57 protein-coding genes (1 of these 57 cut by a window edge) are annotated in these 57,671 nt (G+C 44.7%); all 57 read left to right on the forward strand.

Annotated elements, in window-relative coordinates; translation table 11 throughout:
* The first annotated feature begins 4 nt into the window (after nt 1-4).
* The gene (locus CU633_RS09415; protein WP_101659752.1) at nt 5-1,921 is read left to right on the forward strand and encodes a hypothetical protein; all 1,917 of its coding nucleotides are present in this window, start codon (nt 5-7) and stop codon (nt 1,919-1,921) included.
* Nucleotides 1,918-2,202, forward strand: coding sequence for an EscU/YscU/HrcU family type III secretion system export apparatus switch protein (locus CU633_RS09420; RefSeq protein ID WP_101659754.1), 285 nt, complete (start codon nt 1,918-1,920; stop codon nt 2,200-2,202). The genes CU633_RS09415 and CU633_RS09420 overlap by 4 nt, the downstream gene beginning before the upstream one ends.
* A 262-nt stretch (nt 2,203-2,464) precedes the next feature.
* Nucleotides 2,465-3,622, forward strand: a complete 1,158-nt coding sequence (gene sucC, locus CU633_RS09425; protein ID WP_101659756.1) for an ADP-forming succinate--CoA ligase subunit beta — start codon at nt 2,465-2,467, stop codon at nt 3,620-3,622.
* A 22-nt stretch (nt 3,623-3,644) separates the two neighbouring features.
* The gene (gene sucD, locus CU633_RS09430) at nt 3,645-4,547 is read left to right on the forward strand and encodes a succinate--CoA ligase subunit alpha (protein WP_101659758.1); all 903 of its coding nucleotides are present in this window, start codon (nt 3,645-3,647) and stop codon (nt 4,545-4,547) included.
* A 148-nt stretch (nt 4,548-4,695) separates the two neighbouring features.
* A complete protein-coding gene (gene dprA / locus CU633_RS09435; RefSeq protein WP_101659760.1) occupies nt 4,696-5,568 on the forward strand; it encodes a DNA-processing protein DprA in 873 nt (290 codons plus the stop codon).
* Between the two features lie 267 nt (nt 5,569-5,835).
* Nucleotides 5,836-7,911: a type I DNA topoisomerase gene (gene topA, locus CU633_RS09440; protein WP_101659762.1), complete on the forward strand. Its 2,076-nt coding sequence runs from the start codon at nt 5,836-5,838 to the stop codon at nt 7,909-7,911.
* Between the two features lie 230 nt (nt 7,912-8,141).
* Nucleotides 8,142-9,446: an FADH(2)-oxidizing methylenetetrahydrofolate--tRNA-(uracil(54)-C(5))-methyltransferase TrmFO gene (gene trmFO, locus CU633_RS09445; RefSeq protein WP_101659763.1), complete on the forward strand. Its 1,305-nt coding sequence runs from the start codon at nt 8,142-8,144 to the stop codon at nt 9,444-9,446.
* Between the two features lie 61 nt (nt 9,447-9,507).
* Nucleotides 9,508-10,410 carry a tyrosine recombinase XerC gene (gene xerC, locus CU633_RS09450; protein WP_101659765.1) on the forward strand — a complete coding sequence of 301 codons (903 nt, stop codon included), beginning with the start codon at nt 9,508-9,510 and terminating at the stop codon, nt 10,408-10,410.
* Nucleotides 10,411-10,432: 22 nt separating this feature from the next.
* Nucleotides 10,433-10,975, forward strand: a complete 543-nt coding sequence (gene hslV / locus CU633_RS09455) for an ATP-dependent protease subunit HslV (protein ID WP_101576611.1) — start codon at nt 10,433-10,435, stop codon at nt 10,973-10,975.
* Nucleotides 10,976-10,993: 18 nt separating this feature from the next.
* Entirely contained in the window at nt 10,994-12,400 is a 1,407-nt protein-coding gene (gene hslU, locus CU633_RS09460) for an HslU--HslV peptidase ATPase subunit (protein ID WP_101659767.1), read from the forward strand.
* 138 nt (nt 12,401-12,538) lie between these two features.
* Nucleotides 12,539-13,318: a GTP-sensing pleiotropic transcriptional regulator CodY gene (codY, locus tag CU633_RS09465; RefSeq protein ID WP_101659769.1), complete on the forward strand. Its 780-nt coding sequence runs from the start codon at nt 12,539-12,541 to the stop codon at nt 13,316-13,318.
* Nucleotides 13,319-13,765: 447 nt separating this feature from the next.
* Nucleotides 13,766-14,161: a flagellar basal body rod protein FlgB gene (flgB, locus tag CU633_RS09470; protein WP_101659771.1), complete on the forward strand. Its 396-nt coding sequence runs from the start codon at nt 13,766-13,768 to the stop codon at nt 14,159-14,161.
* Nucleotides 14,162-14,163: 2 nt separating this feature from the next.
* Nucleotides 14,164-14,622, forward strand: a complete 459-nt coding sequence (gene flgC / locus CU633_RS09475) for a flagellar basal body rod protein FlgC (protein ID WP_101659772.1) — start codon at nt 14,164-14,166, stop codon at nt 14,620-14,622.
* Between the two features lie 12 nt (nt 14,623-14,634).
* Nucleotides 14,635-14,940, forward strand: a complete 306-nt coding sequence (gene fliE / locus CU633_RS09480) for a flagellar hook-basal body complex protein FliE (RefSeq protein WP_101659773.1) — start codon at nt 14,635-14,637, stop codon at nt 14,938-14,940.
* A 78-nt stretch (nt 14,941-15,018) separates the two neighbouring features.
* A complete protein-coding gene (fliF, locus tag CU633_RS09485; RefSeq protein WP_101659774.1) occupies nt 15,019-16,608 on the forward strand; it encodes a flagellar basal-body MS-ring/collar protein FliF in 1,590 nt (529 codons plus the stop codon).
* Nucleotides 16,609-16,619: 11 nt separating this feature from the next.
* A complete protein-coding gene (fliG, locus tag CU633_RS09490) occupies nt 16,620-17,636 on the forward strand; it encodes a flagellar motor switch protein FliG (protein WP_101659775.1) in 1,017 nt (338 codons plus the stop codon).
* Complete coding sequence (fliH, locus tag CU633_RS09495; protein WP_257958595.1) at nt 17,620-18,387, forward strand: flagellar assembly protein FliH; 768 nt, start codon at nt 17,620-17,622, stop codon at nt 18,385-18,387. The genes fliG and fliH overlap by 17 nt, the downstream gene beginning before the upstream one ends.
* Nucleotides 18,387-19,706, forward strand: coding sequence for a flagellar protein export ATPase FliI (gene fliI / locus CU633_RS09500; RefSeq protein ID WP_101659779.1), 1,320 nt, complete (start codon nt 18,387-18,389; stop codon nt 19,704-19,706). The genes fliH and fliI overlap by 1 nt, the downstream gene beginning before the upstream one ends.
* Before the next feature lie 4 nt (nt 19,707-19,710).
* The gene (gene fliJ / locus CU633_RS09505) at nt 19,711-20,154 is read left to right on the forward strand and encodes a flagellar export protein FliJ (protein ID WP_101659781.1); all 444 of its coding nucleotides are present in this window, start codon (nt 19,711-19,713) and stop codon (nt 20,152-20,154) included.
* Nucleotides 20,155-20,162: 8 nt separating this feature from the next.
* Nucleotides 20,163-20,768, forward strand: coding sequence for a MotE family protein (locus CU633_RS09510; RefSeq protein ID WP_101659782.1), 606 nt, complete (start codon nt 20,163-20,165; stop codon nt 20,766-20,768).
* An 18-nt stretch (nt 20,769-20,786) separates the two neighbouring features.
* Nucleotides 20,787-22,148 (forward strand): flagellar hook-length control protein FliK, encoded by a 1,362-nt coding sequence (locus tag CU633_RS09515; protein ID WP_101659783.1) that lies wholly within the window; start codon nt 20,787-20,789, stop codon nt 22,146-22,148.
* Between the two features lie 10 nt (nt 22,149-22,158).
* Nucleotides 22,159-22,800, forward strand: a complete 642-nt coding sequence (flgD, locus tag CU633_RS09520) for a flagellar hook assembly protein FlgD (RefSeq protein WP_101659784.1) — start codon at nt 22,159-22,161, stop codon at nt 22,798-22,800.
* A 13-nt stretch (nt 22,801-22,813) separates the two neighbouring features.
* Nucleotides 22,814-23,200 carry a TIGR02530 family flagellar biosynthesis protein gene (locus CU633_RS09525; RefSeq protein WP_101659785.1) on the forward strand — a complete coding sequence of 129 codons (387 nt, stop codon included), beginning with the start codon at nt 22,814-22,816 and terminating at the stop codon, nt 23,198-23,200.
* Between the two features lie 76 nt (nt 23,201-23,276).
* On the forward strand, nt 23,277-24,458 hold the full coding sequence (locus CU633_RS09530; protein WP_101659786.1) for a flagellar hook protein FlgE: 1,182 nt from the start codon (nt 23,277-23,279) through the stop codon (nt 24,456-24,458).
* Nucleotides 24,459-24,512: 54 nt separating this feature from the next.
* Nucleotides 24,513-24,734, forward strand: coding sequence for a flagellar FlbD family protein (locus CU633_RS09535; protein ID WP_101659787.1), 222 nt, complete (start codon nt 24,513-24,515; stop codon nt 24,732-24,734).
* A complete protein-coding gene (gene fliL / locus CU633_RS09540; RefSeq protein WP_101659788.1) occupies nt 24,724-25,155 on the forward strand; it encodes a flagellar basal body-associated protein FliL in 432 nt (143 codons plus the stop codon). Before CU633_RS09535 ends, fliL begins: the two co-directional genes overlap by 11 nt.
* A 53-nt stretch (nt 25,156-25,208) precedes the next feature.
* Nucleotides 25,209-26,210, forward strand: a complete 1,002-nt coding sequence (gene fliM / locus CU633_RS09545) for a flagellar motor switch protein FliM (RefSeq protein ID WP_101659789.1) — start codon at nt 25,209-25,211, stop codon at nt 26,208-26,210.
* On the forward strand, nt 26,197-27,453 hold the full coding sequence (fliY, locus tag CU633_RS09550) for a flagellar motor switch phosphatase FliY (RefSeq protein ID WP_101659790.1): 1,257 nt from the start codon (nt 26,197-26,199) through the stop codon (nt 27,451-27,453). The genes fliM and fliY overlap by 14 nt, the downstream gene beginning before the upstream one ends.
* 21 nt (nt 27,454-27,474) lie before the next feature.
* On the forward strand, nt 27,475-27,837 hold the full coding sequence (locus tag CU633_RS09555; RefSeq protein ID WP_101659791.1) for a response regulator: 363 nt from the start codon (nt 27,475-27,477) through the stop codon (nt 27,835-27,837).
* 30 nt (nt 27,838-27,867) lie between these two features.
* Nucleotides 27,868-28,542 (forward strand): flagellar biosynthetic protein FliO, encoded by a 675-nt coding sequence (locus CU633_RS09560; protein WP_257958598.1) that lies wholly within the window; start codon nt 27,868-27,870, stop codon nt 28,540-28,542.
* Nucleotides 28,539-29,204: a flagellar type III secretion system pore protein FliP gene (gene fliP, locus CU633_RS09565; protein WP_101659792.1), complete on the forward strand. Its 666-nt coding sequence runs from the start codon at nt 28,539-28,541 to the stop codon at nt 29,202-29,204. The genes CU633_RS09560 and fliP overlap by 4 nt, the downstream gene beginning before the upstream one ends.
* Nucleotides 29,205-29,219: 15 nt before the next feature.
* Nucleotides 29,220-29,489, forward strand: coding sequence for a flagellar biosynthesis protein FliQ (gene fliQ, locus CU633_RS09570; RefSeq protein ID WP_101659793.1), 270 nt, complete (start codon nt 29,220-29,222; stop codon nt 29,487-29,489).
* A 4-nt stretch (nt 29,490-29,493) separates the two neighbouring features.
* Nucleotides 29,494-30,270, forward strand: a complete 777-nt coding sequence (fliR, locus tag CU633_RS09575; RefSeq protein WP_101659795.1) for a flagellar biosynthetic protein FliR — start codon at nt 29,494-29,496, stop codon at nt 30,268-30,270.
* A complete protein-coding gene (flhB, locus tag CU633_RS09580) occupies nt 30,271-31,353 on the forward strand; it encodes a flagellar biosynthesis protein FlhB (protein WP_101659797.1) in 1,083 nt (360 codons plus the stop codon).
* A gap of 55 nt (nt 31,354-31,408) precedes the next feature.
* The gene (gene flhA, locus CU633_RS09585; protein WP_101659799.1) at nt 31,409-33,439 is read left to right on the forward strand and encodes a flagellar biosynthesis protein FlhA; all 2,031 of its coding nucleotides are present in this window, start codon (nt 31,409-31,411) and stop codon (nt 33,437-33,439) included.
* The gene (gene flhF / locus CU633_RS09590; RefSeq protein ID WP_101659801.1) at nt 33,439-34,626 is read left to right on the forward strand and encodes a flagellar biosynthesis protein FlhF; all 1,188 of its coding nucleotides are present in this window, start codon (nt 33,439-33,441) and stop codon (nt 34,624-34,626) included. Before flhA ends, flhF begins: the two co-directional genes overlap by 1 nt.
* Nucleotides 34,619-35,491 carry a MinD/ParA family protein gene (locus CU633_RS09595; protein ID WP_101659803.1) on the forward strand — a complete coding sequence of 291 codons (873 nt, stop codon included), beginning with the start codon at nt 34,619-34,621 and terminating at the stop codon, nt 35,489-35,491. The genes flhF and CU633_RS09595 overlap by 8 nt, the downstream gene beginning before the upstream one ends.
* A gap of 8 nt (nt 35,492-35,499) precedes the next feature.
* On the forward strand, nt 35,500-36,600 hold the full coding sequence (locus tag CU633_RS09600) for a protein-glutamate methylesterase/protein-glutamine glutaminase (RefSeq protein ID WP_101659805.1): 1,101 nt from the start codon (nt 35,500-35,502) through the stop codon (nt 36,598-36,600).
* Nucleotides 36,601-36,621: 21 nt separating this feature from the next.
* A complete protein-coding gene (locus CU633_RS09605) occupies nt 36,622-38,679 on the forward strand; it encodes a chemotaxis protein CheA (protein ID WP_101659807.1) in 2,058 nt (685 codons plus the stop codon).
* 67 nt (nt 38,680-38,746) lie between these two features.
* On the forward strand, nt 38,747-39,211 hold the full coding sequence (locus CU633_RS09610; protein WP_101659809.1) for a chemotaxis protein CheW: 465 nt from the start codon (nt 38,747-38,749) through the stop codon (nt 39,209-39,211).
* A 10-nt stretch (nt 39,212-39,221) separates the two neighbouring features.
* Entirely contained in the window at nt 39,222-39,860 is a 639-nt protein-coding gene (locus CU633_RS09615) for a chemotaxis protein CheC (protein ID WP_101659812.1), read from the forward strand.
* A complete protein-coding gene (locus CU633_RS09620; RefSeq protein WP_101659813.1) occupies nt 39,853-40,350 on the forward strand; it encodes a chemotaxis protein CheD in 498 nt (165 codons plus the stop codon). The genes CU633_RS09615 and CU633_RS09620 overlap by 8 nt, the downstream gene beginning before the upstream one ends.
* 301 nt (nt 40,351-40,651) lie before the next feature.
* Complete coding sequence (locus CU633_RS09625) at nt 40,652-41,413, forward strand: FliA/WhiG family RNA polymerase sigma factor (protein ID WP_101659815.1); 762 nt, start codon at nt 40,652-40,654, stop codon at nt 41,411-41,413.
* 133 nt (nt 41,414-41,546) lie between these two features.
* A complete protein-coding gene (locus tag CU633_RS09630) occupies nt 41,547-41,855 on the forward strand; it encodes a hypothetical protein (protein ID WP_101659817.1) in 309 nt (102 codons plus the stop codon).
* 9 nt (nt 41,856-41,864) lie between these two features.
* Entirely contained in the window at nt 41,865-42,479 is a 615-nt protein-coding gene (locus CU633_RS09635) for a hypothetical protein (RefSeq protein ID WP_101659819.1), read from the forward strand.
* Nucleotides 42,480-42,625: 146 nt separating this feature from the next.
* Nucleotides 42,626-43,330 carry a 30S ribosomal protein S2 gene (gene rpsB / locus CU633_RS09640; protein ID WP_101659821.1) on the forward strand — a complete coding sequence of 235 codons (705 nt, stop codon included), beginning with the start codon at nt 42,626-42,628 and terminating at the stop codon, nt 43,328-43,330.
* Nucleotides 43,331-43,435: 105 nt separating this feature from the next.
* Nucleotides 43,436-44,317 carry a translation elongation factor Ts gene (gene tsf, locus CU633_RS09645; protein ID WP_101659823.1) on the forward strand — a complete coding sequence of 294 codons (882 nt, stop codon included), beginning with the start codon at nt 43,436-43,438 and terminating at the stop codon, nt 44,315-44,317.
* Between the two features lie 195 nt (nt 44,318-44,512).
* Complete coding sequence (gene pyrH, locus CU633_RS09650) at nt 44,513-45,235, forward strand: UMP kinase (protein ID WP_101659825.1); 723 nt, start codon at nt 44,513-44,515, stop codon at nt 45,233-45,235.
* A 2-nt stretch (nt 45,236-45,237) separates the two neighbouring features.
* Entirely contained in the window at nt 45,238-45,795 is a 558-nt protein-coding gene (gene frr / locus CU633_RS09655; RefSeq protein ID WP_101659827.1) for a ribosome recycling factor, read from the forward strand.
* A gap of 346 nt (nt 45,796-46,141) precedes the next feature.
* Nucleotides 46,142-46,918 (forward strand): isoprenyl transferase, encoded by a 777-nt coding sequence (locus CU633_RS09660; protein WP_101659829.1) that lies wholly within the window; start codon nt 46,142-46,144, stop codon nt 46,916-46,918.
* 172 nt (nt 46,919-47,090) lie between these two features.
* Nucleotides 47,091-47,882 (forward strand): phosphatidate cytidylyltransferase, encoded by a 792-nt coding sequence (locus CU633_RS09665; RefSeq protein WP_101659831.1) that lies wholly within the window; start codon nt 47,091-47,093, stop codon nt 47,880-47,882.
* A gap of 47 nt (nt 47,883-47,929) precedes the next feature.
* Nucleotides 47,930-49,072: a 1-deoxy-D-xylulose-5-phosphate reductoisomerase gene (locus CU633_RS09670; protein WP_101659833.1), complete on the forward strand. Its 1,143-nt coding sequence runs from the start codon at nt 47,930-47,932 to the stop codon at nt 49,070-49,072.
* Nucleotides 49,073-49,176: 104 nt separating this feature from the next.
* Nucleotides 49,177-50,436, forward strand: a complete 1,260-nt coding sequence (gene rseP / locus CU633_RS09675; RefSeq protein WP_101659835.1) for an RIP metalloprotease RseP — start codon at nt 49,177-49,179, stop codon at nt 50,434-50,436.
* Nucleotides 50,437-50,576: 140 nt separating this feature from the next.
* Nucleotides 50,577-52,286, forward strand: a complete 1,710-nt coding sequence (locus CU633_RS09680; RefSeq protein WP_101659837.1) for a proline--tRNA ligase — start codon at nt 50,577-50,579, stop codon at nt 52,284-52,286.
* Nucleotides 52,287-52,478: 192 nt separating this feature from the next.
* The gene (locus CU633_RS09685) at nt 52,479-56,801 is read left to right on the forward strand and encodes a PolC-type DNA polymerase III (protein ID WP_101659839.1); all 4,323 of its coding nucleotides are present in this window, start codon (nt 52,479-52,481) and stop codon (nt 56,799-56,801) included.
* Between the two features lie 203 nt (nt 56,802-57,004).
* On the forward strand, nt 57,005-57,475 hold the full coding sequence (rimP, locus tag CU633_RS09690) for a ribosome maturation factor RimP (protein WP_101659841.1): 471 nt from the start codon (nt 57,005-57,007) through the stop codon (nt 57,473-57,475).
* Nucleotides 57,476-57,628: 153 nt separating this feature from the next.
* Nucleotides 57,629-57,671, forward strand: partial view of a transcription termination factor NusA gene (nusA, locus tag CU633_RS09695; RefSeq protein WP_101659843.1) — the start only. 1,067 nt of this gene lie beyond the right edge of the window; 43 of the gene's 1,110 nt are visible here — the first part of the coding sequence; the start codon lies at nt 57,629-57,631; its stop codon lies beyond the right edge, outside the window.

A 57,671-nucleotide genomic window follows, 5' to 3' on the forward strand; every position in this document is an offset into this window, starting at 1 on the left:
CGGCATGGGGCCGGCAAATATAATTCAGTCGTTGTTGAGGCAGGAAACACTATCCACACATAAATCGACAAGCTTTAAACCCGGACAAATCTTCCAGGGGAAGGTGATAAAACTTTTTCCAAACCAGACGGCCGAAGTCCTGATCGGCACACAAAAAGTGATTGCCCAGCTCGAAGCCCCGTTATCCGCCAATGAACGCTATTGGTTTCAGGTCCAGCCCGGTGAAGGGAAAGTACATTTAAGAGTTTTGTTGCCCGGACCGGATTCCGGGGGACGGACTCCCGCAACGCTGGAAGGAATCTTAAGCAGTCTGTCTCTTCCGGCGACAAAAGAAAACATCGAGATCGTCCGCTTCTTTTTGAGGGAGCAGCTGCCGATCACCAAAGAAGCCCTAAACAACGCCAGCCAATGGATCAAAGACTCGAAAAACTTTCATGACGGGCTTGAGGCGCTCAAACAAATGATCGTCAAGGAGCTCCCTTTTGTAAGAGGGGTTTTTACTGCCCTGACCTCCATTCAAAAACATGAACCGCTGCATACAAGCTTGAACAGGCTGGCAGCCGCATTGGAAAATACAGAGCCTACTCAAGCCAGCCAACAGCTGAAGGCCATCCTTGCGCAACTCGTGACGAACGTAAAAGAAAAAACAGCAGCAGCCGGGCTCGAGCTGGTCGGCAAAGAGTGGCTGCACGCAAAGAATGATAGCCCGCCAGCGTTCAAAATTTTGCAGGCGGTTGGTATCTTTCCAGCCGAAGCAACCGAGCAGGAAGTGATCGAAACGGGGCTTGCCGCTTTTGCAAACAAGGCTGCTCCGGCGGGCCAAAGCGCATTCCTGCAAAGAACGATTGCAGTCGTCAGCGATCTTTACCGGAATCTGCTGGCCAATGATCAGCAAGGGATCAAGGAAGCTGTTGCACAGCTGGAAAAACTGGCTGCCAGCGTCAAGAAGCCGCTTGATACGAGTTCCCAGCCTGTCAGGCTGCAGAATCTTGTATACGGGCATCTTTCACCGGGACAGCAAAACTTGAAAAATCATGCAAGTTTAATAAGGAATATTCTCGATGCCTTTATCCAGACCACTGAACAGCCAGGCGCCGTGAAAGCAGCAGATATTTTAGCCGTATTCTCCGGCGCGAAAAACATGCGAACAGGTGGGCAGCAGCTTGCCGGGCTGCTCGGCACTGACATAAATAAACTGTCATTACCTTTTTCATTACAAGAAAAGAACTTAATCGAGCAAATAACAGCCGCGATCGTCCGCAATTCTCCAAACTGGGAAGAGGGAGATAAAATTGCCCGCCAGCTAAAGGACCTGATTCGGACGATTGGCTTTGGCCACGAATATGAACTGACAGAATGGCTGAAAAACCCACATCCGCATGGCCGCGAAAAAATAGAATCATTAAAGCCGCTGCTTCTCCAGTTTTTAAATGAACATCCGCCCGCACCCGTTAAGGAGGCCGCTGAACATGTATTGAACCGGATCACCGGCTTGCAGGTGCTGGCGCAGGAAGCCGGTCCCCTCCAGCAATTTGTCGTTCAGGTGCCGGTTTCTTTTTGGGACAGAACGGCGGATTTAACAATGCAATGGAGTGGCAGAAATAATGAGGACGGGTCGATTGACCCGAATTTTTGCAGAGTGTTATTTTACTTGCAGCTGGAAAATTTGGACGAAACGATCGTCGATATGCAAGTTCAAAACCGTGTCTTAAATCTTACAATCATAAACGGCACATCTGACATAAAAGAGCTCACGCAGCCGTTCATCAAGCCATTGAAAACAAAGCTTCAGGAGCTTGACTACCAGCTGTCATCGATTCAATTCGAACAGCCGGGCAAAAAAGACGGGCCCCAATTTATGAGAAAATCCGGCCCTGTTTTTGATCCGCAGCAATATAAAGGGGTCGATGTGAGAATATGAAAAAAAACGGAAAATATGTGAGAACAACCGCGGTTGCGCTTGGTTACGATCAAAGCAGGCACGACGCGCCAAAGGTATTGGCAAAAGGAAAAGGAAAAGTTGCTGAGAATATTCTTGAAAAGGCAAAGGAAAATAATGTGCCGGTCCAGGAAGATCCAAGCCTTGTTGAGCTTTTAAGCGAGCTTGATATTAATGAGCGGATTCCCGAAGAGCTTTACGGAGCTGTCGCCGAAGTATTTGCCTTCATATACCGGACCGACCGTGCCGCGGGAAATAAGTAACTCGAACCGAGAAATGGTTCGAGTTTTTTGTCTTTCACATAAGATTATATTAGAAGAATTTCTTTTTAAAAGAATAGTAGATTGCCCGCTGATAAAGGTTTATATTTTCCGAATTTTAAAAAGACAGATAATATTTTTGCCATAATGCTAGACAAGGTATGTGTCATCTAATAAAATGAAAGCGCAGTCTATTTTTTGAGAGTTTCATATTGAAGCAGGGCGTCTTGACCAGCGCAGCTGCCAGATCAAAGGAGGATGGGAAATGAATATACATGAGTACCAGGGTAAGCAAGTCCTCAGAAAATACGGGGTATCGGTTCCGAATGGAAAGGTTGCTTTCACAGTAGAAGAAGCGGTAAAAGCTGCAGAAGAGCTTGGCACTGCTGTCTGCGTTGTTAAAGCGCAAATTCATGCAGGCGGGCGCGGAAAGGCCGGCGGTGTGAAAGTAGCGAAGAGCCTGGAGGAAGTCCGTACATATGCAAACGAAATTTTGGGGAAAACGCTGGTGACACACCAGACAGGTCCCGGGGGGAAAGAAGTTAAACGTCTGCTGATAGAAGAAGGCTGCGATATTAAGAAGGAATACTATATTGGTCTAGTATTGGACAGTGCTACTTCAAGAGTCGTATTAATGGCATCTGAAGAAGGCGGCACTGAAATCGAAGAAGTGGCAGAGAAAACTCCCGAGAAAATTTTCAAAGAGGAAATCGACCCTGTTGTCGGGTTAACCGCATTCCAGGCACGCCGCATTGCCTTTAATATTAACATTCCCAACGAGCTTGTCGGCCAGGCCGTTAAATTTATGATGGGCCTCTACAAAGCTTTTGTCGAAAAGGATTGCTCAATTGCTGAAATAAATCCGCTTGTTGTAACAGGTGACGGCAAAGTATTGGCGCTCGATGCAAAATTAAACTTTGATGCAAATGCCTTGTACCGCCAAAAAGATATTTTGGAATACCGCGATCTCGACGAAGAAGATCCAAAAGAAATCGAAGCCTCCAAATATGACCTTAGCTATATTTCCCTTGATGGAAATATCGGCTGCATGGTCAACGGGGCAGGATTGGCAATGGCAACGATGGATATTGTCAAGCATTATGGCGGAGATCCGGCCAACTTCCTCGATGTTGGGGGCGGTGCGACAGCCGAAAAGGTAACCGAAGCTTTTAAAATTATCCTTTCTGATCCAAACGTAAAAGGTATTTTCGTCAATATTTTCGGCGGAATCATGAAATGTGACATTATTGCGTCAGGCGTAGTTGAAGCTGCAAAGCAAGTAGGCTTGGAAGTTCCTCTCGTAGTCCGGTTGGAAGGAACAAACGTTGATTTGGGCAAGCAGATTCTTAATGAATCCGGCTTGAATATCATTGCAGCGGAATCGATGGCTGACGGCGCACAAAAAATCGTTTCATTAGTATAACGGGAAGAAAGGAGAATGAAAGTTGAGCGTATTCATAAATAAAGATACTAAAGTAATTGTCCAGGGAATCACTGGTTCAACAGCCCTTTTTCATACAAAACAAATGCTCGAATATGGCACCAATATCGTCGGCGGTGTTACTCCCGGAAAAGGTGGCAGCGAAGTTGAGGGTGTTCCGGTTTACAATACAGTTGATGAAGCCGTTAAAGCAACCGGTGCAAATGCTTCAGTTATTTATGTACCAGCCCCGTTTGCAGCGGACGCCATTTTAGAAGCGGTGGATGCAGAGCTCGATTTAGTTATTTGTATTACCGAGCATATTCCTGTCCTTGATATGGTCAAAGTCAAAAGGTATATGGAAGGCAGGAAAACCCGGCTTGTCGGGCCGAACTGTCCCGGAGTCATTACTCCGGATGAGTGCAAAATCGGGATCATGCCCGGCTATATTCATACAAAAGGCCATGTCGGCGTTGTTTCCCGTTCAGGAACTTTAAACTATGAAGCTGTTCATCAGCTGTCCCAGGCAGGCATCGGACAATCGACTGCTGTCGGGATTGGCGGAGACCCTGTTAACGGCACGAACTTTATTGATGTGTTAAAGGCGTTCAATGAAGACCCGGAAACATATGCGGTGATTATGATCGGTGAAATCGGCGGAACAGCCGAGGAAGAAGCGGCACAATGGGCAAAAGCCAATATGACAAAGCCTGTCGTCGGCTTTATTGGCGGCCGTACAGCACCTCCGGGCAAACGGATGGGCCATGCGGGTGCGATTATTTCCGGCGGAAAAGGTACCGCTGATGAGAAAATCCGTGTCATGAACGAATGTGGAATCCAAGTCGCAGAGACTCCGTCAGTCATGGGTGAAACTTTGATCAAGGTTCTAAAGGAAAAAGGCCTTTATGACCAATGCAAAACCCATTAAGTCTTCACTCGAGCGCAGTAAAAAGCATCCGGGCTTGCAGCGGAGATACCATGGCTGATTGCTAAAATTTAGGTTTATTAATCTTTCAAGTCCCTCTTTTTGAAGAGGGACTATTTCCCATATTCATAAAATACTTAGGAGGATTATAATGGATGATTTTACATTAAGACTTGTCCATTTGCACCATTGCCGCGGCATCGGCTGGACGCATATTTACCGCTTGCTGAAAACAGATCCCGAACTGGAATCCATTTATGATTTAGCCTGGCACGACAACAAAAATCTTCGTCTTTCCACCCCCGATTTGAACAAAGCGTTAACCGACCTTCATTCCAATTCCATCCTTGAGCAAATTCGCCGCTATCGCGAAAACAATATCCATGCGATTACCTTATTTGATAAAGAGTATCCCCAGCTTTTGAAAGAGATTTACCAGCCGCCCTGGATTTTATATATAAAAGGCGATCCTGCGCTTCTAAATGAAAAAAAACTGCTGGCAGTCGTTGGCTCACGGGAAATCACTGAGTATGGAAGGAAGGCAATTCACTGCTTATTTCCACCGTTAATTAACCAGGGCATTACGATTGTGAGCGGACTTGCTAAAGGAGTCGACGCTTTAGCCCATTCGGCAGCAATGAAAAGCGGCGGCAGTACGATTGGAGTGATTGCAGGAGGCCTTTATCATATATATCCGAAAGAAAACCAGCCTCTTGCTTTGGAAATGATGAAATCCCAGCTTATTATCTCCGAGCATCCACCTAATACAAGGCCTGCACGCTGGCAGTTTCCTCATCGAAACCGGATCATCAGCGGCCTTTCACACGGCACCTTAATCGTTGAAGCGAAAAGAAAGAGCGGGTCGCTGATTACGGCCAGCTTTGCAGTGAATGAGGGAAGGGAAGTTTTTGCGGTTCCCGGAAGCATCCTCAGTCCGAACTCGGAGGGGACAAATGACTTAATCCAGCAGGGGGCCAAGCTTGTGAAAACAGCCGATGATATACTGGAAGAGTTCAAGTCATGACATGTTCATGAATTATTTTAGCGATGCCGTTATATGCTGTAAAAACTGTTCATTTTTTTGCAATGAATTTTCTCGACTTTGAAAATAATTCTTCAAAAAGGTTGAAATTATTTCAAATCTGTTATACATTTTGCAACAGGTGTCTGTAAAATAATTGTGATTTTCATTTGAAATTTTTTTTTCTAAGAAAATAGCTGTTTTGACAACAAGATCATTTTACACAATAATAGTAGATAATTTATAATCCCTCTCAAGGAGGACTAGTGGATGTCAGAGTTTTTAGTAATCGTTGAATCGCCGGCCAAGGCTAAAACGATTGAAAAATATTTAGGAAAAAAATATAAAGTGAGAGCATCCATGGGGCATGTACGGGATTTGCCAAAAAGTCAAATGGGTGTAAACATAGAGAACCATTTCGAGCCAAAGTACATTACGATCCGTGGAAAAGGCCCGGTTTTGAAAGAATTAAAGAGCGCTGCTAAAAAAGCGAAGAAAATATATTTAGCGGCTGACCCTGACCGCGAGGGGGAGGCGATTGCCTGGCATTTGGCGCACACCCTTGATGTGGATATCGAATCGGATTGCCGGGTCGTTTTTAACGAAATTACAAAGGATGCGATTAAGGAATCGTTTAAACACCCGAGGCCGATTAACATGGACCTTGTTGATGCCCAGCAGGCGCGCCGGATTTTAGACCGGCTAGTAGGCTACAATATCAGCCCTTTACTATGGAAAAAAGTGAAAAAAGGGCTCAGTGCCGGCCGGGTCCAATCTGTCGCAGTCAGGCTGATTATTGATCGCGAAAAGGAAATCAAAAAGTTTGTTCCTGAAGAATATTGGACAATCGGCGGACAGTTTTTAAAGGGCAAGGATACGTTTGAAGCATCCTTTTACGGTGTGGATGACAAAAAGGTCGAATTAACATCCGAAGCCGATGTGAAAAACATTTTAAGCAAGATGAAGGGAAACAAGTTCAAAGTCGTTTCAGTCGTGAAAAAAGAGCGGAAGCGCAACCCTGCACTTCCTTTCACAACTTCCTCTCTCCAGCAGGAAGCTGCCCGAAAACTAAATTTCAGGGCAAAGAAGACGATGATGCTCGCCCAGCAGCTTTATGAAGGGATCGACCTCGGAAAAGAAGGCACGGTCGGTTTGATCACCTATATGAGGACCGACTCGACACGTGTTTCGGAGCTGGCGCAATCAGAAGCAGCCCAATATATTGAACACGCTTACGGCAAGGAATATCTCGCTGCAGAAAAACGAAAAGACAAGAAACAATCGAATGCACAGGATGCGCATGAAGCGATCCGCCCGACAAGCACACTGCGTGAACCTGGCGGACTGAAAGAATATTTATCCCGTGACCAGCTCCGCCTGTACAAACTGATCTGGGACCGCTTTGTTGCCAGCCAGATGGCACCGGCTGTCATGGATACGATGAGTGTGGATTTGAAAAATGGTGATGTAATATTCCGGGCATCCGGTTCCAAAGTAAAGTTTGCCGGATTCATGAAAGTTTATGTAGAAGGATCTGATGATCAAACTGAAGAGCGCGATAATATGCTTCCCGACTTACAGGAAGGCGATGAAGTGTTGAAAAAGGATATTGATCCGAAACAGCATTTCACCCAGCCACCGCCGCGCTACACGGAAGCAAGGCTTGTGAAAACTCTTGAGGAACTTGGAATCGGCCGTCCGTCCACCTATGCTCCTACCCTGGACACCATCCAGAAAAGGGGATATGTCGCTCTTGAAAACAAGCGTTTTATTCCGACCGAGCTTGGTGAAATCGTTCTTGAATTGATTCTTGAGTTTTTCCCGGAAATTCTCGACGTTGAATTTACCGCAAAAATGGAGCAAGAACTTGATGATGTTGAAGACGGAAAAATAAAATGGGTGGATATTATCGACGAATTCTATTCCGAATTTGCCAAACATCTTGAAAAAGCTGAGCAGGAAATGGAAAAAATCGAAATTAAAGATGAGCCTGCCGGGGAAGATTGTGAAAACTGCGGCAGCCCAATGGTTTTCAAAATGGGCCGCTATGGCAAATTTATGGCGTGCAGCAACTTCCCTGATTGCCGCAATACAAAACCGATTGTCAAGGAAATCGGTGTCAAGTGTCCGAAATGCAAGCAAGGCAATATAATAGAAAGAAAAAGCAAAAAGCGGCGAATTTTCTATGGCTGTGACCGCTTTCCGGAATGCGACTTTATTTCATGGGATAAGCCGCTGCCGCGCAGCTGTCCAAAATGCGATAACCTGCTTGTTGAAAAAAAGCTGAAAAAAGGCGTTCAGGTTCAATGCATTGAATGCGATTATAAAGAAGAACAGCAAAAGTAAGGGTGGGCACAGTGCTCACTCTTTCTTTGTTTTTAAATCAAGGTTTTGCGATATCAGACGGAATCATGAAACTTATCAGTTTTCGAAAACGTATAGTATAATCGAGACTGGATGTGGTTTATGCTGTCAATGAGCATAAAAAGCTTGAGATTATCACTTTATATTAGGAAAAATTCTTCCAATATGGTACGATAAATCGCGCATAAGTTGAATTTGGAGGTTTAGAAAACATGACTAAAGCAGTAAATGTGATCGGTGCAGGACTGGCAGGGAGCGAAGCAGCCTGGCAGCTTGCCAAACGGGGAATAAAGGTGCGCCTTTATGAAATGAGACCCGTCAAGCAAACTCCAGCCCATCATACAGATAAATTTGCCGAATTGGTTTGCAGCAATTCATTAAGGGCTAATACATTAACAAACGCGGTCGGCGTATTAAAAGAAGAAATGAGAATGCTTGATTCCGTTATCATCAGCTCGGCGGACGAGTGCTCGGTTCCAGCCGGAGGAGCGCTGGCCGTTGACCGCCACGAGTTTGCTGCTAAAGTGACCGAACGGGTAAAGAATCACGAAAATGTAACCGTAATTAATGAAGAAGTAACGGACATTCCCGAAGGCCCGACAATCATTGCAACCGGCCCGCTGACAAGCAAGGATCTATCCGGGCAGCTGCGGAGCTTAACCGGCGAAGATTATTTATATTTCTATGATGCGGCAGCGCCAATTATCGAAAAAGACAGCATTGATATGGATAAGGTTTATTTAAAATCACGCTATGATAAAGGCGAAGCGGCCTACTTGAACTGCCCTATGAATGAGGAGGAATTCGACCGCTTTTATGAAGCGCTGACCGCAGCCGAAACGGTGCCGTTAAGAGAATTTGAAAAAGAAATCTTCTTTGAAGGGTGCATGCCAATTGAAGTCATGGCTTCAAGGGGCAAAAAGACGATGCTGTTTGGCCCAATGAAGCCGGTTGGCCTCGAAGATCCTAAAACGGGCAAGCGCCCATTTGCCGTTGTCCAATTAAGACAGGATGATGGAGCAGGGACACTTTATAACATCGTCGGTTTTCAAACCCATTTAAAATGGGGACCGCAAAAAGAGGTAATCCGTTTAATTCCCGGGCTCGAAAATGCCGAAATTGTCCGCTACGGAGTGATGCACAGAAACACATTCATCAACTCTCCAAAAGTATTAAATGCAACCTACCAGTTTAAAAACCGCGAAGATCTATTTTTCGCCGGCCAAATGACCGGGGTCGAAGGCTATGTAGAATCGGCGGCAAGCGGCCTGGTTGCGGGAATTAATGCGGCAAGATATGTGAGCGGAACAGACCCGGTCGAATTCCCCCGTGAAACGGCAATTGGCAGCATGGCGCGATACATTACGACCGCAAATCCGGATAATTTTCAGCCAATGAATGCCAACTTCGGTTTGTTTCCGGAACTGGCAGAGAAGATAAAAGCGAAAAAGGAACGAAATGAGCAGCATGCCGAAAGAGCATTGAAAACAATTCAGAACTTTGTGAAAAATTTGTAAATTATATTGCATGGGCTATTATTTTATGATACGATTTAGTAGCCCTTGTGAGGTGAGCCTTTTGCATCAGAATGTGAACGTTTTATTAAAGTTATTTATTGAATATTTACAAGTTGAGAAAAATTACTCACAATATACAGTTGAGCATTATCAAATGGATATTAAAGATTTTTCTTTGTTCATGTCTGAACAAGCCATCCCGGCGCTGGAACAGGTTACATATTTTGATGTCAGGATTTATTTAACCAAACTGTATGAAAGAAAATTGGCCAGAAAGTCTGTCGCCAGGAAGATTTCGAGTCTGAGAAGCTTCTATAAATTTTTATTAAGGGAAAAGCTTGTCAATGAGAATCCTTTCTCGCTTGTTTCGATTCCGAAAGCAGAAAAACGGCTTCCCGATTTTTTTTATGAAGAGGAAATGGGTGAGCTTTTCAAAGCCTGTGATGATTCAAGCCCGCTTGGCCAGCGGAATAAAGCGCTGCTTGAACTGTTATACGGGACAGGGATTCGCGTCAGCGAATGCTGTCAAATCAAATTGAAAGATCTGGACATGGCGGTGTCAACCGTGCTGGTGCGTGGAAAGGGCCATAAAGAGAGATATGTACCATTTGGAAGTTTTGCGCACGATGCCCTGTCCATTTACATAGAGGACGGCAGGCGCAAGCTCCAGTCCGGGCGGGTTCCCCATGACAATTTGTTTGTCAATTTTCGCGGAGGCCCGCTGACGGCCGGGGGAGTCCGCGATATTCTCAATACTTTGATTGAAAAATCGGCTTTGACGGGAAAGATTCATCCCCATATGCTCCGCCACAGCTTTGCTACGCATTTATTAAGCAATGGCGCAGATATGCGGACAGTGCAGGAGCTGCTTGGGCACGCTTTCTTATCATCGACCCAGGTGTATACTCATGTAACAAATGAATACTTGCGAAAAACGTATATGTCCCACCATCCAAGGGCATAGACTCCAAAGGGGAGGATTAAACATGTCACAATTTCACGCAACAACGATTTTTGCCGTTCAACACCAAGGGAAATGTGCAATGGCGGGTGACGGACAGGTTACATTTGGAAACGCTGTAGTGATGAAACATACAGCCAAAAAGGTCCGAAAGCTGTTCAATGGCAAAGTGATAGCCGGTTTCGCCGGCTCTGTCGCAGACGCTTTTACATTGTTTGAAATGTTCGAAGGAAAGCTTGAGGAATTTAACGGAAATCTGCAGCGCGCCGCGGTCGAGCTTGCAAAACAATGGCGCAGCGACAAGGTGCTAAGAAGGTTGGAAGCGATGCTGATTGTGATGAATGAAAGCGATCTTCTGCTCATTTCCGGAACGGGTGAAGTGATCGAACCGGATGATGGAATCCTTGCGATCGGTTCGGGAGGCAACTATGCCCTGGCCGCGGGAAGATCCTTGAAGAAATATGCGGGTGATCACCTTTCTGCCCGGGAAATAGCCAGGTCATCACTGGAAATAGCCGCGGAAATTTGTGTATATACGAACCATAATATCATCGTTGAAGAGCTTTAAAGGGAGGAGTGCTTTACCATGTCAAAATCCACAAGTTTAACACCCCGGCAAATTGTCGACAGGCTGAATCAATATATCATCGGCCAGAATGATGCGAAAAAAGCGGTCGCCGTTGCGCTCCGGAATCGCTATCGCCGCAGTTTGCTCGATGATAGGCTGCGCGATGAAATTATTCCAAAAAATATCTTGATGATCGGGCCGACCGGGGTCGGAAAGACAGAAATCGCCCGCCGAATCGCAAAGCTTGTCGGCGCTCCGTTTATTAAAGTGGAAGCTACGAAATTTACCGAAGTTGGCTATGTTGGACGCGATGTTGAATCAATGGTAAGGGACTTGGTGGAGACATCTGTCCGCTTAGTAAAAGAAGAAAAAATGCTCAGTGTGAAAGAACGCGCCGAAGAGAATGCCAACCGGCGGCTCATCGAACTGTTAGTTCCATCCGCAAAAAAAGCCGCAAACTATAAAAATCCGCTGGAAATGCTGTTCGGGGGCGGGAATAACCAGGTTGAGCAAGAAAGCCAGTCAGCCGAAGACCAGAATGTGTATGAACGCAGAAAAATGATCCGTGAAAAGCTCGCTTTGGGAGAGCTTGAAAATGAAATGCTCACGGTGGAAGTCGATGAACAGCAACCATCGATGTTTGATATGCTGCAAGGCTCTGGCATGGAGCAAATGGGCATGAATATGCAGGACGCCCTGAGCAGCTTAATGCCAAAGCGCCGCAAAAAGAGAAAGCTCACCGTTCGGGAAGCGCGCAAGGTGTTAACCAATGAAGAAGCCCAGAAGCTGATTGATATGGACGAAGTTACGTCAGATGCGATTTATAAGGCCGAACAAGGCGGAATCATCTTTATTGATGAAATCGATAAGATCGCAAGCAAAAACACCGGGGGATCGTCTGCCGATGTTTCAAGGGAAGGTGTTCAAAGAGATATTTTGCCGATCGTTGAAGGGTCGACTGTCGTGACTAAATACGGCTCTGTTAAAACAGATCATGTACTGTTTATCGCAGCAGGGGCATTTCATACAGCAAAGCCATCAGACCTCATTCCCGAACTGCAAGGGCGTTTCCCGATTCGCGTCGAGCTGACAAAGCTGAATGTAGACGATTTTTATAAAATTCTCGTCGAACCGGACAATGCGCTTATCAAGCAATATGAAGCGTTATTAGCAACAGAGGGTATACAAATAGAATTTTCTGACGATGCTATTCGTAGGATTGCGGAGGTTGCTTTTGAAGTAAATCAAAATACCGATAATATTGGTGCGAGAAGATTGCATACGATCCTGGAAAAATTGCTTGAGGATCTGTCATTTGAAGCGCCGGACATCACGATGGAAAAGGTAACAATCACTCCCCAGTATGTCGAGGAGAAGCTCGGGGCCATCTCACGTGATAAGGATTTAAGCCAATTTATCCTGTAGCAACTATCGTTTAATTGATTTAAGATAGGGTAGGTAGACAGTAGAAAAAGCAAATGCTCCCAAAAAGAGCGTCAGCAGGCGCGGTCAAACCTAAAAAAAATAAATAATAATTGTTGGAAGCAATAGGAGGAAGAAACTATGGACTTATTAACAAAAACGAGAAAAATTAATGCAATGCTTCAAAAAGCAGCAGGAAAACCGGTTAACTTTAAAGAAATGTCGGAAACATTAAGCGAAGTCATCGAAGCCAATATTTTCGTTGTCAGCCGCCGCGGCAAGCTGCTCGGTTTTGCGATTAACCAGCAAATTGAAAATGAGCGGATGAAAAAAATGCTTGAAGACCGCCAGTTCCCGGAAGAGTATACAAACAACTTATTCAACGTACAAGAAACCTCTTCAAATCTGGATGTAGACAGTGAATACACAGCGTTTCCAGTGGAAAACCGCGACTTGTTCAGAACCGGTTTAACGACAATTGTTCCGATCATCGGTGGCGGGGAACGCCTTGGAACATTAATTTTGGCAAGATTGCAAGAACAATTCCATGATGATGATCTCATCTTAGCGGAATATGGCGCAACAGTTGTCGGGATGGAGATCCTTCGCGAAAAAGCGGAAGAAATTGAGGAAGAAGCGCGCAGCAAAGCGGTTGTCCAAATGGCAATCAGCTCTTTATCCTACAGTGAGCTGGAAGCGATTGAGCATATTTTTGAAGAATTAAATGGCAGCGAAGGATTGCTGGTTGCTTCAAAAATTGCCGACCGTGTCGGCATTACCCGCTCAGTAATCGTTAACGCGCTCCGCAAGCTTGAAAGCGCCGGCGTGATTGAGTCCCGCTCTCTCGGCATGAAAGGAACCTATATTAAAGTATTGAACGATAAATTCTTGCTCGAGTTGGAAAAATTGAAAACAAATTAATAATGACTAAAAAAACCGGCCCAAGGAAGACCTACTCCTTGGGCCGGTTTTTTTATGCTTACATGCACTTTCCGACAAAATATTGCATATGTGTTACATTTGTTGCATTTTTTATTTTGCAAATAGTGACAAACAGGAAAAATCAGTCCAACACTTACCAAAATTAAATAGGTTAAATTACCTATAAACAAATTGGAAGATTATTATAAAATAAACATACTTTCGTTCTTTTTTTAACATTTACCAAGATGAAAACGATAAATGTCAACAAAAAATTTCTTCTTGGATTTCAAGGGATTTTAAGAGAAATGTCGAAAATGGGTATTTAGACTGATAAAAATTAACCTTTTTTACATAGACATATTATTTCAGTTTCTTTACAATTAAAAATATGATTATACATAATTCGCCATAATCTGCAAAAATTCGAAGTTAGAGGTGCACGAAATGAGTTTATTTTCCAATACAATTTCGACACTGGAAAGTGCTTTGAACTACTCATCCTTAAAACAAAAGGTGATTTCGCAAAATATTGCCAACGTAGATACACCAAACTATAAAGCGAAAGACGCCAGTTTCAAAGCAACCCTTCAGCAGGCTGTCGACCAATCGATCCATGCGTACAAAACCGATGGACGACACTATGATTTTAAGCAACGACCGCAAACGAATGCAGCTATTTCGACCAGAAAAAATGTCCAATATAACCATAACGGAAACAGCGTTGACCTGGACAAAGAAATGTCCGACCTGGCTACGAACCAAATTTATTATAACGCGGTTACGGAACGGATGAACGGAAAGTTTTCATCGCTGCAAAACGTGATAAGAGGAGGCAAATAAGTATGTCAATATTCCATAGTATGAATACAACTTCATCAGCGCTTACTGCCCAACGCTTAAGAATGGATGTCATCTCATCCAATATGGCCAATGTTGATTCAATGAGGGCTGTGATGGTGAATGGAGAATGGCAGCCATACCAGCGGAAAATGGTTGCAATGGCACCGAAGCAAGCCGGATTTTCTTCCTTTTTAAACATGGCGATGAATAAGGCTGACCACAAAACGGTTGGAAATGGCGTCAATGTAACGCGAATTGTTGAAGATGAAACGCCTTTTAAAATGGTTTTTGACCCTGAGCATCCGGATGCGAACGAAGAAGGATATGTAGCGATGCCGAATGTTGACCCGCTTCGCGAAATGGTTGATTTAATTGGTGCTACGAGGTCTTACGAAGCAAATGTAACGGTCTTTAATGCTTCAAAAGGAATGATGATGAAAGCACTTGAAATCGGGAAATAAGGAGAGAACTAAATGGATAGTGTTTCTTTTCCTTCTGCAGCCCATATTTTAAAGCCGCAGGAGGCAGCAAACCGTACATATACCCCGTCTGAAGCACAGCAAAAATTTTCGGCGATTTTAAAGGAATCGATCGAAAAAGTAAATGAAGCGCAACAAAAGTCAGATTTATTGACCGAAAAACTGGCAAAAGGCGAGAATGTCGACTTGCATCAAGTGATGATTGAAGCACAAAAAGCCAGTATTTCTTTGCAGTTGACCATGGAAATAAGAAACAAAGCGGTTGAAGCATATCAAGAAATCATGAGAATGCAAGTTTAATAGTCATATAAGCTAGGAACTTTTAAAGTAGCGGTTATTAGCTGCCAATACCTAGACAGAATAACCGGGGGAACAAAGATGAACGAATCGTTTCAGCAAAGAATAAATAAAATAAAAGATTACTGGAGCAGCAGAACGAAAAAACAAAGATATTTATTTTTTGGCTCGCTCCTATTTATTGTGATTTTGGCGATAGTCATTTCAGCCCTTGCAACAAGGACTACTCTTGTCCCTCTTTACAGCAACCTTTCCCCTTCCGAGACAGGCGCCATTAAAGAAAGCCTGGATGCAAGAGGAATCGAGTCGGAAATATCCGACGGAGGGACGACTATCAAAGTGCCTGAAGAATCAGTAGATACGCTTAAAGTCGAACTTGCAGCTGAAGGCATACCAAAGTCAGGAAATATTGATTATTCATTTTTCAGCCAGAACGCCGGGATTGGCATGACTGAGAATGAATTTGATGTTTTAAAGCTTGATGCAATGCAAACAGAATTAGCTAATCTCATGAAGGGGATTGACGGAGTTCAAGATGCAAAGGTGATGATCAATCTCCCTGAAAAAGGAATATTTGTTTCTGACCAGGCTGACGCTGCTTCTGCTTCTATCGTTTTAAACACCAAGCCCGGCTATCAGTTTGAAGAAGCCCAAATCGAAGCACTTTATCATTTAGTTTCAAAAAGTGTTCCAAATCTTCCCACTGATAATATCGTCATTATGAATCAGTTTTTTGAGTATTTTGATTTAAATAATGAAAAAAATTCTTCCGGGGCATCTTTTGCAACCCAGCATGAGATTAAAAAACAGATTGAAAGGGACGTTCAGCGCCAGGTGCAAAATATGCTTGGAACGCTGATGGGACAGGATAAAGTAGTGGTTTCTGTCACCGCTGATATAGACTTTACCCAGGAAAACCGGGAAGAAAGCCTCGTAGCGCCTGTTGATGAAGAAAATATGGAAGGAATCGCGATCAGTGCCCAGCGATTGACCGAAACTTTTACCGGAAACGGTGAACAGGCAGGCGGAATTCTCCAGGGAGAAGACCCGGCAGATGCAGGTGGAAACCAATACCTGGCGGGGCAAGACGCAAATGGAGATTACGAGCGGGTCGAGGAAACGATCAATAACGAAGTAAACAGAATCCGCAAGGAAATTGTCGAATCTCCATATAAAGTGAGAGACCTTGGGATTCAAGTAATGGTCGAACCGCCGGTTGCCGATGACCCGAATTCGCTTCCACAGGACAGGGTTGACGACATCACGCAAATCCTGGGGACGATTGTCCGGACAACGATTAATAAAGATGACACGCAACCTGAATTAACAGACGAAGCAATAAACGAGAAGGTAATGGTCTCAGTGCAGCCATTTAACGGAAAAATAGATTTCGAAGGCGGCGCACAACCAGGACTTCCTTGGTGGATTTTTGTAGCAGGCGGTGTATTGCTGCTGATCATCGCGGTCTTAGTCTTCTTGTTTATCCGTTCAAGAATAAAGCGGGAAGAGGAAGAACTCATCATCGAAGAAACGATTTCTGCGAATGTGCCCGATGTAAACGAAGAACAGGAAACGGAAAGCAGCTTGAAGAGAAAGCAGCTTGAAAAAATGGCAAAAGAAAAACCGGAAGATTTCGCAAAGCTTTTACGGTCATGGATTGCTGAAGATTAGGGGGAACACCAATGGCGAAAAAAGAACAAAAAGAACTAACCGGGAAGCAAAAGGCAGCCATTCTCCTCATTTCCCTTGGTCCTGATGTTTCAGCTTCAGTATATAAGCATTTAAGTGAAGAGGAGATTGAAAAGCTCACACTGGAAATTTCGGGTGTCCGCAAAGTTGATTCCCGCGAAAAAGAAGAAATTTTAGAAGAATTTCACAATATTGCGCTGGCCCAGGATTATATTTCCCAGGGCGGAATCGGCTATGCCAAGACGGTTCTCGAAAAAGCTCTTGGATCTGAGCAAGCAGCAGTTATTATTAACCGGCTGACTTCCTCTTTACAAGTAAGGCCTTTTGATTTTGCCAGAAAAGCAGATCCTGGCCAAATCTTAAATTTTATTCAAAACGAGCATCCACAAACGATTTCTCTCATCCTATCCTATCTGGATGCTCCGCAGGCAGGGCAAATTCTTTCCGAGCTGCCGCAGGAAATGCAAGCGGATGTAGCACGAAGAATTGCCGTTATGGACAGCACGTCACCCGAAATCATCAATGAAGTGGAACAGATTCTTGAAAGGAAGCTGTCGGCAACCGTGACGCAGGATTATACGCAGACAGGCGGGATTGAAGCGGTTGTCGAGGTTCTTAACGGTGTTGACAGGGCAACCGAACGAACGATTCTTGATGCGCTCGAAATCCAGGATCCAGAACTCGCAGAAGAGATTAAGAAAAGAATGTTTGTCTTTGAAGATATTGTTACACTGGACAACCGTGCGATTCAAAGAGTGATCCGCGATTGTGAAAATGAGGATCTCATGCTCGCATTGAAGGTATCCAGTGATGAAGTGAAAGAAATCGTCTTTAAAAATATGTCGACTCGAATGGCTGAAACCTTTAAAGACGAGATGGAATATATGGGTCCTGTCCGCCTCCGGGATGTTGAGGAAGCACAATCACGTATTGTTGCAAATATCCGCCGGTTGGAAGAAAGCGGAGAAATCGTCGTCGCTCGCGGCGGGGGAGATGATATCATTGTCTAGGCTTATTAAATCCCATCGTACTGCGGAATTGAGCGAGAAAAAAGTCATTTCAATCCGCACGCTTAACCGGAATGAGCAGGGAATAATCCTTGCACCTGATACAACAGTCGAAGCAGAAAAACGGGCGCTGCTTGCCGATGCTGCGGAACAGGCTCAGAAATTGCTTGCTGATGCCCGTTCCGAAGCGAAATCCATTCAAGAAGAAATTGAAAAACAAAAAAACGCGTGGCAGGAAGAGAAGCAGCTTCTTGTTGAGCAGGCAATGCAGCAAGGCTACGAACAAGGGCTCCTTGATGGCAGGGAAAAAGGATTTGCAGAATATCGCGAATCGATTCTTTTTGCTTCCGGACTTGTCGAATCTTCAAGAACCGATTATCAGCAAAGGGTCGAATCCTCCGAACGGACGATTCTGGAACTCGGTATTAAAGTAGCTGAAAAAATTCTCGGCAAAACGATCCATGATCATGAGGAAGAGTTTATCGGAATCGTCAAGCAAGCGATCAAACAGGCACGGGATGCCCGTGATGTAGAGCTTCATGTAAACCCGGTCCATTATCAAAACCTGCTGTCGCATAAAGAGGAATTGCTGACACTTTTCCCTAAGGAAACCAATTTTTATATTTTTCCTGATGATGACTTGAGCGAACAAAGCTGCTTGATTGAATCGGCAAATGGCCGCATCGATGCCAGTGTCGACAGTCAGCTTCTGGAAATAAAACAAAAGCTTGCCGAGCTGTTGGAGAGTGAATGATGAGGAAGGCTGCCGACTTAATCGACCATATTGACGAACTCGATTCATTTAAGAGATTTGGAAGGGTAAAGCGGGTTGTTGGGTTAATGATTGAATCCCAGGGGCCGCAGAGCTCAATTGGTGATCTTTGTTATATACATGTCGGCAACAACCGAAAAAAAGTCATTCAGGCGGAGGTTGTCGGCTTTAGGGAAGAAAACGTCATATTGATGCCGTACACAACGGTCCAGGATATATCACCCGGGAGTCTTGTCGAAGCAACGCTGAAGCCGCTCGAAATAAAAGTCGGTGCCAGTCTTGTCGGAAGTGTAATCGATTCGCTCGGAATGCCGCTGGGCGGATCAGCGCTTCCAAAGGGGCTGACGGCTGTGCCAACCGAGCAGGCACCGCCTAATCCAATGAGCAGGCCGCCAATCACGGAAACCATTGAGGTTGGCGTCAGAATGATCGACAGCCTGCTGACAGTCGGGACAGGCCAGCGCATTGGCATCTTCGCAGGCAGCGGGGTTGGGAAAAGCACCCTCCTTGGCATGATAGCCAGGAATACAACCGCGGATTTAAACGTAATCGGCCTGATCGGGGAACGTGGCCGCGAAGTCAGGGAATTCATTGAGCGCGATCTTGGACCTGAAGGGTTGAAAAGGTCAATTGTCGTCGTTGCGACCTCCGATCAACCGGCTCTTATGCGGATAAAGGGTGCGTTCACCGCAACCGCAATCGCTGAATACTTTCGTGATAAAGGATTAAAGGTGATGCTGATGATGGATTCTGTCACAAGGGTGGCAATGGCGCAGCGCGAAATTGGACTCGCAATTGGTGAACCGCCGACAACAAAAGGTTATACACCATCCGTTTTTGCTGTTTTGCCGAAGCTTCTGGAACGGACCGGAACGAATCAGCATGGTTCAATCACTTCCTTTTACACGGTTCTCGTCGATGGGGATGACATGAATGAGCCGATTGCCGATACGGTGAGGGGAATACTCGACGGACACTTTGTGTTGGACAGGAACCTCGCCAATAAAGGGCAATTTCCGGCAGTCGATGTATTAAAAAGCATCAGCCGGATTATGAATTATATCGTCCCGGAACCGCATGTCAGAGCAGCAGAAAGCCTCAGGGAAGCGTTAAGCACATATCTGAATTCGGAAGATTTAATTAATATCGGCGCTTATAAAAAGGGTTCCTCAAAGGAAGTTGACACAGCGATTCAGCTTTATCCAAAAATCCTTTCGTTTTTAAAGCAAGGAACACATGAAAAGGTGTCGATGGAGGAAAGTGTCCAGGCCTTATTCCGATTAATGGACGAAGGGGAGTAGTCAAATGCATTACCAATTCAAATTTGATAAGATCCTGAGCTTAAAGGAACGGGAAAAGGATGAGGCGCTGTCAATTTATCACGATGCAGTCAAAAAGTTTGAGGCAGCGGCCGAAAAGCTGTATGACCTTTTAAAAAAGAAGGAAGATATGGAAGCCTATCAATCATCCAGGCTCGTGTCCGGGCTTCCCGTCCAGGAGATCAGGCATCACCAGCTTTTTCTTGGGAATTTAAATAAAACGATCGACTATTACCAGCAAATGGTCATCAACACAAGAAAGCAAATGTCATTTTTTCAAGAAAAGCTGATGGAAAAAAATATCGAAGTAAAGAAATATGAAAAAATCAAGGAAAAAGATTTTAACCATTTTAGAGAAGAAATGAAGTATACCGAGGGCAAACAGATGGACGATATCTCGATTCAGCAGTTTATGAACCGGGGAAGTTAGGTGGAATGATGGACAAAGCAATGGAACAAAAAGAAGAAAAGAAATATAACCGATTTCAATGGTTCTTAATGGCTTTCTTGATTCCGTTAATCTTTGCTGTCGCAGTTGCTCTCATCGTGATGACATTTTCGGGCGTGAACGTTTTTGAAAAATCAAAAGAAATAGCGAAAAAAATCCCGGTTGTTTCCGGCTGGGTTGAAAGTAAAAAAGAGCCGACGACAGAAGAGTTTGAAAAAGATATGATCGATCTCGAGGCAGAAATAAAGGACAGGGAAGCAGAGATAGAACAGCTTGAGACGAAAATGGGCAATAAGGATCAGGAGATCGAAAGGCTTCAGCTTGAGAAGGGACAGCTTGAACTGCAAATTGATGAATTGACGGCGATTCAGGAGGAAAACAAGCGTGCCTTTAAAGATATTGTCCGTACGTACGAGACGATGTCAGCAAAGAAGGCGGCCCCGATTATCACGAAGCTGAGTGATGAGGAAGCTTTGAAGATATTAACCAATATCAAAGCAGAAACGCTGGCTGCAATAATGGAGAACATGTCTCCCGAGGATGCAGCGAAATTTACGGTACTGTTGACAAACGAGTCGGCCGGCCAGAACGAATAATTGAAAGGAGGTGAAAAAATGGAGTTAAGCGCACTTGGAATGATCCATGCGGTCGCTTCTTCCGGGACCTTCAACCAGCTGCAGCAGGGTAATACAGAAACGGGCAGCATTTTTTCCGGATTGCTCAGCAGTCAACTGGCGGCAAAAGCAGAATCAGCAAGTCCCGGGCTGTCCGGACTTGATATGAAACAATTATCCGGGCTGGCGGAATTCCTGAAGATGACTGATCCGGCACAATTGCAGGACGGATTAGTGATGCTGGATAAACTTTATTCAGGTTCAGAGCTTTTGGATGTCATCAAAGAATTTCTGGGACTTACTGACGCGAAGTGGGAATCGCTTGTTCAAGATTTTCTTGTAAAAGCAAGCAGCACAAATAAGGCGCCTGAACAAACTGAACTGTTTGAACCGGCCGCAGGGGACAAGCAAGAAGCTGTCGACATCACGGCAATCGCATCGGCATTGCTTGCTATGTTGTCAATGAAAGCTGACGAACTTCCTGCTCGCGTCAATCATGATTTTGTCCTGCTCGCTAAAGCGGTCAAGCTTTTTGATCTTTTATCCAGGCATAAGGATTCCTCTGCTGAAAACCAGACGGGAAGCATGCTTTTAAAAGAAATCGCGGCGAAGCTGGACCAGTTATTGCGGACAAATGCACCACAGACTACTGTAAATCCGACAGCTTTGAACAAGAATGCCCAGCAACCGGGCATGAGAACAGAAATGCTCAAAAGCTTCTTTACCCCGCTGGCGGCAGAACTAAACCAGAAAAATGAAAAAAATATTTCTTTAACAGAGTTAGTTGTTGACCAAAAAGGGACGGCGTCAACGAAGCAGGATGCAACGCAGGCAACAGCCGCAGTAAAGCAGGAAAGCGTGCAGGGATCACCGTTTTTATTTCAACAGATTTCGAGGCCCGAGCAGCTGGCGATGACGCTGAGCGATAACGGCCGTCCGGTTTCTGCTGAGCAGCTGATGCGGCAATTCGAATCGATTCTTGCTAAAAGCCAGTTTACAAAAGGCCCGGGTACGCAAAAGCTGTTCATTAAGCTATACCCCGAGCATCTTGGTGCACTGCGGATTGAATTGATTCAGAAAGAACAGGCGATTGTTGCAAAAATCCTCACTTCAACAGCAGTGGCAAAGGATGCGCTTGAAACACAGCTGCAGGGGCTCAAGCAAGCGTTCAGCGCCCAAAATATTCAAGTTGAACGAGTGGAAATCACGCAGCAGCAGTCCCAGCAGGAGCGCTTTTTAGGCAGGGAAAACCAGCAGCATGGACAATCCAAACAGCATGATCAGCATCGTGATCAGGAACAGCAAAAGCAGCCTGAATTAAGCCTTAGTTTTGGAGAAGTATTATTGAATACGGAAGTTTAGGTGATCTTTAATGACAAATACGATTGATTCATCGCTACTGTTAAGGTCTTATCAAGATAGTAAGCGAAAAACCGGTTCCGGCATTTTAGGAAAGGATGACTTTCTTAAGATTTTAATGACACAGCTGCAAAACCAGGATCCGATGAACCCGATGCAAGATAAAGACTTTGTGGCGCAAATGGCTACATTTAGTACGCTCGAGCAGATTACCAATATGGGAGCTTCGATTAATCGTTTTGTCGAAGCGCAAGAACAAAACCAGCTCGTTGCTTTTAGCCAATTTGTCGGAAAAGAAGTCACATGGCATAAAGTGATTGAATCGGATGATCCAAACGCTGACCCGGTCATTCAGAAAGGAAGCGGGCGGGTTGCTTCCCTGCAATTCAAAGACAATAAAGCGAATTTTATTCTTGAAGACGGAACAATTCTGGAACCAGGCAACATCTCACAAATTAACGAAGCATCCAAAGAAAGCAGCTTGCTGCAGGCCAGCATGCTGATCGGTAAAACAGTCACCTATGTAAATGACAAAAAGGAAGAAATAGCAGCAGCCGTTAAATCGGTGTCGTTTAAAGACGGTAAAATTTTATTCCAGCTTAACGATGAAGCGGGAACGACAATCAACTCTTCCCAGATTACGAAAATAGAGTAAAGGAAGTGGTTGGATGGACAAGCCAGTGTTTCGTCCGATTCAATCACCAGCCGTAACGAACCACCAATATCGCAACAATAAAGCAAAGCCTGTCGGGCAACATTCTTTTTCGCTGCACTTGCATACGGCGATTGGTACAGAAAAGCTGACGATGAGCAAACACGCGAGCGAGCGCCTTGAGCAAAGAAATATTCGTATTGATGATCAGCGCTGGGGCCGGATCGAAAAGAAAGTGCAGGAAGCGAAACGAATGGGAGTGAAAGAATCCCTGGTGCTGCTAAAGGATGCCGCTTTAATTGTCAGTGCCAAAAACAATACAGTGATTACGGCTATGGATCGCGACGAAGCTTCCACGCAAATTTTCACGAATATAGACGGAACGATTATTTTAGAAAACTAATTGGCTGGACCTGGATAAGGAAGCCAAAAGCTGTGGACTGACAGAAGCAGCTTAGATGAGAGAGGAGTTTTTAACGATGTTACGTTCAATGTACTCAGGAATTAGCGGAATGAAAAACTTTCAGACAAAGCTTGATGTGATCGGCAACAATATCGCCAACGTCAATACATTCGGTTACAAAAAAGGCCGCGTTACCTTTAAAGACACGATGAACCAGACGATAGCCGGTGCAAGTGCTGCCCAGGCAAACCGCGGCGGAAAAAATCCGGTTCAAGTCGGGTTGGGCACAACGCTGGCAACAATCGATACGGTCCATACAGGGTCAAGTCTCCAGAATACGGGGCGCTCGCTTGACCTGGGTATTGACGGTGACGGCTATTTTATCGTCCGTCAAGGTCAAAACCAGTATTATTCCAGAGCCGGAAACTTTTATTTGGATAATGAAGGGACATTGGTCAACGGTGATGGCTTAAAAGTCCAGGCCTATGATAATGGTGTGTTGCGCGACATCACTGTCAATGTGAATGCGATCCTGCCTGCAATTATTACCAATCGCATCGAGCTGGCGGGAAACCTGCCGGCAGCGGCAAATGGCAGCAATCCCGCCACACAGCAAATTAAAGTTGTTGATGCTAACGGCACCGCCCATGTTATCGATGCCCAGTTTGCATTGAATACTGGTACTTCCCAATGGGAAGTGACTTTTACTAACCGAAATTTTAGTCCGGCCCGATCATCTGCTGCCCAGCCAATTAATTTTACAAATTTGGCAGATGTAAATCCATTTAATATTCCGATTGGCCCGGCGGCAGGCCAGGACCAGGCGGTTACTTTAAGCCTGGCAAACCTGACAAACACCGGCGACTCGATTACAGCGATGGCCAATCCAAACGGAAATACCGCCGGGAATCTGGAAAGCTTTAATATCGGACCTTCAGGGGAAGTTAATGGAGTCTATTCAAACGGGGAAATCAGGAATCTTGGAACGCTGGCACTGGCGAAGTTCAGCAACCCCTCCGGTTTAACGAAAGCGGGCAACAATTTGTTCCAGGAAACAGTCAACTCAGGGGTCGCCAATATTAATATCCCTGGAAACGGCCGTGGCACGATCGCGGCGGGAGCGCTCGAGATGTCGAACGTGGACCTGTCAGAAGAATTTACGGAAATGATCACAGCACAGCGCGGTTTTCAGGCCAACACGAGAATCATTACGACGTCTGATGAAATTTTACAAGAGCTTGTCAACTTAAAACGATAGGTTAAGGGAGGGACAGGGCCTAAAGGTGCAGAGCCTTTAGCCCTGATACATACTGTGATAAAGGTAACGCGTTTAAATGGAAAAAGCTTTGTGCTCAATGCAGTTTACATAGAGACGATCGAATCCTTTCCTGATACGACCATAACGTTGACAAACGGCCGCAAATATGTCGTGAAGGAGACAGAAGATCATGTATTGCAATTGGTAGAGAAATTCTACCAAACTGTCAACCTTCTTGGACAACAACAGTTGGAGGGAAATGAAAATGAAGAATAATAAGCTGCTAATGATTATGTTAATATTGCTTGTTGCCATCACACTAGTCGGGGCTGTTGCGCTTGTTGTCGTATTAAAAGTAAACGGGGAGGAAAGTGAACATAAAGAGCCATCAATTGAAGAAGTTCTCGAGGCTTCCGTTGATGTTCCTGAAATAACGACAAATCTGGCAGGTAATGATTTTATTAAAATTTCTTTTAAAATCGAAACAGACAGCAAGAAGGCAAAAGAAGAGCTGGAAAAACGCGATTTTCAGGTGAAAAACATCATTATTCAAGAGCTGTCCGAAAGGGAATCCGAAGAACTGCAAGGCAAGGATGGCAAGATCAGCCTTGAAGAGACGTTAAAGGAAAAAATCAACAGCCTGATGCAAGAAGGAAAAGTTAAAAAGGTTTATATTACCCAATCTCTCCTCCAGTAATGGCAAGAAAACGAACAACGATTACACGACTGAAAACATGGAGGTGAGGTTTTATGTCTGCAGAGGTTTTATCACAAAATGAAATAGATGCCCTCTTATCCGCGTTATCAACGGGTGAAATGGATGCTGATGAATTAAAGAAAGAGCAGTCCGAGAAAAAAGTAAAAGTTTACGATTTTAAAAGAGCGCTGCGGTTCTCAAAGGATCAAATCCGCAGTTTAACGAGAATCCATGAGAACTTTGCAAGACTGCTAACGACGTTTTTCTCGGCCCAGCTCAGAACTTATGTGCAAATCAGCGTGGCATCTGCCGATCAAATTCCTTATGAGGAATTTATCCGTTCCATACCAAAGATGACGATTTTAAATGTATTTGAGGTTCCGCCTTTGGAAGGCAGGATTTTGATGGAAGTCAACCCGAACATCGCTTATGCCATGATGGACAGGATCTTGGGCGGCAAAGGCTCGAGCATTAACAAAGTTGAGAATTTGACTGAGATTGAAACAAAAATCATGTCCAATACATTCGAGAGAGCCTTTGAAAATTTGCAGGAGGCATGGAGCAATATTTCAGAAATAGATCCAATCCTGGCCGATTTCGAAGTCAATCCGCAATTTCTGCAAATGGTGTCGCCAAATGATACAGTTGTCGTCATTTCCTTAAATACGACGATTGGTGAAACGAGTGGCATGATCAATATTTGTATTCCGCACGTCGTATTGGAGCCGATTATTCCAAAACTTTCCGTTCACTATTGGATGCAGACCGACAAGAAGGACAGGGAGCCGCAGGAAATTGCGGTTTTGGAGCAGCGGATTCAGGAAGCACACCTGTCGATCATTGCAGAGTTGGGTACTTCAGATATCTCAATTCAAGACTTTCTGATGCTTGATATAGGGGATGTTATCGAACTGAACCAGCAAATCGACCAGCCATTAACGATAAAAGTCGGTGAAATACCGAAATATCGGGGACAACCAGGAAAAACAAACAAAAAATTAGCGATTCAAGTAATTGAAGCCTTGAAAGGGGGAGACGATGATGGTGAGCGATGACATGCTCTCTCAAGATGAAATAGATGCTCTTTTAAGGGGTACAGATGATGATGCACATGTTGCTTCAGATGCGGATTTTAATGTCGAAGAATTTTTAACAGGTATGGAGCAGGACGCATTAGGGGAAATCGGAAACATATCGTTTGGCAGCTCAGCTACTGCCCTGTCTACTCTATTAAATCAAAAAGTAGATATCACAACACCGTCTGTTACCGTGATTCCAAAGCGAAAGCTCCCTGAAGAATTCCCACACCCTTATGTTGCCATTCAAGTCAGTTATACAGAAGGTTTTTCGGGAAGCAACCTCCTTGTGATCCAACAGAGTGATGCAGCGATTATTGCCGATTTAATGCTTGGTGGCGACGGCCGAAATCCTGCTGAACTGATGGGAGAAATCCAGTTAAGTGCCGTTCAGGAAGCGATGAATCAAATGATGGGTTCGTCGGCAACCTCAATGTCAACGATTTTCAAAAAGCGGGTTGATATTTCCCCGCCGTCAATCGATATTTTAGATGTTCAACATGGTGAAGGAACTGACCGGATTCCCGATGAAGATATGCTTGTTAAGGTATCGTTTAAATTAAAGGTCGGGGATTTAATTGATTCCAGCATTATGCAGCTCATTCCGCTGGAATTTGCCAAGAATCTCGTTCAGGAATTATTAAATCCGGGCGAAGGACTAGAAGTTCGGCAAACAATCGAAAATGGAAATCCCGCTGCAAGCGGCCAGCCGGCTCAACCAAGCGGTTCTGCAAGCCAGCAAGTGTCTGCGAATGGATATTCAGGGCAGCCACAGCCTGGCGCGTCACAAATCGCGGATTATCAGCAGCAGGCGCCGCAAGGATATGCTATGCCGCAGCAAGGGATGAATCATCAAGCCGGACCGCAGCATTTCGGTGCAGGCTACCCGGCCGGAAGCCAGCCGAACGTGCAGCCAGCCGTGTTTTCAAGCTTTGAGCCTTACCAGCTTCAGGAATCGGAGTCGAAAAACCTCAATATGCTCCTTGATATACCATTACAGGTTACTGTGGAGCTTGGCAGAACGAAGCGTTCCGTGAAAGAGATTCTCGAACTGTCATCAGGTTCGATCATTGAGCTTGATAAGCTTGCCGGTGAACCCGTTGATATTCTTGTCAACAGCCGGCTGATCGCCAAGGGGGAAGTTGTTGTAATAGATGAAAATTTTGGCGTTCGAGTGACGGACATTATCAGCCAGAGTGACCGAATTAAAAAGTTAAGATAAACCAGGAGGTTCATAGACAGAATGGCACACAAAATTTTAATTGTAGACGATGCGGCATTTATGAGAATGATGATTAAGGATATATTGTCGAAAAACGGCTATGAGGTTGTCGGTGAAGCGGCTGACGGCGCCCAGGCTGTTGAATTATTTAAGGAAAACCAGCCTGATTTAATCACCATGGATATCACAATGCCTGAAATGGACGGGATCACCGCCCTTAAAGAGATCAAAAAGATCAATCCGAATGCGAAGGTGATCATGTGTTCGGCAATGGGCCAGCAGGCGATGGTTATTGACGCAATCCAGGCGGGAGCAAAGGACTTTATCGTCAAGCCGTTCCAGGCAGACAGAGTTTTAGAAGCAATCTCTAAAGCGTTGGGATAAGGAATTATTTTTTTATAGAGGTGCAGCGCATTGCAAAAAACAAGACAAACGTTAAAAGTGTTGCTGCTGATTATTCTTGTTTTGCTGGGCTCAGAAGCCTGGGCCTCAGCAGAGCAAATGAATAACAGCGTGAAGGACTGCGTGGAGAATCCGGAAAACTGCAGTGAAAAAGAACTCGAAAACGAGCCGGAAAACAAGCAGGAAAACGAAACGAAAGCTGCGGAAAGCACGGTTGGATTAACGATTTGGGATTTTCTGCGCATGATTTTTACGACTCTTTTTGTGATAGGCCTTCTTTATGTCATTCTTAAGTTTATCAATAAAAAAAGTCAAACATACAAAAGTTCACAGCTTGTGGAGAATATCGGCGGAACCAATTTGGGCTCGAACCGCTCGGTGCAAATGATCAAGGTCGGCAACCGCCTCCTGGTCGTTGGCGTCGGTGAAAGCATTGAGCTGTTGACAGAAATTGACGATCCTGAAGAATATCGGCAAATCATCTCAGATTATAACAGTAAAATTGAACAGCTTGCCGGGCCAAGTGATATTGTGACAAGGTTACTTGAAAGAACGAGAAGGAAAAAAACGGACGGCGCAGGAAACAGTCAGTTTCAATCGATGCTGAAGCGCCAGCTGGACGAATTAAAAAAAGGCAGGGCAAACCTTTATGATGAGATGGAGAAGAAAGGGAAAGACAGGAAATGAATGAATTTGTAGAGTTTTTTAACGCGAGTTCTCCCGAAAACGTCTCCACATCGGTCAAATTGATTTTGCTTTTAACCGTCCTGTCACTGGCACCGAGCATTCTTATTTTAATGACGTGTTTTACACGAATTGTCATCGTTCTTTCCTTTGTCAGAACGGCGCTTGCAACCCAGCAAATGCCGCCGACACAAGTGCTGATCGGGTTATCCTTATTTTTAAGCTTTTTTATTATGGCACCGACCTTTCAAGAGGTGAACGAACAGGCGCTGACACCGCTTTTTAATGAGGAGATCAACCTCGAGCAAGCTTACGAGCGGGCTTCGGGTCCGTTTAAGGAGTTTATGAGCGCCCACACGAGGCAGAAGGATCTGGCTTTGTTTTTGGAGTACGCAAAGGCTGATGCACCGGAATCGATTGAAGATATTCCATTAACGGCTCTCGTGCCGGCGTTTGCCATCAGCGAAATTAAAACGGCTTTTCAAATTGGCTTTATGATTTTTATTCCGTTTTTAGTGATTGATATGATCGTCGCCAGCGTCCTGATGTCAATGGGGATGATGATGCTTCCTCCGGTGATGATTTCATTGCCGTTTAAAATATTGCTGTTTGTGTTGGTGGATGGCTGGTATTTAGTAGTGAAGTCGCTTTTACAAAGCTTTTAAGAGGGTGAAAACAAGATGACATCTGATATGGTCATTTCAATTGCTGAACGCGGTATCTATATGGTGCTGATCATTTGCGGGCCTTTGCTGCTTGTCGCGCTCGTTGTTGGCTTGCTGGTCAGCATTTTTCAGGCAACTACACAAATCCAGGAGCAGACGCTCGCTTTTATTCCGAAAATCGTGGCTGTTTTGCTGGGCATCGTCTTTTTCGGTCCATGGATGCTCAGCCATATGCTGTCTTATACAAATGAAATTTTTTCAAACTTAACTAGATTTGTAGGATGATTTTATGCTAGATTTGCTTCCGGAATTCCCGGCATTTTTACTAATATTCGTAAGGGTCACTTCTTTCTTTTTGATGATGCCGCTTTTTTCCTACCGGACGATTCCTGCCAGGCATAAAATAGGGCTGGGCTTTTTTCTGGCCTGGATTATGTTTTATACAGTAGACGCCCCGGCATTAGAAATTAATGGGGCTTACTATTTATTAATCATAAAGGAAGCTTTAGTTGGGCTTGTGCTCGGCTTTATTGCCTACTTAATCCTTTCGGCGGTCCAGATCGCCGGGGGCTTGATCGATTTTCAAATGGGCTTTGCGATTGCCAATGTCATCGATCCGCAAACGGGCGCACAAAGCCCGTTAATGGGTCAATATTTATACTCGATTTCGCTTTTGTTATTTTTGGCGGTTAATGGCCACCATTTGCTCCTTGACGGAATCTTTTACAGCTATCAATTCATTCCGATCGATCAGGCGTGGATCCCTTTTGGCGATGAAAATATTGCCGAGTACGTGACCCGCTCGTTTAATTCGATGTTTGTGATTGCCTTCCAGATGTCTATGCCGGTTGTCGGCTGTTTGTTTCTTGTTGATGTGGCACTGGGGATTGTCGCCAGAACCGTTCCGCAATTGAATGTTTTTGTCGTCGGGCTTCCGCTCAAGATCGGTGTCGGGTTTATCGTTCTCATTATCGTGATGGGTGTATTAATGCTAAGCGTGTCCCAGCTCTTTGAGATGATGCTGACGACGATGCGGGGCTTAATGGACTTAATTGGAGGGGCATAGATGAAATTCCTCTCGTTGGACCTGCAGTTTTTTGCAGGTGAAAAAACAGAAAAGGCAACACCAAAAAAGCGCCAGGACGCCAGGAAAAAAGGGCAGGTGGCGAAAAGCCAGGATGTCAATACAGCGGTTGTACTCTTGGCCGTATTTTTGTTTTTTTGGTTTGCCGGATCGTATTTGCTGGACAATACCTTATATTTAATGGTTCATTCTTTAGAAGAATATATGCTGCTTGAGATCACCGAAAGCAATATCCATGTTCTTCTTGTCGATATTTTACAAGATTTAGCTTTGTTTCTTGGCCCGATCATGCTGATTGCGATGATCGCCGGTGTAGCGGCCAATTATTTTCAAATCGGTTTTTTGTTCTCTACTGAGGCGATCCAGTTCAAGCTTGATAAAATTGATCCGATCAAAGGGTTTAAGCGGATATTCTCATTAAGGGCGATCGTCGAAATGCTGAAGTCGATTCTGAAAATTGGTTTTGTTGGAATCGTCACCTTTACGGTACTTTGGCAACGAATTGATGAAATCCTCGTTCTTTCGCAAAAATCGGTTGGGGCAGCCATGCTTACCATTGCAGGCTTAACCTTGCAAATGGGCTTGTTTGCCTCCGGAGCGTTGCTGTTTTTAGCGGTGCTCGATTATTTTTATCAAAAATATGACTTTGAAAAAAACATTCGGATGTCAAAGCAGGACATCAGAGATGAGCATAAAAACATTGAAGGTGACCCGCTGATAAAGTCGAAAATAAAGCAGCGGCAGCGGGAAATGGCGATGAGGAGAATGATGCAGGAGGTTCCGAAAGCGGATGTCGTGATCACGAACCCGACACATTATGCGGTTGCGCTGAAGTATGATGAAGCAAAGCTTGATGCTCCTTATGTAGTCGCAAAGGGAGTGGACTACATCGCCCAAAAAATGAAGTTTATTGCAAAAGAAAACGAAGTAGTTACTGTCGAAAACCGCCCGTTGGCCAGGGCCTTATACAGCCAGGCTGAAGTCGGCGACGCAATCCCTGAAGAGTTTTTTAAGGCGGTTGCCGAAATACTTGCTTTTGTCTATAAAACTAAAAATAAAATGTAACACAATGTGATCTTTACCCTTAAATTTTACCGGGGCGAGTTAGGAGAGAATTGGTATGTCAGCAAAAGATTTATCCGTATTGCTGGGTGTAATTTTAATCGTGGCAATGCTAATCATTCCATTTCCACCATGGTTGCTAAGTATTTTAATCATCATTAACATTTCTTTGGCTTTGCTTGTTTTACTTACAACCATGAACATGAGTGAACCGCTCCAGTTTTCGATTTTTCCTTCTTTATTGTTGATTTTAACATTGTTTCGCCTTGCCCTGAATGTTTCAACGACGCGGGCGATTCTTTCCAATGGAAATGCCGGCAGTGTTGTCAAAACGTTTGGCGATTTCGTTGTCGGCGGAAACGTGATTGTCGGTTTGGTTGTTTTCTTAATTTTGGTCGTCATTCAGTTTATTGTTATTACGAAGGGTTCCGAACGTGTATCCGAAGTGGCGGCCCGCTTTACCCTTGATGCGATGCCAGGCAAGCAAATGAGCATTGATGCCGACCTGAATGCCGGGATGATTTCCGAACAGGAAGCCCGCGAGCGACGTGACAAAATTAGCAGGGAAGCTGATTTCTACGGAGCCATGGACGGGGCGAGCAAATTCGTCAAAGGTGATGCGATAGCCGGAATTATCATCGTGCTGATCAATTTGACGTTCGGGATTATCATCGGGATGCTCCAGCAGGGGATGCCGATTGCTGAAGCAGCAACCCATTTTTCCCTGTTAACGGTAGGGGACGGGATTGTGACACAAATCCCGGCGCTGTTAATTTCGACTGCGACCGGTATCGTCGTGACACGGGCAGCATCAGAAGGGAATCTTGGACAGGACATTACTTCACAGTTGTTTGCCTTTCCAAAAATGCTCTATGTCACGGGTGCGACGATCTTTTTCCTCGGCTTATTAACGCCGATTAACGACATTTATACGATTCCGCTTGCAGCCTTGCTCGCGGTCGGAGGTTATATGATGTCACGCACGCCTGAACAAAATAAAGAGCAGCTCCAGGAAATCGAAGAAGAAATTCAAACGGACGAGATGAAGAGCCCCGAGAGTGTGGTTAATCTGTTAAACGTCGATCCGATCGAGTTCGAGTTCGGCTATGGGCTCATCCCTCTGGCAGATACAAATCAAGGCGGCGATCTTCTCGACCGGATCGTGATGATCCGCAGACAGCTTGCGATTGAATTGGGGCTTGTCATCCCGGTCGTCAGGATCCGCGATAATATCCAGCTTCAGCCGAATGAGTACAGGCTGAAGATTAAGGGAAATGAACTGGCGAGAGGCGAATTGCTTCTTGATCATTATTTAGCGATGAGCCCCGGCGGTGAAGACGACTCGATTGAGGGGATCGATACAATCGAACCATCATTCGGGCTGCCGGCCAAATGGATCACCGAGGATATGAAGGAGCTGGCTGAGATTAACGGATATACCGTTGTCGATCCGCCTTCCGTTGTCTCTACCCATATAACAGAATTAATTAAGGCGAACAGCCATGAGCTGCTCGGCCGACAGGAAACGAAGCAGTTAATTGATCATTTAAAAGAAAGCTATCCAATTCTCGTTGAAGAAGTGACGCCGAATCCGTTGTCGGTAGGTGAAGTGCAAAAGGTACTGGCCAAGCTGTTGAAAGAAAATGTTTCAATTCGCAACTTGCCGATCATTTTTGAAACATTGGCTGATTTTGGAAAAGTGACAACGGACACTGACCTGCTTACCGAATATGTACGGCAGGCTCTCGCAAGGCAAATTACAAATCAATATTCGAATGGAGAGTCTTTAAAGGTTGTTACGTTTTCTGGTAAAGCCGAGAAATTGATCACAGATGGAATCCAGCAAACTGAGCATGGGAATTTTTTATCAATGGACCCGGCTGTGTCACAAACCATTTTAGAATCACTTGCTTCACAGGTGGAGCAATTATCGTTAATGGAACAAACACCGATTGTCCTTTGTTCGCCGGCGGTCAGGATGTATGTACGGCAATTAACAGAGCGGTATTTTCCGCAAATACCAATCCTATCTTACAATGAACTGGAAGCAAATGTAGAAGTACAAAGTGTCGGGGTGGTGAGTGCGTAATGAAAGTGAAAAAATACATTGCTCCTTCAATGCCCGAAGCGATGAAAGTGATTCGCGCAGAATTAGGAAGCGAAGCTGTCATTCTAAATTCGAAAATGATCCAGACTGGCGGAATTTTCGGCTTTTTTAAGAAAAAGAATATTGAAGTGATCGCGGCTGTGGACCCTGCTGCGAAAACTGCGCAGGTTCCGGTAATTAAAGAAAAACAAAAAAGCGTTCCGGTTAAAGCAGAGCCATCCGGCCGCGGACATTCTCCTTTCAATCCGGTTTACACCGGAAAGGGTTCTGATCCTGAGACGAAAGCGCCAGATGAGCTGGTGAAGGAGATCCATGAATTGCGTTCACTGATCAGCAGTGTCCGCCTCGCCGGCTCTGACAATGCTGTTTCTTATCCTGAACCAGTCCTGAAAGCACAAGCATTGATGTCTGGCCAGGGAATAAGCCCGGACATTCAAAAGGACATATTGTCCGGATTAGTCTCGAACTGGTATACAGGAGGAGCGGCTGCGGGTGATGAGGAAGTGTTTGCCTGGCTAAAAGCTGAGTTAATCAAGCGTATTTCGTCTCTCCCGTTTGGCGGAATCACTTTTACGAAAAAGTATCTAAACGTGGTCGGTCCTACCGGGGTCGGCAAAACGACGACATTGGCGAAAATGGCAGCCGATTGCATTTTAGCCCATAACAAAAAAGTCGCGTTTATCACGACGGACACTTATCGGATCGCCGCAATCGAACAATTAAAGACCTATGCGAAAATCTTGAACGTACCGATTGAGGTCTGCTACAACTTCGACGATTTTCAGAAAGCAGCGCGCCAGTTTGAAGATTACGATACGGTGCTGATCGACACGGCCGGCCGCAACTTCCGCAACAGGCAATATGTCGAAGATTTAAAAGAGGTTGTCGACTTTGAAAAGGAAATGGAAACGTTTCTTGTCCTTTCATTAACTTCAAAGCAGGAGGATATGGAAGAGATTTATAAGCAGTTTTCGCTTATCGACATCGATAAATTTATTTTTACAAAGACAGATGAAACATCAAGCTATGGTGCAATGATCAACATGATTGACAAATATCGTACAGGGGCTGCTTTTTTAACATACGGACAAAATGTTCCCGATGACATGAAGCATGCAACGGCAGAGGTCATTGTCAATACGGTTCTTGGAGTCGAAAGACATGAATGATCAAGCGGAAATGTTAAGAAAAAGACTGAAGAGACATGAGTCAGGGAGAACGACTAAAACGATTGCGGTTGTAAGCGGAAAAGGCGGCGTAGGGAAGTCGAATTTTTCGTTGAACTTCTCGGTAGCCCTTGCGCAAACTGGAATGAGCGTTTTAGTGTTTGACATGGACATCGGCATGGGCAACTTGAATATTTTAATGGGGCGCTCGAGCGATTATACAATCGTCGATTATTTTTCAGGAAGGGCCGGTCTTGCAGAGATTGTTTCAAAGGGACCTGAGGGCGTGGATTATATTGCAGGCGGAACCGGTCTTTCACAGGTTTTCAAATTAGAAGACGACAAAGTCGAGAAATTTGTCGAAGATTTAACGATGGTCATTGATGATTATGACTACCTTCTGTTTGATATGGGTGCAGGCATAAATGAAGAATCGTTGAAATTCCTGCGCTCGGTGCATGAGGTGTTTGTGGTGACAACACCTGAGCCAACTTCGATAACAGATGCCTATTCAATCATGAAATATATTCATTTGCTCGATTCGCAAATCCCCTTAAAAGTGATTGTCAATCGTGCTTTTTCAGAACAAGAGGGGCTTGAAACGCAGCAGCGCCTGATGGCAGTTTCAAGAAAATTTTTAGGAAGAGAACTGAGCACGCTTGGGGTCGTTCCCGACGATCGCAACGTTCAGCTCGCCGTTGCCAGGCAAACGCCGCTGCTTGTCTACAATGAGAAAGCTGCGGCTGCCCGGGCTATCAAGGAAATAGCGAAACGGCATGTGAACCTGGGCATTGACCGTCCAGAAAACTCTGCTTCCAAAGGGTTTCACTTTATCACAAGGCTAAAGAGATTTCTGTTCGAGAGGTAGGCGGCAAGGTGGAAAAAATACAAGTTTTAATCGTAGATGACTCAGCGTTTATGCGGAAGTTAATCCAGGACTTTCTTTCCGAAAGCCCGCGTATACATATCGCCGGTACCGCCCGAAACGGTGAAGATGCGATAAAAAAAATTCGCGACTTGAAACCCGACGTTGTCACCATGGACATTGAAATGCCCGTGATGAGCGGGTTGGAAGCGTTGCAGCAGATCATGAAAGAAAACCCGGTTCCTGTTGTGATGCTGTCGAGCACTACCCGCGACGGAGCTGAAAATACAATGCTCGCAATGCATTACGGCGCGATCGATTTTATCCAAAAACCTTCCGGCTCCATTTCGCTGGATTTACATAAAGTTAAAGAGGAATTAATTGAAAAAGTTCTCCACGCAAGTAAGGCAAACATCAAGCAAGCGGCAAAATTATCATCAACTGGAAATATTTCTACTCATTCTGTAACGGATTATAGTAAAATAGAACTAACCAACCGGAATTTTATACAATCCAATCGATTCAGCAAATGGAACCAGGTTGGGAAAAAACTGATTTGTATAGGCACTTCGACGGGTGGGCCGAGGGCGCTCCAGCAAGTATTAACGAGATTGCCTGCCCGGATAGCAGCACCGATCCTGATTGTCCAGCATATGCCGGCGGGGTTTACGAAGTCGCTCGCATCAAGATTGGACACATTGTCGAAAATTCATGTGAAAGAGGCAGAAGCTGGTGAAATTATCAGAAATGGGGTCGCTTATATTGCACCCGGAGGCTTTCATTTAACCGTGAAAGCAGTCGGAACAAGCCTGGCTGTCCAGCTTGACCAAACAGCCCCGCATGGGGGACACCGTCCTTCTGTCGATGTTTTGTTTGAATCAGTCAGCCAAATTCAGGACTATTCAAAAGTAGCTGTCATTATGACGGGTATGGGTTCTGACGGGTCAATGGGCCTGGCTGCATTGAAAAAGCAAGGGACAGTGAAAGCGATAGCTGAATCGCAGGAAACATCGATTGTTTTTGGAATGCCAAAAGCCGCAATAGCCACGAAACTTGTTGATGAAGTACAAAATATTGAAAATATTGCTGAAACGATTATGAAATACGTTTAACAGCCGAGGGGTGAAAGGCATATGGAAGTGAACCAATATTTAGAAGTTTTTATTGAAGAAAGCAAAGAACATTTGCAATCATGCAACCAGCACCTGCTGGAACTTGAGAAGAATCCTCAGGATTTGGCAATTGTAAATGAGATATTCCGGTCTGCGCATACGTTAAAAGGAATGTCGGCTACGATGGGATACGAAGATTTGGCCAGCCTTACCCATCAGATGGAAAACATTCTTGATGCGATCCGCAATGAAAAAATTTCGGTTAACGCTGAAATTTTGGATGTTGTCTTTTTGGCGGTGGATGATCTTGAAGCGATGGTCCAGTCGATTGCCGAAGGGGGAGACGGAAAGCGGGATGTCACCGGGGTGGTCGAGAAGTTGAAATTGATTGAAATCGGCCAAAGCCCGATTGAAGCAGGAAGCAAAGCAGAAGTTGCTGTGGCGGTAGCGGATGTTTCCGCTTCAGCGAAAAACGAATATGATGAATTTGAATTAACAGTACTTCAACAATCAAAAGAGCAAGGCTTTGAAGCGTACGAAATTGCGATTGCGTTGCGCGAAGATTGCTTGCTGAAAGCTGCCAGGGTGTTCATGATTTTCGAAGTTTTGGAGAAGATGGGCGAAGTGATCAAATCAACGCCTTCTGTTGATCAGCTTGAAGACGAACAGTTTGACCAGGAGTTTTCCGTCACGCTTATTTCCAAGGAACCAAAAGAGGATATTCAGAAGAAAATCATGAAGGTCTCCGAGGTTGAAAAAGCAGAAGCGACCCCGATTTTATTGGAGGCGATCCGCCAAAAAGAAGCGGAAAGCCCGGACGTGGTTCGCTCGGAAGCATCTGCCGACGATGTGGATTCATCCAGGTCGCCATCCCAGCTTGCCGAGGTGGATAACAAGAAAAAAACCGGCACCGGCAAACAGGCAAACAACAGCAATAAAACGATCAGGGTCAATATCGAAAGACTGGATATTCTGATGAATTTGTTTGAAGAGTTTGTCATTGATAGAGGGCGACTTGAGCAAATATCCCGCGAGTTGAACAATCAGGAACTCCACGAAACGATCGAAAGAATGTCGCGGATTTCGGGAGACTTGCAAAATATTATTTTAAATATGCGCATGGTGCCGGTAGAAACCGTCTTTAACCGTTTTCCGCGCATGGTTCGCCAGCTTGCCCGCGATTTAAATAAAAAAATAGATTTAGAGATTATCGGTGCAGAAACAGAACTCGACCGGACCGTGATTGATGAAATTGGCGATCCGTTAGTCCATCTTCTGCGCAATGCGATTGACCACGGTGTCGAAACACCCGGGGAAAGAATCGCTAAAGGAAAGAGTGAAGAAGGTACAGTCGTTTTAAAAGCGTTCCACAGCGGCAACCATGTGTTCATTGAGATTGAAGACGATGGTGCCGGCATTAATAAGGATAAGGTTCTTAAAAAGGCTTTAAATAAAGGAATCATCACTGAGCAGGCTGCTGCAGGGCTGACAGAAAAGCAAATCTATGAGCTTATTTTTGCTTCAGGCTTCTCAACAGCTGATAAAATTTCCGATGTGTCCGGGCGCGGTGTCGGATTGGATGTTGTAAAAAGCACGATTGAATCGCTCGGCGGATCGGTATCGATCGATTCAAAAGAGGGAGAAGGCTCTGTCTTCTCGATTCAGCTGCCGCTGACACTATCGATCATTGCGGTTATGCTCGTTGAAATTCAACAAGAAAAATTCGCTGTACCGTTGTCTTCGATTATTGAAACAGCGATCGTCAAGAAAGAAGAAATTTTGTACTCACATAATGAGAAAGTGATCGATTTCCGCGGACGGGTTGTACCGCTTTTATTCCTGAAGGAAGTATTCGATGTGCCTGGCCAGGATGAAGATGATGAGTTTTATTCTGTCGTCATCGTCCGCAAAGGGGATAAAATGGCGGGCCTTGTTGTTGATTCGTTCATCGGGCAGCAGGAAGTCGTTTTAAAATCACTTGGAAATTACTTAAACAGCGTATTTGCGATTTCCGGAGCTACGATCCTTGGAGACGGCCAGGTTGCCTTGATTGTCGACTGCAATGCTTTAATTAAATAATGGTACGCCCAGGCTGAGCCGGGCGACGTTAAAAAATGGACTGGATTATAAAAAGGAGTGGGGCCATATGTCTGACACTTTAACTTCAGAAATGAAAGTGATTATTTTTCAACTTAAAGAAAAAGAGTATGCGATACCTGTCAGCCAGGTTCGTTCCATTGAAAAAGTACAGCATATTACGAGGGTTCCGCGTACATATCCATTTGTAAAAGGGGTTATTAACCTTCGGGGAGTGGTTACACCGGTTATTGACCTCAGAAGCAGGTTTGAAATCGAAGAAACGGAACATAGCGACAGCACTCGTGTTATCATTGTTGCTTTGGAAGACATGGAAGTAGGCCTTATTGTTGATGCCGCAAATGATGTAATCGATATACCGGAAGGAGCAATTGAGCCTCCTCCTGAAGTAATCGGTGTTTTAGAGGCGGAATATATAAGCGGAGTTGCCAAGATCGATAAAAGATTATTAATTTTAATCGATCTTGAAAAGGTGTTAAGTACCGAAGAAAATCATGTTTTGGCCGGAATTTAGGGATAATCCTATGTTTATCGAAAAAATCTCTAATATGCATCTGGATATATTGAGGGAAATTGGCAATATTGGAGCAGGACACGCGGCGACTGCTTTGTCCACGCTGCTTAATAAAAAAATAGACATGAGAGTGCCAAAAGTCAGTGTTGTGTCTTTTGATGAAATGATGGAAATGGCCGGAGGTTCGGAAAATGTAGTGGCCAGTGTGTTTTTGCGGATTGAAGGGGATGCGCCCGGCAGCATGTTCTTTGTTCTGCCGCTTGAACAGGCAGCCGCTTTCATTGGGCAAATGATTGGTGATTCGGGGTTCAGCTTTGATAACCCGCCATATGATGAGCTGGCGCTTTCGGCATTGCAGGAGCTTGGAAATATATTATCGGGCTCATATCTTTCATCATTATCTGATTTTACCAATCTGTCTCTATACCCTTCGGTGCCTGCTTTAGGCATTGATATGGTGGGCGCGATTATCAGCTATGGATTGATAGAGATTTCCCAGGTCAGCGATTATGCGATTGTCATTGATACGGCTCTGAACGAGGATGAAATGAGAGATTTTGAGAGTGTAAGGGGACATTTTTTCCTGCTGCCGGATCCGGAATCTTTTCAGATTATTTTTGAGGCATTAGGGGTTGCAGGCGATGAATGAATGCTTACAGATTGTTAAGGTAGGGATAGCGGATATGAATTTTGTCAAGGCACCCCATCTTATCAGAACCTCCGGACTCGGTTCCTGTGTCGGAGTCGTCGTGTACGACCAACTCATGGAGATTGCCGGACTTGCCCATGTGATGCTTCCGGATTCTTCTCTTGCGAAGACGGGCTCGCTTAATATTGCAAAGTACGCCGATACTGCGATAAAAGAACTCGTGTCCGGATTGGCGAGGCACGGGGCCCGTCCAAACAGCTTAAAAGCGAAAATGGCTGGCGGGGCGCAAATGTTTCAATTTGCGAGCTCGAATGACATGATGCGAATTGGCCCGAGAAACGCCGAGGCGGTTAAAAGGGAACTGGCCCTTTTAAACATCCCGCTTGCAGGGGAAGATTTAGGTGGAAACAGCGGGCGGACGATTGAATTTAATCCTGGTACAGGTATTTTGCAGATTCGGACTGTAAACAAGGGGATTCACGAGTTGTAATAAACGGGAGACAACCAATTCCTGAAGAATCCCGATCCTATCTCTGAAAAAAATTCCTGAACAATTCGGCACTTTTAAATAATCCCACAAGAATCAGCCTGCATTCGTGTAATACGGGCTGATTTTCTATTTATTCCACCTCTTCTCTTGTACTCTATAAAAAGAAGAAGCGCTTGGGGCACATCAAGAAAAAACTTCTATTATTTGCCGTTAAATCAAGCATCCCAGCTTATATTAATAGAGGAAATAATTTGGTATAATAGCAATAATTGAAGGCGGAAGACGTTTAAGGAGGATTGCGATGACACAGATTTCAACAAGCGATGAACAAATATGGAATAAATGGGTCCAATATCGCGACGCCCAGGCCGGGAATCTATTAGTCAAGAAATATATTCCGCTCGTAAGTTATCATGTGCAGAGAATTGCGGTCGGTCTTCCTAAAAGCGTTTCAAGGGATGATTTACGAAGTCTTGGAATGATTGGATTATATGATGCGCTGGAAAAATTCGACCCGGATCGGGAACTTAAATTCGATACATACGCTTCTTTTCGGATTCGCGGCGCGATTCTCGACGGATTGCGCAAAGAGGACTGGCTGCCGAGAAGCACCAGGGATAAAGCAAAGAAAATTGAAGCTGCCACCGAAATGTTGGAGCAAAGATATATGAGAAATGTGACAGTAGCGGAAATCGCTGCCGAACTCGCTATAACTGAAGAAGAAGTTTATGCAACGATGAACGAGCATTTTTTCGCCAATGTCCTTTCAATGGATGAGCAGCCGGCCGATCAGGATGATTCTGACAGCCAATCGTTTGTATTAAAAGACAATAAGACAGAAACTCCCGAAGAGAAAATCGTCAAGAATGAAATGATTTATGAAATGACCGAAATGATCACAAAGCTGAATGACAAAGAGCAGCTTGTCTTGAGCTTGTTTTACAAAGAAGAACTGACGCTGACCGAAATCGGCCAGGTGATGGACCTGTCGACATCGAGAATATCACAAATCCACTCAAAAGCATTGTATAAATTGAGGCAGGCACTTGATAAAGTGCTTTAATGATAGCAAAGTTTCCGAAAATGACTGAGCGATAGGAACAAGCGGTTTCTGGCTTGTTTCCGCGATAGGAACAAGCGGCTTTTTGCTTGTTTCCGCAAGACGCTTACGCTTTTCTGACAAGGAAGTGATAATCTTGAGCCTTAAATCGATCGAGATGCAGGTAGCTCTTCCGAGGACACAGGATGCTGGACGAATTCAGGAGCAGCTCCAGCAACGGGGCCAGCACCTTATTGAGCATGCCGCTGAGAGCGTCCAGAAAAACGAAGAAAAACAGCGGAAAACTGTGCAAAAGAATGAGCAAAAGGGCGAAGTGAAAATGAGCAAGGATGAATCCAAAAAGCAGGACGATGGATCAAAACAGGAAAGCAAACAGGAAAAAGAAAAAAAAGCGGCAAAAGAGCTTCATCCATATAAAGGAACCATTATTGATTACAGCGGATAGAGGGATATCGTGACAACATTCTTTTTGTTTATTAGTTTGATTTTAAATGTGGGCACCATTTTGGCGATCATTTTACTATACTTGCGGCAAAACCGTTTTTTTGAAGCGGAAAAAAACCAGGCCAGGCTGATTCGTGAAATGGAAGAAATCATTTCTGCTTATTTGCTGGAAATGAAAGAAGAAAACGAACGGTTTATCAACAAGTTTAGCCAAAACAGCGAAACCGGCCGCTTAAGCGTTCGCGATAAAGGCTTATCGGTGTTAGAGGAAGGTTCAGGAGCGAACGAGTTAAAGCCAAATGCGGACAATGCAGCCGGGCCGGCTGGAAGATCCTCGCGCATCGGGAAGGCGACAGCTTACCATGCCGCAAAAGCATACAAAAAAAATAGCCGTAATCAAGGAGAAGAAACAGCAGTGGCTGGTGCTGCCACGCCTCCGCCGGCTGACTCTGATCAAAACGTTGATCAGAGCCTGAATGAAACGGAGCAGGAAGAAACGCTCTTAAGCCAGATCTTCAGATTGAAGGAACAGGGGCTCGATCCCGCTGCAATTGCCAAGAAACTGCAGAAAGGCAAAACAGAAATTGAGCTTTTGCTTAAATTTAATCAAAAACAACAGGAATAACTTGATTGTGAATTAGACATATGCTATATTATGACATGGTGTTAATACACACGTCCTGCTGATTTATGCTGCTGGTGCTGCCAAAAGGCAGTGCGGTATAAAGATGATGCGGACGGAGGAAAACAAAACCATTAGGAGGAAAAAACATGTCAGTCATTTCCATGAAGCAATTGCTTGAAGCTGGTGTACATTTCGGACACCAAACTCGCCGTTGGAACCCCAAGATGAAAAAATACATTTTCACTGAGCGTAACGGCATTTATATCATCGACCTTCAAAAAACAGTTAAAAAGGTTGAAGAAGCATACAACTACGTAAAGGAACTTGCTGGTAACGGCGGTACAATCCTTTTCGTTGGAACGAAGAAGCAAGCCCAGGATTCAGTGAAAGAGGAAGCTTTACGTTCTGGAATGTACTATGTTAACCAACGCTGGTTAGGTGGTACATTGACAAACTTTGAAACGATCCAAAAGCGTATTTCACGATTGAAAGATATCGAAAGAATGGCTGAGGACGGAACTTTTGAAGTTCTTCCGAAAAAAGAAGTTGTTCAATTAAGAAAAGAACAAGAGCGCTTGGAAAAGTTCCTTGGCGGCATTAAAGATATGAAAGAGCTGCCTGATGCTCTGTTCATCATCGACCCGCGCAAAGAGCGCATTGCGGTTGCAGAAGCTCATAAATTAAACATTCCGATCGTTGGTATCGTTGATACGAACTGTGACCCGGATGAAATTGATGTTGTGATCCCTGCCAACGATGACGCGATCCGCGCAGTGAAACTTCTAACTTCTAAAATGGCAGACGCTATTTTAGAAGCGAAGCAGGGCGAAGAAGTTACGACTACTGCTTAATGTGAATTTTAAAAGGTGATAATAGGGAGCACCCTTTATCACCTTTTTTTAAAGATTATCCACCAAATCTTTTACATAACATACATTCAAGGAGGAATTATCATTATGGCTATTACTGCTCAAATGGTAAAAGAATTACGTGAAAAAACCGGCGCAGGCATGATGGACTGCAAAAAAGCGCTTCAGGAAACTGACGGCAACATGGAAAAAGCAATTGACTACCTTCGTGAAAAAGGAATCGCGAAAGCTGCGAAAAAATCGGACCGGATTGCTGCTGAAGGGATCACTTACATCGTTGCTGAAGGAAATGACGCGGTAATCCTTGAAGTGAACTCTGAAACAGACTTTGTTGCGAAAAATGAAGGCTTCCAGGTTCTTGTTAAGGAACTTGCTGACCATCTTTTAAAGAACAAGCCGGCATCCGTTGAAGAAGCACTGGCGCAAACAATGGAAAATGGTGCAACAGTTGAGGCGCATATTAATGCCGCAATCGCAAAAATCGGTGAGAAACTATCCCTGCGCCGCTTTGCAGTAAAAACAAAGACAGATAGCGATGCTTTTGGTGCATACTTGCATGCGGGCGGCCGCATTGGCGTATTAACCGTTCTTGAAGGAACAAGCGAAGAACAAGCAGCGAAGGATGTTGCCATGCATATCGCTGCCCTTAACCCAAAATACGTTTCTCGTCAAGATGTGTCTCAGGAAGAAGTTGAGCACGAGCGCCAGGTATTGACTCAGCAGGCATTGAATGAAGGCAAGCCTGAAAATATTGTTGCGAAAATGGTTGAAGGGCGCCTTTCAAAATATTTTGAGGATATTTGCCTCCTTGATCAGCCTTTTGTTAAAAATCCGGATCAAAAAGTTCGCCAGTTTGTTGAATCAAAAGGCGCAACTGTTCGTGAATTTGTCCGTTACGAAGTTGGTGAAGGATTAGAAAAGCGCGAAGAGAATTTTGCAGAAGAAGTCATGAACCAGATAAAAAAATAATAAATAGAACGACCGCAAATGAAGTTTTCGATCTACCTGAAATAGCATGCGAAGCCGTGCAGAATCTAGGTTCGAAATCGGTAATTTTTCCAATTTCAGGGGACACTATGTGTTCCCTGTTTTTCAAGGAACGGAGCGTTCATTTTCCTGGGAAAATCAAGCATAAACAGCTTTAATTACATAATGGAGGTTCTTATGGGCAGCCCTAAATATAAACGCGTTGTTTTAAAATTAAGTGGTGAAGCTTTAGCCGGAGAACAGGGCTTTGGCATTAATCCAGCCGTCATCAAATCAATCGCCGAACAGGTAAAAGAGCTGGCTGAGCTCAACGTCGAAGTAGCAGTCGTCGTTGGCGGTGGCAACATATGGCGTGGCAAAATCGGCAGTGAAATGGGGATGGACCGGGCAACAGCTGATTACATGGGCATGCTTGCGACGGTGATGAACTCATTGGCGCTGCAAGACAGCCTTGAGCAAGCCGGAGTAGCAACACGCGTCCAAACTTCAATCGAAATGCGCCAGGTAGCTGAGCCGTATATCCGCAGGCGAGCCATTCGCCATTTAGAAAAAAAACGGGTGGTTATTTTTGCAGCCGGAACAGGGAATCCTTACTTCTCGACCGATACAACAGCCGCCTTGCGTGCCGCGGAAATTGAAGCAGACGTCATTTTAATGGCGAAAAATAACGTGGACGGCGTTTATTCGGCAGACCCTCGGGTAGACAAAGATGCTAAGAAATACGATGTATTATCCTATCTTGATGTCATCAAGGAAGGACTGGCGGTTATGGACTCAACAGCCTCTTCATTGTGCATGGATAACAATATTCCATTAATTGTATTTTCAATTATGGAACAAGGAAATATAAAACGAGCCGTAATGGGTGAAACCATCGGTACAGTAGTCAGGGGGAAATAATCATGCCAAAACAGCTTCTTTCCAATACTAAAGAAAAAATGACAAAAGCGATTCAGGCCTACACACGTGAACTGGCAAGCATCCGTGCAGGCAGAGCAAACGCATCCTTATTGGACAAAATTACTGTCGATTATTATGGCGCACCTACACCGGTAAACCAGCTCGCAGGAATTAGCGTGCCCGAAGCGCGTTTGCTTGTTATTCAGCCTTACGATAAATCCGTATTGGGCGAAATTGAGAAAGCCATCCAAAAGTCCGATCTTGGCCTCAATCCAACAAGTGATGGCTCGGTGATTCGAATTTCGATTCCACAGCTGACGGAAGAACGGCGCAAGGAGCTTGTAAAGCTTGTCAAAAAAGAATCGGAAGAAGCAAAAGTGGCGGTCCGCAATATTCGCCGTGATGCAAATGACGATCTTAAAAAGCTTGAGAAAAATGGCGATATCACAGAAGATGACCTGAGAGGTTATGGTGATGATATCCAGAAGCTAACAGACGAGTACATCAGCAAGATCGACCAGATTACAAAAGATAAAGAGAAAGAAATAATGGAAGTATAATGATCATTGGATTTCCAATTTCATTTATTCTATTCGTTATGCCGTTCTAATTCTCGGTTAGCCAGCAGGCGGGATATATTTTATAACCCTCTATTTTAGAGGGTTTTTATGTTTTGGGTCTATCATTTCGTTAAGACTGGTTCCTGCATACCAGTTGGCATGCACTTTTTAAAATATTCTTAATTGTCATATGCGAACATATTCTTTTTAATAGAGATATCTTTACCCTTTTTTGGTATGATAAGAGCATGTGGAAAAGAGGCTATCCGAAAAAGGTCGAAAAGCAAGCTTGCTTTCAGCAATCTTTATTCGGAGATTGATTACCCGTTTTGGAGGAACTGTAGTTATGTTAAAAAAACTTAAGCTCTGGAGGAACTCCGCGCCTTCTTCCAATCTCGAGGAGCGCATAAAGAAGGTTAAACAGCAAAAAGTTCCTTCCCACATCGCGATCATTATGGATGGTAATGGAAGATGGGCGAAAAAGAGAGCTTTGCCGAGAGTGGCCGGACATCATGAAGGGATGAAGGTTGTCCGGAAGATCACGAGACTGGCAAGCGAGCTGGGAGTAAAAACCCTTACCGTGTACGCTTTTTCAACTGAAAACTGGAAGAGGCCGAAAACGGAAGTAGACTATATCATGAGCCTGCCCGACAAATTTTTGGATACCTTTTTACCGGAGCTTGTTTCCGAAAATGTCCAGGTGAAAATGATGGGCTATAAGCAGAACTTGCCAGCCCACACCCTTAACGCACTTGAAAGAGCGATTGAAGAAACAAAGGACAATACAGGCCTCAGTTTGAATTTTGCCCTTAATTACGGCAGCAGGGCTGAAATTATTGAAGCGGTTAAGGATGTCTTAAAGGAATGCAAACGTGGTATAATGGATGAAAATGACATTAATGAGGAAACCTTTTCCGCTTATTTAATGTCTAAAAATATCGAAGACCCTGATCTTCTTATTCGTACAAGCGGTGAAATCCGTTTAAGCAACTTTATGCTCTGGCAGCTGGCCTACACCGAATTTTGGTTCACGGACGTCCTCTGGCCGGATTTTAACGAAGAGCATTTAGTCGAAGCAATCGAAGTATTTCAAAGCCGCCAGCGCAGGTTTGGCGGTATATAGAACCGAAACTCGAAACGTTGGGCCTTTAAGGTTTAAGCGAAGTGTCGGAAAAAGGGCCATTAAACTCGCTGTTTCATGCATTGACTCGGTTTTCACAGCAAATGGCAAAACTTGATATACATCGTAAAATTTAGCGGGTCGCGAGAGATTGATAAAGGTGTTGAAAAATTAGATGAAGCAAAGAATTATAACAGCGGTAATAGCATTGGTGATATTTTTGCCAATCGTCCTCTACGGGGGCGCTCCTTTTTTATTGATGGTTTACCTTTTGGCAACCATTGCCCTGTATGAATTGCTAAGAATGCGGCATCTTAAGCTGCTGTCCGTTCCAGGAATTATATCTCTTATATTACTGTGGATTTTCCTGCTCCCAAGCGAATACCAAAATCTGATCGAAGATCTTGACTATACTAAAGTAGAGTTGGCTTTGATTGCGGTTTTATTGTTCTTGACTTATACTGTAGCCACTAAAAATCGGTTTACTTTTGACGATGTTGCTTTTTCAACAATGGCTATTTTATACATCGGGATCGGTTTCTATTACTTTCTCGAAACAAGGGATGCCGGAATTGAATTTGTATTCTACTCCCTGCTGATTGTTTGGGCGACCGATTCGGGTGCATATTTTATTGGAAGAGCAATGGGGAAAAATAGGCTTTGGCCGGAAATCAGCCCGAATAAAACTGTTGAAGGCTTTGTCGGCGGAATTATCTGTGCCGTGGCCGTTGCGATCATTTTCTCCATGTTTACGGAAAAGGTGGATGCGCCGCTTTTCGAGCTGATTATCATTACGGTTCTAATATCGATTTTTGGACAAATTGGCGATCTCGTCGAATCTGCGTTAAAGCGCCATTATAATGTTAAAGATTCCGGGAGCCTTCTTCCCGGGCATGGAGGCATTCTCGACAGGTTCGACAGCCTGCTGTTTGTATGGCCTTTGATCCATTTTTTTCAGTTGATATAGAGTGCAAAAGTATAAATGCAGTTTTTGTTGACTTAGGAGTGAGCTAAATGAAGAATATCAGTCTTTTGGGGGCAACCGGATCGATTGGCACCCAGACTTTGGATATTATAAGACAGCACCCGGGCGAGTTTAAGCTGGTCGCCCTTGCAGTCGGGAGAAATTTGGAGCTGGCGAGGAAAATTGTCTCCGAATTTAAGCCTGAATTTGTTGCGGTCCAGGACAAATCAGCGGCGGACACATTGAAAGCTGAATATCCCCGCATTCAGTTTGGATTTTCTGAAGAGGGTCTAATTGAAGCCGCAGTTTTTGCAAAATCTGATATTCTTGTCAATGCTGTCCTTGGAAGTGTCGGGCTTGCCCCAACGTTAGCGGCAATCGAAGCGAAAAAAACAATCGCCATCGCCAACAAAGAAACGCTTGTAACAGCTGGACACATCGTTATGGAGGCCGCGAAACGCAATCAAGTCTCATTGCTGCCGGTTGATAGCGAACATTCGGCCATTTTCCAGGCACTTCAGGGCGAAAAGGACAAAAATATTGCGAAATTAATCTTGACGGCTTCCGGAGGCAGCTTCCGCGATCGCTCAAGAGCAGACCTGGAAAAGGTAACGGTGGAGGAAGCCTTGAACCATCCGAACTGGTCGATGGGGGCGAAAATTACGATTGACTCAGCGACGATGATGAACAAAGGGCTTGAGGTGATTGAGGCGCACTGGCTTTTCTCGATGCCGTTTGAAAAGATTGATGTCTTATTACATAAAGAAAGCATCATCCATTCAATGGTGGAATTTCATGACAGCAGCATGATCGCTCAACTCGGCACACCTGATATGCGGGTCCCGATTCAATATGCGCTGGCATACCCGGACAGGCTTCCTCTTCAAAGTGCGAACCGCCTTAATCTTGCAGAAATCGGCAAACTTCATTTCTCCGAAATGGATTTTGAACGGTTTCGCTGTTTACATTATGCTTACGAGGCAGGAAAGGCCGGAGGGACGCTGCCCGCAGTTTTAAATGCAGCCAATGAAGCGGCTGTAGCTGCATTTTTGGATGGGAAAATCACGTTCCTGCAAATCGAAGACTTAATAGAAAAAGCGATCAGCGTTCATAAAAATAACGCTAACCCCGATCTTGAAACGATTGAAGAAGCAGATAAAGAAGCGAGAAGATTAGTCGAATCATTAGTATAATATTAATAGGTTTTTGTTTTGAAAACAATCATGTACGTTAAAAGGTTAATTTCATCATAGGTCAATAGCTTGAAAAAACTCACACGATAAAAGGTGGTTAAACTTTGAGTACAGTTATCGCATTTATTGTCATTTTTGGCGCCCTCGTCTTTTTCCACGAGTTAGGCCATTTCGTTTTTGCGAAGCGGGCCGGAATTCTTTGCCGCGAGTTTGCGATCGGTTTCGGTCCGAAAGTTTTCTCCCATAAAAAAGGAGAAACGACATACACGATCCGCCTGTTGCCAATCGGCGGGTTCGTCCGCATGGCAGGTGAAGACCCGGAAATGGTCGAAATTAAGCCTGGATACCGGATCGGCCTTCTTTTCGATCAAAACGAAAAAGTGACGAAAATCATTTTAAACAACAAAGAAAAATATCCGGAAGCAAGAGTCATTGAAGTGGAACACGCCGATATCGAGCATGACCTTGTCATAAAAGGCTACGCAGATGATGAAGAGGAGCAGCTGCAATCATTTTTAATCAACCGTGATGCGGTGTTAGTCGAAGATGGAGTTGAAACGCAAATTGCCCCGTATAACCGGCAATTCGCTTCTAAAACGCTTGGACAACGAACGATGGCCATCTTTGCCGGCCCGATGATGAATTTTGTTCTTGCCTTCTTCATTTTTCTCATTTTAGCGCTTATTCAAGGTATTCCTTCCAATGAACCAGCGCTTGGAAAACTGGCGCCGGATGGAGCGGCAGGGGCTGCGGGCTTGCAGGAAGGCGATGCAATCCAAAGTATTGATGGGGCAGAAATCTCCAGCTGGTCTGATGTTGTTGAGATTATTCGCCAAAATCCCGGCAACGAGCTTGAATTCGTGGTCGTCCGGAATGGGGAAACAATGGAAATACCGGTAACGCCGGAAGCGCAAAAGGTAGAAGAAGAAACGATCGGCATTATCGGCGTTTACAGCCCGGTCGAAAAATCGCCGCTTAAAGCTTTTTCCTATGGCTTTGAACAAACATATTTCTGGACAAAAGAAATTTTTGTCCTGTTAGGAAAACTGGTGACTGGCCAATTTTCAATCGATATGCTGTCGGGGCCGGTCGGGATTTATGTATCGACCGATACGGTTGCGCAATCCGGGATCTTTTATTTAATGCGATGGGCAGCGATTTTAAGCATTAACCTCGGCATCATGAACCTGCTGCCAATCCCGGCGTTGGACGGGGGAAGGCTGATGTTTTTCGCGGTTGAGGCAGTAAGAGGAAAGCCGATTGACCGTCAAAAAGAAGGAATGGTCCATTTTATTGGCTTTGCCTTATTGATGCTGCTCATGCTTGTTGTGACATGGAATGATATTCAACGCTTTTTCTTATAAATTTATCAGCCATCACAAGGCCACTTGCTGATGGCTATTCTTTCAGGAAGTGTCATGAAATATAAAGAATATGACTTGAATTATAACTGGCAGGGAAAGAAACGATCACAGTAGTAATGAAAAATGGGGTGCAGAACAAAATGAGACAAAGTATGTCGCTTATTCCAACCTTGCGGGAAATTCCCGCTGATGCTGAAATTAAAAGCCATCAGCTCCTTTTAAGAGCCGGCTTTATCCGCCAAACTGCGAGCGGGATTTACAGCTACCTTCCGCTTGGCAGAAAAGTGCTGCAAAAAGTCGAAGCGATCATTCGCGAGGAAATGAACAATGCCGGCGCAGTCGAGCTGTTTATGCCAGCCTTGCAGCCTGCTGAACTATGGCAGGAATCGGGGCGCTGGTACACATACGGGCCCGAGCTGATGCGGCTTAAAGACAGCCATGACCGTGATTTTGCGCTTGGTGCGACCCATGAAGAGGTGATTACGAGCATTGTCCGGGACGAAATTAAATCATATAAAAGGCTTCCGCTAACCCTTTACCAAATCCAGACGAAGTTCCGCGATGAAAAAAGGCCGCGTTTCGGGCTGTTGCGCGGCCGTGAGTTTATTATGAAAGATGCGTACTCATTCCATTCATCTCCTGAAAGTCTGGATGACGTTTATGAAAAGCTGTTTACAGCATACAGCAACATATTCACAAGATGCGGCCTGGATTTCCGGGCGGTTATTGCCGACTCTGGAGCGATGGGTGGAAAAGATACACATGAATTTATGGTGTTATCCGATGTCGGTGAGGATACGATCGCTTATTCTGATACATCCGATTACGCAGCCAATATTGAAATGGCTCCGGTGATTGCCACATACGAGAAAAACGGCGAAGCTGAAAAAGAGCTTGAAAAAGTAAAAACCGTTGGTAAAAAGTCGATTGAAGAAGTGACGGCATTCCTAAATGTCACTCCCAACAACTGCATAAAATCCCTGCTGTTTAAAGCGGATGAAAATTACGTGCTCGTTCTTGTCAGAGGGGATCATGAAGTGAATGACATTAAAGTGAAAAATTTATTGGAAGCTGCCACGGTTGAGCTTGCCAGTGCTGAAGAGACGAAAGCGGTACTTGGCTGCGGCGTTGGTTCACTCGGGCCGGTTAACTTGAAAAATGGCGAAGTTAAAGTGATCGCCGATCATGCTGTCGGGGCAATCGTTAATGGCGTCTGCGGTGCCAATGAAGAAGATTACCATTTTATCAATGTCAACCCGGGACGGGACTTCCAAATATCCCAGTATGAAGATCTTCGCTTTGTTCAGGAAGGGGACCCTTCACCGGATGGAAAAGGCAGGATTTTGTTTGCAAAAGGAATCGAAGTCGGACATGTCTTTAAGCTCGGCACACGCTACAGTGAAGCGATGAATGCCTATTATTTAGATGAAAACGGAAGATCACAGCCGATGCTGATGGGCTGCTATGGTATCGGCGTGTCCCGGACGATGGCTGCGGTCGCAGAACAATTCAATGATGAAAATGGCCTGATCTGGCCTGCCGCACTCGCGCCGTTTGATTTGCATTTGATCGCTGTAAATATGAAGGATGAAGCACAGTCAGCCCTCTCGTTGGAGCTGTATGAATTGCTGAAGAAGAACCGCTTTGATGTACTTCTCGACGATCGCCAGGAAAGACCGGGTGTAAAGTTCGCCGATTCCGATTTAATCGGGCTGCCGGTTCGGATTACAGTCGGCAAAAAAGCAGCCGAGGGAATGATCGAAGTCAAAGTGCGCAAAACAGGGGAATCCTTTGAGTTTCACAAGGATGAGCTTGTTGCAAAAATTTCAGAACTAATCTCAACTCTTTAAAGGATAAAACGGGCTCTGCCACAAGCTGCGGAGCCCGTTTTTTGTTTTACGGGGATCGAAATAGCAGGTTTTTAGGGGTATTTTTTTATAAAAATAAACCTTGGCTTTATGATATAATTACTGTTGTTCAAAATTGAAAATATCGTCGAAAAAAGATAGAAAAAATAGAAACATAGAATGGGAGGGAGACGAATGAACGATCAGGCCCCCGGCAGGAAAGAGCGGTTCCAGCTTTTACTTCAGCAGCTAAATTTGACAGAGGATGCGATCGTTTCCCACTTTATAAATGCACAAATTGATAAATTGGTCATCGAAAAAAAGGCGAAAAAGTGGCATTTTTACTTCTTATTCGAAAGAATTATTCCTTGCAGTGTATTTAGTAGATTTACTGCCCAGCTGGAAAAGACATTTTCGCATATTGCCAATATTTCATTTTCGATCGGAGTTCGTGACCGGCAATTTTCCGAACAGCTTGCACTGGAATATTGGAGCCATTGCATTCAAGAGATAGATGGGATATCACCGCCCCTTTTAAAACTATTAAATGAGCAGATCCCAAAAGTTCAGGGCAGCAAATTTATTATATCCGTCAGGAACGAAACGGAAGGGCTGGCAATCAAGAAGAAATATGCCGGCATGATTTCAAATATTTATCAGACATTCGGTTTCCCGGCAATCACGATTGAGGCGGAAATTACGTCAGAACCAGAGAACAAAGAGTATGAACAATTTTTGGCAGCGAAGCAGAAGGAAGACCAGGAACGCGGTTTGCAGGCGCTCGCTGAGATGCAGAGGAAAGAAGCGGAGAAAGAGGCAGACGGCGCGGCGCCATCCGGCCCGCTCACAATCGGCTTAACGATTAAGGATGACTCCGAGTTCAGAAGGCTCGAAGAAATTGTCGATGAGGAAAGGCGGGTAACGATCGAAGGCTATGTCTTTTTTGCGGAAACGAAAGAGCTGCGAAGCGGGCGTACTCTCTTGACCTTCAAGCTTACTGATTATACAAGCTCGATTCTTATTAAAATGTTTTCAAGAGATAAAGAAGATGCGGCCCAATTCCAACGGGTGCAAAAGGGAATGTGGCTGAAGGTCCGCGGCAGCATCCAAAACGATACCTTTGTCCGCGATCTCGTGATGATTGGAAATGACATAAACGAAATAAAACCGCTCGAACGAAAAGATACGGCACCGGAAGGCGAAAAGCGTGTTGAACTTCACTTACATACACCAATGAGTCAGATGGACGCTGTCACACCGGTCAGCGCGCTTGTCTCCCAGGCGAAAAAATGGGGCCATAAAGCTGTCGCGATTACAGACCATGCCGTAGTCCAGTCTTTTCCGGAAGCATATGGCGCCGGCAAAAAAAATGATATAAAGATTCTTTATGGAGTCGAAGTAAACCTTGTCGATGACGGGGTGCCAATCGCCTATAACAGTTCACACAGGCTGCTTGCGGAAGATACGTACGTAGTTTTTGACGTTGAAACAACCGGTTTATCGGCTGTTTACGATAAAATTATTGAGCTGGCTGCTGTTAAGGTGCGAAACGGCGAAATCATCGACCGTTTTGAAAGGTTTGCCGATCCGCACCACCCGCTCTCTGCAACAACCATTAATTTAACAGGAATCACCGATGACATGGTGAAGGGGGCCCCTGAAATTGAAGAAGTGTTGGCTGATTTCAAGGAATGGGCGGATGACGCAGTTTTAGTTGCCCACAATGCCTCTTTTGACATGGGCTTTTTGAATGTCGGCTACCAGAAAGCCGGCTTCAGTAAAGCTGACAACCCTGTCATAGACACACTCGAGCTAGGCCGCTTTTTATATCCTGACTTGAAAAATCACCGCTTGAATACGCTTGCCAAGAAGTTTGATATAGAACTGACGCAGCATCACCGTGCTATTTATGATGCGGAAGCGACAGGATACCTGCTGCTCCGGATGCTTAAAGATGCAGCCGAAAAAGGCATTGAGTTTCACGATCAGTTAAATGACAATATGGGCCAGGGCAACGCTTACCAGCGCGCGCGTCCATACCATTGCACCTTGCTTGCGCAAACCGAAGCAGGTTTAAAGAATTTGTTCAAGCTCGTTTCGATTGCCCATGTAAATTACTTTTACCGGGTGCCGCGAATCCCCCGTTCGCAGCTCGAAAAGTTCCGTGAAGGTATCCTTGTCGGCTCAGGCTGTGACAAAGGCGAAGTGTTTGAAGGAATGATGCAAAAGGCGCCGGAAGAGGTTGAAGAAATAGCCCAATTTTATGATTTTCTTGAAGTCCATCCAAAGGAAGTGTATGCCCATCTTTTAGAAATGGAGCTTGTCAGGGACCGCACTGCCTTGGAGGAAATCATTACGAATATCGTCAAGCTCGGGGATAAGCTTGGCGTGCCGGTTGTCGCAACCGGCAATGTCCACTATTTAAATCCGAATGATAAAATTTATCGGAAAATACTTGTGAATTCGCAAGGCGGGGCCAACCCGCTAAACCGGCACCAGCTGCCCGATGTCCATTTTCGGACAACAAACGAAATGCTCGACAGTTTTTCTTTCCTGGGCAAAGATAAAGCTCGTGAAATTGTCGTGACGAATACGAATAAAATTGCCGATATGATTGACGATATAAAACCGATAAAAGACGATTTGTACACTCCAAAAATTGAGGGTGCAGATGAAGAAATGCGCAACATGAGCTATGCAAGGGCACGCAGCATTTACGGGGATCCTTTGCCGGAGATCGTTGAAGCCCGCCTTGAAAAAGAGCTGAAAAGCATTATCGGACATGGTTTTGCGGTTATCTATCTCATCTCTCACAAACTCGTAAAAAAATCGCTCGATGACGGCTATCTTGTCGGGTCACGGGGATCTGTCGGTTCATCGTTGGTTGCAACGATGACGGAAATTACTGAAGTAAATCCGCTGCCGCCGCACTATGTTTGCCCAACCTGCAAGCATTCCGAGTTCTTTAATGACGGTTCGGTTGGTTCCGGTTTTGATCTTCCTGATAAAGACTGCCCGAATTGCGGCGGAACATACAAGAAGGACGGGCATGACATCCCGTTTGAAACCTTCCTCGGGTTTAAGGGCGATAAAGTACCCGATATCGACTTGAATTTTTCAGGTGAATACCAGCCCCGTGCCCATAACTATACGAAGGTATTGTTTGGCGAAGACAATGTCTACCGTGCCGGTACGATTGGCACAGTTGCAGACAAAACAGCTTTCGGATATGTGAAGGCATATCAGCAGGATAACAATTTACAGCTTCGCGGCGCGGAAATCGACCGGCTCGCTTCAGGCTGCACCGGGGTAAAAAGGACAACCGGACAGCATCCAGGCGGAATCATTGTTGTTCCTGATTATATGGACATCTATGATTTTTCACCTATCCAGTTCCCGGCTGATGATAAAACGTCGGAATGGAAAACAACCCATTTTGATTTCCATTCCATTCATGACAATTTATTAAAGCTCGATATTCTCGGCCACGATGATCCGACGGTAATTCGGATGCTCCAGGATTTAAGCGGAATTGATCCGAAAACGATTCCTACAGATGACCCCGAAGTCATGAAAATTTTCAGCGGGACAGAATCACTCGGCGTAACCGAAGAGCAAATTATGTGTAAAACCGGCACGCTTGGCATTCCGGAATTTGGAACGCGGTTTGTCCGCCAGATGCTTGAGGATACAAAACCGACCACTTTTTCCGAGTTGGTGCAGATCTCCGGCCTGTCCCATGGTACCGACGTTTGGCTTGGGAACGCCCAGGAGCTTATCCATAATAAAATCTGCAATTTGAGCGAAGTAATCGGCTGCCGTGATGACATTATGGTTTATTTAATCTACCAGGGACTTGAACCGGCATTTGCTTTTAAAATCATGGAGTCCGTCCGGAAAGGAAAAGGCCTGACAGATGAAATGGAAGAAGAAATGCGGAAAAACGATGTTCCTGAGTGGTATATTGACTCGTGTAAAAAGATTAAATATATGTTCCCCAAGGCCCATGCTGCCGCATATGTTTTAATGGCGGTCCGGATCGCCTATTTTAAAGTTCATCATCCATTGATGTACTATGCGGCTTATTTTACGGTAAGAGCCGAAGATTTCGATGTAGAAGCGATGACGAGGGGTTCACAGGCGATCCGCGCCCGCATTCAGGAAATTAATGCAAAAGGGCTTGATGCCTCTCCAAAAGAAAAAAACCTGTTAACCGTATTGGAGCTTGCGCTCGAAATGTGCGAGCGCGGCTTCTCTTTTGGAAAAGTAGATTTATACCGTTCAAGTGCAGATCAGTTTTTAATTGAAGGCGATTCTTTAATACCGCCGTTTAATTCGATTCCCGGACTTGGAACCAACGCTGCTCTGAACATTGTTAAGGCAAGAAGTGAAGGAGATTTTCTCTCGAAGGAAGACCTTCAGCAGCGCGGTAAAATTTCGAAAACGATCCTTGAGTATCTTGATAATCATGGATGCCTGGAAGCTTTGCCTGAGCAAAACCAGCTTTCGTTTTTCTAGCCTGGACGGGATGTGGAGCGATTCAATTTGCATTAAATATTTGGTTATGTTATAGTTTTATTGGAAATACTAAGGATAACGTGCAAACGAGAGTGGGGAAACCCACTCTTTCGTATTGTATTGGGACTTTATGCAAAATATTTTCCTTCTTCTTATTAAAACTGAAAACGATCGAAAAGAATGGATGTAAAAGGAGGGATATCATGAGCAAAGTAACCGATGTTGTCGAGGAATTAGTAACCCCGATCCTGGATGATAACGGGCTGGAACTGGTTGATATTGAATATGTCAAAGAGGGTAAAGACTGGTTCCTCCGCGTTTTTATTGATAAAGATTCCGGAGTCGACATCGAAGAATGCGGAATGGTAAGCGAAAAATTGAGCGAAAGGCTTGATGAACTCGACCCTGTTCCCCATAACTATTTCCTGGAAGTGTCTTCACCAGGCGCAGAACGGCCGTTGAAAAAAGAAAGTGATTATCACAGGGCGGTCGGCAAAAATGTCTTTATTAAAACATATGAACCTATTGATGGGGAAAAGAGCTTTGAAGGAGAATTAAAGGAGTTTAACGGCGAGTCTCTGACGGTTGAAATCAAGATTAAAACGAGAAAAAAACTGATTGAAATTCCGTTTGAAAAAGTGGCTGCTGCCCGGTTGGCCGTTACCTTTTCTTAAAAAGAATGGTTTTTCGGAAAGATTGATCCTGTCTTTAGCCAATATTCCTTAAGAAGCACTGTGCTGGATTTGCTGTCTTCAGCCTTTTTTTATAGGAAAAATGGACAAAAGGATTTTAAGAAAATTTCTAAGGATTGAGGGGGATACGTGTTTATGGCAAGTGAATTGTTGGATGCTCTTACGATGCTTGAGAAAG

Origin of the sequence: Bacillus sp. V3-13 (genome assembly GCF_002860165.1) — a bacterium.
In the GTDB taxonomy this organism is placed as follows: domain Bacteria; phylum Bacillota; class Bacilli; order Bacillales; family Cytobacillaceae; genus Bacillus_BJ.

Excerpts from the sequence above, each read along its gene's own strand:
- CU633_RS09415 (WP_101659752.1), top strand. The coding sequence starts at position 5 with ATGGGGCCGGCAAATATAATTCAGTCGTTGTTGAGGCAGGAAACACTA.
- CU633_RS09420 (WP_101659754.1), top strand. The coding sequence starts at position 1,918 with ATGAAAAAAAACGGAAAATATGTGAGAACAACCGCGGTTGCGCTTGGT.
- sucC (WP_101659756.1), top strand. The coding sequence starts at position 2,465 with ATGAATATACATGAGTACCAGGGTAAGCAAGTCCTCAGAAAATACGGG.
- dprA (WP_101659760.1), top strand. The coding sequence starts at position 4,696 with ATGGATGATTTTACATTAAGACTTGTCCATTTGCACCATTGCCGCGGC.
- topA (WP_101659762.1), top strand. The coding sequence starts at position 5,836 with ATGTCAGAGTTTTTAGTAATCGTTGAATCGCCGGCCAAGGCTAAAACG.
- trmFO (WP_101659763.1), top strand. The coding sequence starts at position 8,142 with ATGACTAAAGCAGTAAATGTGATCGGTGCAGGACTGGCAGGGAGCGAA.
- hslV (WP_101576611.1), top strand. The coding sequence starts at position 10,433 with ATGTCACAATTTCACGCAACAACGATTTTTGCCGTTCAACACCAAGGG.
- hslU (WP_101659767.1), top strand. The coding sequence starts at position 10,994 with ATGTCAAAATCCACAAGTTTAACACCCCGGCAAATTGTCGACAGGCTG.
- codY (WP_101659769.1), top strand. The coding sequence starts at position 12,539 with ATGGACTTATTAACAAAAACGAGAAAAATTAATGCAATGCTTCAAAAA.
- flgB (WP_101659771.1), top strand. The coding sequence starts at position 13,766 with ATGAGTTTATTTTCCAATACAATTTCGACACTGGAAAGTGCTTTGAAC.
- flgC (WP_101659772.1), top strand. The coding sequence starts at position 14,164 with ATGTCAATATTCCATAGTATGAATACAACTTCATCAGCGCTTACTGCC.
- fliE (WP_101659773.1), top strand. The coding sequence starts at position 14,635 with ATGGATAGTGTTTCTTTTCCTTCTGCAGCCCATATTTTAAAGCCGCAG.
- fliF (WP_101659774.1), top strand. The coding sequence starts at position 15,019 with ATGAACGAATCGTTTCAGCAAAGAATAAATAAAATAAAAGATTACTGG.
- fliG (WP_101659775.1), top strand. The coding sequence starts at position 16,620 with ATGGCGAAAAAAGAACAAAAAGAACTAACCGGGAAGCAAAAGGCAGCC.
- fliH (WP_257958595.1), top strand. The coding sequence starts at position 17,620 with ATGATATCATTGTCTAGGCTTATTAAATCCCATCGTACTGCGGAATTG.
- fliI (WP_101659779.1), top strand. The coding sequence starts at position 18,387 with ATGAGGAAGGCTGCCGACTTAATCGACCATATTGACGAACTCGATTCA.
- fliJ (WP_101659781.1), top strand. The coding sequence starts at position 19,711 with ATGCATTACCAATTCAAATTTGATAAGATCCTGAGCTTAAAGGAACGG.
- CU633_RS09510 (WP_101659782.1), top strand. The coding sequence starts at position 20,163 with ATGGACAAAGCAATGGAACAAAAAGAAGAAAAGAAATATAACCGATTT.
- CU633_RS09515 (WP_101659783.1), top strand. The coding sequence starts at position 20,787 with ATGGAGTTAAGCGCACTTGGAATGATCCATGCGGTCGCTTCTTCCGGG.
- flgD (WP_101659784.1), top strand. The coding sequence starts at position 22,159 with ATGACAAATACGATTGATTCATCGCTACTGTTAAGGTCTTATCAAGAT.
- CU633_RS09525 (WP_101659785.1), top strand. The coding sequence starts at position 22,814 with ATGGACAAGCCAGTGTTTCGTCCGATTCAATCACCAGCCGTAACGAAC.
- CU633_RS09530 (WP_101659786.1), top strand. The coding sequence starts at position 23,277 with ATGTTACGTTCAATGTACTCAGGAATTAGCGGAATGAAAAACTTTCAG.
- fliL (WP_101659788.1), top strand. The coding sequence starts at position 24,724 with ATGAAGAATAATAAGCTGCTAATGATTATGTTAATATTGCTTGTTGCC.
- fliM (WP_101659789.1), top strand. The coding sequence starts at position 25,209 with ATGTCTGCAGAGGTTTTATCACAAAATGAAATAGATGCCCTCTTATCC.
- fliY (WP_101659790.1), top strand. The coding sequence starts at position 26,197 with ATGGTGAGCGATGACATGCTCTCTCAAGATGAAATAGATGCTCTTTTA.
- CU633_RS09555 (WP_101659791.1), top strand. The coding sequence starts at position 27,475 with ATGGCACACAAAATTTTAATTGTAGACGATGCGGCATTTATGAGAATG.
- fliP (WP_101659792.1), top strand. The coding sequence starts at position 28,539 with ATGAATGAATTTGTAGAGTTTTTTAACGCGAGTTCTCCCGAAAACGTC.
- fliQ (WP_101659793.1), top strand. The coding sequence starts at position 29,220 with ATGACATCTGATATGGTCATTTCAATTGCTGAACGCGGTATCTATATG.
- fliR (WP_101659795.1), top strand. The coding sequence starts at position 29,494 with ATGCTAGATTTGCTTCCGGAATTCCCGGCATTTTTACTAATATTCGTA.
- flhB (WP_101659797.1), top strand. The coding sequence starts at position 30,271 with ATGAAATTCCTCTCGTTGGACCTGCAGTTTTTTGCAGGTGAAAAAACA.
- flhA (WP_101659799.1), top strand. The coding sequence starts at position 31,409 with ATGTCAGCAAAAGATTTATCCGTATTGCTGGGTGTAATTTTAATCGTG.
- flhF (WP_101659801.1), top strand. The coding sequence starts at position 33,439 with ATGAAAGTGAAAAAATACATTGCTCCTTCAATGCCCGAAGCGATGAAA.
- CU633_RS09595 (WP_101659803.1), top strand. The coding sequence starts at position 34,619 with ATGAATGATCAAGCGGAAATGTTAAGAAAAAGACTGAAGAGACATGAG.
- CU633_RS09605 (WP_101659807.1), top strand. The coding sequence starts at position 36,622 with ATGGAAGTGAACCAATATTTAGAAGTTTTTATTGAAGAAAGCAAAGAA.
- CU633_RS09610 (WP_101659809.1), top strand. The coding sequence starts at position 38,747 with ATGTCTGACACTTTAACTTCAGAAATGAAAGTGATTATTTTTCAACTT.
- CU633_RS09615 (WP_101659812.1), top strand. The coding sequence starts at position 39,222 with ATGTTTATCGAAAAAATCTCTAATATGCATCTGGATATATTGAGGGAA.
- CU633_RS09620 (WP_101659813.1), top strand. The coding sequence starts at position 39,853 with ATGAATGAATGCTTACAGATTGTTAAGGTAGGGATAGCGGATATGAAT.
- CU633_RS09625 (WP_101659815.1), top strand. The coding sequence starts at position 40,652 with ATGACACAGATTTCAACAAGCGATGAACAAATATGGAATAAATGGGTC.
- rpsB (WP_101659821.1), top strand. The coding sequence starts at position 42,626 with ATGTCAGTCATTTCCATGAAGCAATTGCTTGAAGCTGGTGTACATTTC.
- tsf (WP_101659823.1), top strand. The coding sequence starts at position 43,436 with ATGGCTATTACTGCTCAAATGGTAAAAGAATTACGTGAAAAAACCGGC.
- pyrH (WP_101659825.1), top strand. The coding sequence starts at position 44,513 with ATGGGCAGCCCTAAATATAAACGCGTTGTTTTAAAATTAAGTGGTGAA.
- frr (WP_101659827.1), top strand. The coding sequence starts at position 45,238 with ATGCCAAAACAGCTTCTTTCCAATACTAAAGAAAAAATGACAAAAGCG.
- CU633_RS09660 (WP_101659829.1), top strand. The coding sequence starts at position 46,142 with ATGTTAAAAAAACTTAAGCTCTGGAGGAACTCCGCGCCTTCTTCCAAT.
- CU633_RS09665 (WP_101659831.1), top strand. The coding sequence starts at position 47,091 with ATGAAGCAAAGAATTATAACAGCGGTAATAGCATTGGTGATATTTTTG.
- CU633_RS09670 (WP_101659833.1), top strand. The coding sequence starts at position 47,930 with ATGAAGAATATCAGTCTTTTGGGGGCAACCGGATCGATTGGCACCCAG.
- CU633_RS09680 (WP_101659837.1), top strand. The coding sequence starts at position 50,577 with ATGAGACAAAGTATGTCGCTTATTCCAACCTTGCGGGAAATTCCCGCT.
- CU633_RS09685 (WP_101659839.1), top strand. The coding sequence starts at position 52,479 with ATGAACGATCAGGCCCCCGGCAGGAAAGAGCGGTTCCAGCTTTTACTT.
- rimP (WP_101659841.1), top strand. The coding sequence starts at position 57,005 with ATGAGCAAAGTAACCGATGTTGTCGAGGAATTAGTAACCCCGATCCTG.